Genomic DNA, 53,208 nt, shown 5'->3' with positions numbered 1-53,208 from the left:
GGCTGGCACCGCCACGTCACCCTTGCCACCGCCGCTCAGCTGTTCCTCACCCAGCTACGGCTGACCGACCCAAAAGCAGCAGGGCAGCCCTGAGCCTCTACGCCGTCCTACGGCACCTGCAATACCAACTCAGCACCTGGCTCGGTTTCTGCCCACACTGCCACCAACCCGTGCCGACCTAACAAAGTACTACTAGTGGTGCCCCGGCGTGCTGGTTGGCGGCGCGGGGCAGGGTGATGAACGCCCGGTCATAGTATCGGCGGCCTTTCGCCCCCCTTCGCCGGCTCACACCCCGCTGCCAGCCGTGGCGGGGCGGGCTGGCGGCGACGGTCCGCATTTGCGCGGCATTCCCCGCTCACCGAGGGCCTTGGAGCGTCTCTCCGACTACATGAATTGGTTCTGGATTCTCATGATCGAATGCTTACACTTCGGCGCGGAAGTGCTGGAGAATATATTCATGGGGCAGGCTTCACTGTTCAGCAGGGCCGAGATTTCCGGAATGCGCGATCGAACCGCTGCACGGAATTACTCTGCCACTCGAGAAGAATTTCGCCGGCAGCATGAGAGGCAACGCGCTTGGGGTTTGCAGCGTCGCCATGCGGAGAAGCTCCGCCGTATCCGGCAAGGTGCGGCCGTGCCGGTGACGGATGCCGGGCGCCGTTCCGCGGTAGATGCTCCACCCGCGGACACCCCCACAGGCAGTGGTCGGGCCGCGGCTTGTGCACCGCTGAGGGACGCGGGCACGCCTCAGACTCTTCCGGAGGTGTCGGTATCAGTGTCATCGCCGGTAATCACGGGAAAGGCCGATGAGGCACGCCCTTCGGACCTGAGCCGGCGTGCGCCGGCAACGCAGCGAGCTGCCCTTGAACTTGGGCGCATCGGCTTCGCCCCGCAACATGCCGCCCTCCGAACCGAGCACACCCGCCACGCCCCGCACCATGCCGCCCTCCGAACCCGGCACACCGCGCAGCATGCCGACCTTCGAACCCGCCACACCGCGCAGCATGCCGACCTTCGAACCCGGCACCCCGGCCACGCCCCGCAGCGTGTTGGCCTTCGGTTCCGGCACAGACTGTGGCCTGTCGATCTTCTGTTCGGACTTCAGGCGGGACGCCCGGATCCGTCACCGCATCGGCCGGCTCACTCTGGGGACTTTCTGGATCGGGGTGGTCGTCGCAGGATGGCGGTCACGGTCGCACTCGGCCTTCATTGGTCTGCCCGGGGATGCGGTGGTCGACGAGCGATTACCAGCGTGAGAACACGGATCTATCAGGCCGTCTCCGCTGCAGTTGCGCACAACAGGCTGTGGCCGATAAATGGGTCGATGCGAAGACTCAGCAGGCTGTTTGGTACGGCGCGAAGCCGCCGGACATCGTGGCCTTTTACACATTGCGATGAAACGCAGAAAGCCGAACTCATCGGTTCGGCGAACTGCCATTCGGAGTGGTCTGCGGCGGTGGCGGCGTGGTGTGGCGGGGGATATGCGGGGGGCGATCCGGAGCCCGAGGCGATTCCGCACCACAATGAGCCAACAACACGGGACCAGCCGATCCGCGGTCCGACAACGCCCCTGGCAGCCCTTACCGCGGGTTCGTTCAGAAACCCGGCCAGTCCGGCACCACCCGTCCGCACGGCGGCGGGCGGCGGGCGGCGGGCGGCGGGCGGCGGGCGGCGGGCGGCGGGCGGCGGGCGGCAGAGGGTCAACGCCGCGAACCAGTCCGAAAAGCCCTACCGAATCGGTACCACTAACCCGATGCGACAAGCCACAGGATGTCCATGTCCCAGACCGGCCGGACAAGCTCAGCGAATTGGCACCATGAACTCGACGCTACGGGTTGAGCCGGTGTCACTGGCGGCGGCTCGAAACGGTGTCGGCCGGCGTTGGCGGAGCATGTCCAGGACGCGACATGCTCCGCCGGGGCTCCGGTGGCAAGCGCCCTTCGCCATCGGCGTGCCGTTCGGGGGCCAGCCGTCAGCACGGCCGCCGGTCAGCACGGCTGCCGGTCAGGAGGCAGGCCTGGCGAACTATCGGCGCAGCGGAACTAACAGGCCGAGCAGACCGGGCCCGCAGGCCGAGCCGGACAGCCGAGCCGGTCTCGCAGACCAAACCGGGCAGACCAAGCCCGACAGACCAAGCCAGACAGACCGGGCAGGTCAGGCAGGTCAGGCCGGGCAGGTCAGGCCGGGGCATACCAAGCCCGGCAGGTCAGGCCGGTGGTCGGTCAGGTGGCCGGGGCGTCCCAGAAGACGTAGATCGAGCCGTACGGCACCGACGCCGTCTGGCCGGGTGTGCAGGTTCCGGTGGGGGCCACGCCGCCGGACGTACGCAAGCGGTTGATGAAGTCCGAGCGGCTCAGGACGCCCTTGCCGGTACGGGTCTCGACCTTCAGCAGCAGCTCCGGGATGGCTCCGGTGACCGGGGAGGACGCCGCGCGGGAGGCGGTCACCAGGGAGCCGTCGCGGACCGACTGCCAGCTCGGGCCTCCGAAGTGGTGGATACGGCCGCCGGTGCCGACGAGCTGGGCCTCGGGTACCGAGCCGCCGGTGAACGCGCCGGTCGTGGCGCCGTCGGGAACCACGCAGGTGTACGTCTGCGTGCCGCTCGTGACGATGTAGGCGCCGACCAGTTTGGAACCGGCCGGCGGCCTGATGTCCTTCGGGATCAGCGGGACGGCGACCGGCCGTACGCCGGGACGGTTGTCGTCGTGCACGCCCGCGGACGCCGGGGCGGCGCCGGTGACGGTGACGACCGCGGTGGCAGCCGTGGCGATTCCGGCGGCCGCGAGCGTACGGATCCGAGAACGGGTTGTGAGCATGAGCTTTCCCCTGCCTGCTCGGGTGGGCGGAGCTGCCCACCTTCCGCGACATGACACGGGAACCGGGCCGTGACGGATCAAACCGGCCCGGTGACTGTCCGTTCGTCTATCCGGTGGGAGCCGAACGGATCCGGCCACGTACCTCACCGAGGCCGACGACTGTCCCATTCGGACCTGGCGCGGTCGCGGTGATCACCACTTCGTCGCCGTCGGCGAGGAAGGTCCGGTCTGTACCGTCCGGAAGGGTCAGTGGCTGTTGCCCGTTCCAGGTGAGTTCGATGAGGCAGCCGGGTGAGCCACCGCTGACCGTGCCGGAGGCGAACAGGTCACCGGTCCGCAGCGACGCGCCGTTGACGGTCATGTGGGCGAGCATCTGCGCGCCGGTCCAGTACATGCCACTGAACGACGGGGCCGACACGACGTGCCCGTTGAGCCGGATCTCGAAGCGGATGTCGAGGCCCCACGGCTGTGCCTTCTCGTCGTCGAGGTACGGCAGCAGCGGCACGGTCCGTTCCGGCGCGGGTGTCCGGGCGTGGTCGAGAGCCGCCAGCGGGACGATCCAGGGGGATATCGACGTGGCGAAGCTCTTGCCCAGGAACGGGCCGAGCGGAACGTACTCCCAGGCCTGGATGTCCCGGGCGGACCAGTCGTTGACCAGGCACACCCCGAACACGTGCTCCTCGAACGCGTCGAGGGCGACCGGTTCGCCCTGCCGGGACGGCGTGCCGACGACGTAGCCGAGCTCGGCCTCGATGTCGAGCCGCTGGGACGCCCCGAAGGTGATCTCGCCGTCGGGGCCGCGCCGCTGCCCGGACGGCCGCACCACGTCGGTGCCGGAGACCACGACGGTGCCGGCGCGGCCGTGGTAGCCGATCGGCAGGTGCTTCCAGTTCGGGGTGAGCGGGTCCTGTCCGGGCCGGAACATCTTTCCCAGGTTGGTGGCGTGCTGCTCGGAGGCGTAGAAGTCGACGTAGTCGGCGACCGTGAACGGCAGGTGCATGATCGCGTCGGCGGCCGGAACCAGGTGGCCGGAGAGCAGGTCGCGGTACACCTCGTCGGTGAGCCAGGTGGTCAGCTGTGCCCGCAGCGCCTGCCATGTGCGCGGGCCGGCGGCCAGCAGCGCGTCCAGGTTCGGTCCGGCGACGGCGGCGGCGAGTTCCGGGGCGAGCCTGCGGGCCGCGGCCGGAAGGTCGATGATGTGCTCACCGATCGCGACACCTGCCCGCGGGTGCGCGTCGGCGGGGGTGCTGAACACCCCGTAGGGCAGGGTCGTGAGGCCGAACGGGTGGCCGGCCGGGATGTCGAGCCAGGTCAACGCGGGTCCTCCAGGAGTCGATACTTTCGCAGGCCGGCGACCGGCTCGTCGATGCTGCACGTGCCGAAACTGATGAAGTGGTGCCGGACCGCCTTGACCAGGACCTCGTCGATTCCGGCGACGGCCGCCGCGACGCGCCGGCCGTCCTGGTCGGCCAGGGCCCGTTCGATCTCGTAACCCTGCAGGGCGCGGGCGGTCGCGAGCAGCACGTTCAGGAAACCGTGGTGTTCGAAACCGGTCACGGGGTCACGGTGGCGGATCGGGTCGTGCAGGCCGGCGGTCAGTTTGAACGCGAGGCCCCCGCGCACCGCGGCCCACAGGGCACCGGCCAGTTCGGCCTCGCTGGGGAACGCGTCCGCGCGTACGCCACCGGTCCGGATCTTCAATCGGAGGCCGGCGTCGCGCAGGGCCGCCACGCGCGTCGCGGTCACCTCCCGGCAGGGGATCTCGGTGTACGTCGGAAGCGTCCCGTCGGCGGTGAGCGAAGGACCCTCCACGCCGGCGATCTCGAGCCCGGCGGCCGCGGGAAGAGCGTCGGGAGGACCGGCGACCGGCCCCGGAAGCACCAGCGACACTCTCAGGGGCGGACCGCCGGCCGCCGCCTCGGCGAGTTCGCCGAAGCGGGCCAGCGAGCACACGAACGGCCCGGCGAGCGGAGCGAGTGCCGACGACTGCCGTTCACGATGGGCGGAGACGGCCGCGGGCATCGGCACGTTACCGGGCGGGAAGATCGCCGCGTCGTCGAACAGTCCGGCGAACAGCGGGTTCACGAGTTCCGCGCCCAGGTCCAGGCGTAGACGCCGTCGTCGCAGATCCGGCCGGCCTCACCCAGGCCGAGCGGCCGGAACGTGTCGACCATGACCGCCAGTTCGTCGAACCGTTCCGCGCCGAGGCTGCCCTCGACGGCGCCGGGCTGCGGCCCGTGCGAGTGCCCGCCGGGGTGCAGCGACACCGAGCCGACGTTGATGCCGGAACCCTTGCGGGCCTCGTAGTCGCCGCCCACGTAGAACATGACCTCGTCGCTGTCGACGTTCGAGTGGTAGTACGGCACCGGCACGGCGAGCGGATGATAGTCGACCTTGCGGGGCACGAAGTTGCAGATCACGAAGTTGTTGCCCTCGAAGACCTGGTGCACCGGCGGCGGCTGGTGGACCCGCCCGGTGATCGGCTCGAAGTCGGCGATGTTGAACACGTACGGGTACAGGCACCCGTCCCATCCGACCACGTCGAACGGGTGGTGCGGCGTGATGTGCACGGTCCCGGCCAGCCCGCCCGGCCCGTCGCCCCGATGCTTGATGTAGACCTCGACGTTCTCCCCTTCGACGACATGAGGGCCGTCGGGCGTACGCAGATCGCGTTCGCAGTAGGGCGAGTGCTCGAGGAACTGCCCGTACCGTGACAGGTAGCGTTTCGGCGGGGCGATGTGGCTGTTCGCCTCGATCGTGTAGAGCCGCAGCGGCTCGTCCCCGGACGGCACCCATCGGTGCGTGGTCGCCCGCGGAACGATGACGTAATCGCCGGCACCGACGAGCAGGTCCCCGAAGACGGTCTCCACGGTGCCGGCGCCGGCCTCGACGTACACGCACTCGTCACCGGTCGCGTTGCGGTACAGCGGCGAGGCGGTGCCCGCCACCACGTACCCGATCCGCACGTCGGCGTTGCCGAGGATCAGCCGCCGGTCCCGGACCGCGTCGCACGACTTCCACTCCTCGCCGTCGAAGAGCTCGTGCAGGCGCAGGTGCCGGGGCAGCAGCGGCAGGTTGGCCTCGGTGGTCTGGTCGGGCAGCTGCCAGATCCGGGCGCCGGCGACCGCCGACGGCACGTGCCGGTGGTACAGCAGCGACGAGTCGGAGGAGAAGCCCTCCTCGCCCATCAGCTCCTCGTAGTACAGCCGGCCGTCGGGGTCGCGGTGCTGGGTGTGCCGTTTGGGCGGGACGTGGCCCGCCTTCTGGTAATGAGCCATCGTCGCCCTCCCGGATCAGAAATTGCCGCGCTTGGCCTGCTCGCGCTCGATCGCCTCGAACAGCGCCTTGAAGTTGCCCTTGCCGAATCCGAGCGACCCGTGCCGTTCGATCAGCTCGAAGAACACGGTAGGCCGGTCGCCGATCGGCTTGGTGAAGATCTGCAACAGGTAGCCGTCCTCGTCCCGGTCGACCAGGATGCCGCGCTTCTGCAGCTCCTCGATCGGCACGCGCACCTCGCCGATCCGGGCCCGCAGCTCCGGGTCGGAGTAGTAGGAGTCCGGCGTCGCGAGGAACTCGACGCCCTCCTCGACCAGGGCGTCCACGGCACGCAGGATGTCGTTGGTGGCCAGCGCCAGATGCTGCGCGCCCGGCCCGCGGTAGAACTCCAGGTACTCGTCGATCTGCGACTTCTTCTTGGCGACGGCCGGCTCGTTGAGCGGGAACTTGACCCGGTGGTTGCCGGACGCCACGACCTTCGACATGAGCGCCGAGTAGTCGGTGGCGATGTCGTCGCCGATGAACTCGGCCATGTTCGTGAAGCCCATGACCCGGTTGTAGAAGTCCACCCACTCGTCCATGGCGCCGAGCTCGACGTTGCCGACGATGTGGTCGAGGGCCTGGAAGATCCGCTTCGGGGCGCCGGGACGCTTGCGGTGCGTCGAGGTCCGGGCCACATAACCGGGCAGGTACGGACCGGTGTAGTGCTCCCGGTTGACCAGGGTGTGCCGGGTGTCGCCGTACGCCGCGATGGCGGCCTTGCGGACCGTGCCGTACTCGTCGGAGACGTCGTGCGGCTCCTCGAGGATCGTGGCGCCCTGGGCGCGGGCGTGCTCGATGCACTTGTCCACGTCCGGGACGGTCAGCGCGATGTCGGTGACGCCGTCGCCGTGTGCCGCCTGGTGGGCGATGACCGGGCTGTCCGGGTCCACGCCCCCGTTGATCACGAACCGGATGGCGCCGCTCTTCAGCACGTACGACATGTGGTCGCGGTTGCCGTTCTCCGGGCCGGAGTAGGCGATCAGTTCCATCCCGAACGCGGACTGGAAGAAGTGCGCGGTCTGGGTGGCGTTGCCGACCGCCCACACGATCGCGTCCCACCCGGTCACCGGGAACGGGTCTCCGGCGGAGTCGTACTCGACCAGTCCCACGAGCTGCTTGAGAGTGTCGAGATCAAGCTCCGCGAGTCGTTCCTCGCTGGTCAGCGTCTCGTTGACGGACATCGGTGCTCCCTTCGGGCCCTGCTGATGCCCACAGCTTTACGAGACGCCGGTCACTGCACAACAAGCAGTGAAAAGGCCCGGCAGATTGCCCAGATCTACGGGTCGGTAGCCTCTTTCGCTGGTCAGTTTGCCCAGACGCGACCGCGTCCCTCGTGCTTGGCGTTGTAGAGGCTGCGGTCGGCGTCGGACAGCAGCGACGGCAGCTCCCGCCGGCTGCCGTGGTGCACGCCGATGCTCACCGACACCCTCAGCCCCGGTGCCACCTCGCCCCAGGGATGCGACCGGACCGCGTCAAGGATCTGCTGCGCCCGTGCCGCCGGGACACCGGTGTGCACGTCGGCCAGGATCACCACGAACTCGTCGCCACCGAGCCGGGCCGCCAGGTCGATCTGCCGTACGTGGACCGCCAGGATCTGCCCCAGCCGGGCCAGCACCAGGTCACCCACATCGTGGCCGAACCCGTCGTTGACGGCCTTGAAATGGTCGACGTCGATCATCATCACGGCGTACGCCGAGTCGTCGGCCCGGTTGTCGCCCAGGGTCGCCAGGTACGCCTGGTAGCCGCGCCGGTTCGCCAGCCCGGTCAGCTCGTCGACCACCAGATCCCGGCGCAGCTGCTCGTGGTCGCGCCGGCGGCGTTCCACGGCGATGGCGTCGCGGATGCCCGCCATCCGGTCCAGCCGGTCGTTCCAGCGCAGCACGGCCAGTTCGTCGCCGTACCGGATGGCGGGCCGGCTGGTGCCCGGTTCCTTCGCCGCGATGCACAGGCGCAGCAGCCTCGTACCGCTCGGCAGCGGAATGCCGACGTCGTCGCCGGCCTCCTCGGCGAGTACCGCGGCAAGGGCCGCGTCCCCGGCGCGGGCCGCGGCGATCGCCCCGCCCAGCGCGGCGATCCGGCCCTCGGCCGGGGTGCGGGCCTCCCCGGCGATCGCGGCCAGCAGGTGCCGCATGCCACGGACCTCCCCCACCCACCCCGGCTGCCAGTCCGCGTCGGTCGGGTCGCCGAGGGCCAGCGCCGTTCGTGCCCGGGCAGCGGCCGTGTCCCACTCGCCGATCGCGACCAGACAGCTCGCCCAGTCGAGGGCCAGGTCGAACGAGTTGATCGACACCACCCGCCCATGCCGGCGCATCGTCTCGGCCCAGCGCTCCCCCGGCTCGGCCAGGGCCCGCTCGGTCAGTTCGTAGTACTCCAGCGCCAGTTCCCAGAAACCGAGTTCGTGGGCGACGCACGCGACCTCGATCAGCGCCGCGGCCCGGTGCACCACCGGACTCGTCCGGTCCGCCTCGTCGAGCAGCACCACCGCCCGCACCAGCAGCGCGGCCGCGGACTCCCCGGTCGTGGCGGTACGACGGCGACCGGCACAGCGCAGGGCCTTCTGTCCCACCGCCAGCGCGAGCAGCGCCGGATCGCCCAGCAGCACCGCCCCGTCGACCATCGCGTCGACGTGCTCGGTGTCGTCGACGCCGTCCTCTGCACAGGCCAGCGAGCGGACCATGTGAAGCAGGAGAAGAACGTCCGTCCAGTCGTTGGCGACCGCCTCCCGCTCGGCACGGTCGACCGCCGTCGGGTCGTTGTGCCCCTGCGCCGCTTCGATCAACCGGTAGGCGTGCTCGATCGCGGCCTCGTGCACATCACTCGGCACCACGCGGTCCCGCACCCCGGTCCTCACACTCCGCCGCCTCACTCTTCCGCCGCCGCCAGGCTACTTCGGGCGTACGAATCCGGCAGGCATTGACTACATTCCGATGTCATGGAGTCGACCGGGCCGGTACCGAGTGAGCCGGTACCGAGTCGGCCGGTACTGAGTGAGCCGGTGCTCGCCGCGCTGTCGTACTGGCCGGTCAACCGGGAGGACCCGCCGCCCGCCGACCTCACGGTGCTGCCGCCGTTCCTCGACGAGCTGTTCGCGCGGTGGCCGTGGTGGGACCGGGCATGGCGGGTGACCGGGGTGGAACCACCCCGCGTGGCCGTGGAGGAGAACGGCCGCGCCCGCAGTTCCCACGCGTTCACCCAGGTCTACGTGGCCGGCACGGTCGGCCGCGGCGACGAGACGCTGCCGCTGTCGGCGAGGATCTGGTTCGCGGGCGGCCGGCTGCTGCGCTTCGAGGCGAAGGTCGGTGACGCGGTCATCGGGCCGGCGGCATTCCCGGCCGGCGAGCCGGAACGGTATCCGTTCGGTGCTCTGCTCCACTCCCTGATGACCGCACGCGACGTCTCCGCCGGCGAGCTGGCCCGCCGGACCGGGCGCGCCAGGTCGACGATCGCCGCCGTGCTCGGCGGCTACCGGCCCCCACCACGTAGTCTCGTCGAGGAGATCGCGGCGGCGCTCGGCATCCCGGAGGCGGACCTGCTGGCCGCCAGCGGCCCGGACCGCCTCGCCCCTCCCCCGCACCACCGCTTGTCGTCGAGAGGATCCCCGTGAGTGAGCCGCCCGTGATCGCCCGGGTGACGAACGGCCTCGGCCGGCTGACCCTCAACCGGCCGGCCGCCATCAACGCCCTGACCGCCGAGATGGTCGGCCTCCTTCGCCGTACTCTTGCGGAATGGGCTGAATCGGACACCGTGCGCACCGTCCTGATCGACGGCGCCGGACCGCGCGGGCTCTGCGCCGGCGGCGACCTGCGGGCCATGCACGCCGACGCCGTCTCCGGCGGCACCGGTTCGCTCGACTTCTGGGCCGAGGAGTACCGGCTCAACGCCGACATCGCCGCCTACCCCAAACCGGTCGTCAGCTGGATGGACGGCTTAGTGATGGGTGGCGGCATCGGCGTCTCCGCGCACGCCGCACTGCGGATCGTGACCGAACGCTCCCGGCTCGCGATGCCCGAGGTCGGCATCGGCTTCCACCCGGATGTGGGCGGATCATGGCTGCTGGCACACGCGCCGGGTGAGATCGGGACCCACCTGGCTCTGACCGGCGGCACGATCGGTGCGGCCGACGCGCTCACCGCCGGGCTCGCCGACCACTTCCTGCCCGCCGGCCGTCTTCCGGACCTGATCGCGGCTCTGACCGCAGACGGTGCCGTCGCATCCGCCGGTGGCCGGTCGCCGGTCACCTCGCCCGCCGGGAGCGTCACCGCGCCGATGGCCGAAGCGGTAGGCGGGCAGGACGCCGCGCACGTGGTGGCGTCGCTCGCCGCCGACCCGCCGCCGGGCGTGCTCGGCACGGCCCGTGGCTGGATCGATGAATGCTATGCCGGGGACGACGTCGCCATGATCATTGAACGGCTCGCCGGGCATCCGTCGCCGGACGCCCAGGCCGCGGCCAAGGAGATCGTCACCAAGTCACCGATGTCGCTCGTCGTCGCACTGCGGTCGGTGCGGTCCGCTGCCCGCCTGCCGGGGCTACGGGCGGCGCTCGACCAGGAGTACCGCCTGTCGGCGGCGCTGTTGCGGCTGCCCGATCTGGCCGAGGGCATCCGTGCGCAGATCATCGACAAGGACCGGCGGCCCCGCTGGCAGCCGGCTTCCCTCGCCGAGGTCGACCCGGCCGTGGTCGAGGCCTGCTTCGCCGGTTGACCTCCGGAGTCGCACGTCACCGTGCCGAGGCTCAGGTGACCGCGCTGCGCGCCGATGAACGGGCGTGCCGAAACGACGTACGCCCCCAGCGTGGCAGCTGTGCCTCGCCCTGGGTGCGGTCCTTGCGGCCGGTTACGCGATGCTGCCGGACGGTGGCTGGTGGCATCCCGTCGCCTACGGGCTCGACGGCCTGATCTGTATCGCCGTCGTGCTGGCCGCGGTCCGCCGTTACCGGCCCGACCAGCCGTCGACGTGGTACGTCTTCGTGGCCGGGATCGGGGTGTGGCTGGCCGGCACGGTCATCGAGCGGGCCACCACCGCCGCGCCGTGGTCGCATGTCAGCTCGCTGCTGTTCCTCGCCGGATACCCGCTGCTCTGCCACGCGCTGATCGGCCTGATCCGGGGGCGGGTGCGGTACCACGACCGTACGGCCGGGATCGACGCCGGGATCGTGGCGACCAGTCTGGCCTTGTTGTTCTGGACACTGATCGCGGGGCAGGTCACGCTGCCGTGGCTCCAGCTGCTGTTCGCCGCCGGGGACATCGCCCTGTTCGTGCTGATCTCCCTGCTGGTCACCACGCCGGGAGCCCGGACCGCGAGTTATCTCATGATGCTCGCCGCGCTTGCGCTGACCGTCTTCTCCGATGTAATGATCATGACGATGCCGTTCCGCCCGGGTGCACCGGCCGACGTGGCGCAGCTGCTCAGCTACGCCTTCGTCGGTGCGGCGGTCCTGCATCCGTCGATGCGTCAGCTCACGGTTCCGCTGACCCAGCCACCCGCCTTCGTACGCCCCCGTCTGGCGCTGCTGACCGTCGCGATCCTGCTCGCCCCGGCGGTCAGCCTCTATCAGGGCGCGACCGGCCGGATCGCCCAGAACTGGCTGCCCGTGGGCGTCAGCTCGATCATCCTGTTCCTGCTGGTGACCGCCCGCATGGCCGGTCTGGTGATGCGGGTCGAGCACCAGGCGCGGCGACTGTCGGTGCTGGTCAACCAGGATCCGCTGACCGGCGTCGCGAACCGCCGTCGCTGGGACGACCGGCTGGCCGAGGCCATGTCACGCGCGGCCCGTACCGGCGAACCGCTGGTGGTGGCGTTGCTGGACCTCGACCATTTCAAGCGGTTCAACGACACGCACGGCCACCAGGCCGGTGACGAACTGCTCAGCGGCGCGGCCGCCGCCTGGTCCGCGGGGCTACGCGACGACGACCTGCTGGCCCGGTACGGCGGTGAGGAGTTCTGTGTCCTGCTCACCGGACGGACCACCGCCGAGGCGGCCCGTGCGGTGGAACATCTGCAGGCGCTCACTCCGCGGGGACAGACGTTCTCCGCCGGACTGACCCGCTGGGACGGCCACCGGACCGCCCGGGAACTGCTCGAAGAAGCCGACCGCCTCCTCTACGAGGGCAAACGGTCGGGTCGCGCCCGCGTGATCACCGACGAGACCGCTGACGCCGCCCCGCGGGCAACGGCCGCGTAAGGCCCCGGTACGACGACAACGCGGATTCGCGGGTCAGCCCACGGATCCGGCCGTACCGTCCGAAGGGTGCCGTCTCTCCGCCGCCTCGTCGCGGTCCTCATGATCACCGCAGTGGCCGTGCTGTCGTCCGGTCCGGCCAGCGCCACGGGACGGCAGAGGACCGGCGAGCGCCTGACCCTCGGCGGCCCGCCGATCAGTACCAGCATCGCCACGTTCACCGCCGCGAAGGGCGACCGGCTGACCGTGGTGCTGCGCCGGGGCACACTGCCCGTCGAGGACGCGTTCGACCTGGTCATCCGGGGTCCCGGCGGCGCCGAGGCGACCCGGGGAACGCTGTACTGGTCGCGGTCACTGGCCGCGATCGCCGTGGACGCCCGGGTCACCGGTGACTACACCGCCGAGGTGCTCCCGTCGGCCGGCAGGCAGATGACCGGCACCGGCAGCCTGCAGCTGGCCGGATCGACCCGGCAGACCACCACGCTGAACGGCAAGGCGCTGCGCCTGCACATCCGGCAGCCGGGTGAACGGGCGTTCGCGACGTTTCCGGCGACCGCCGGCCAGCTGTTCTCGGTGGCCGGCCAGGTCGACGACGACGAGGGCGCCTCCGCCTTCGAGCTGACCGTCAGGGACGTCCGCGGGGAGCTGATCAGCAATTTCTTCGAACCGGTCTACGAGACCGGCGGATCGTCGAAGGACCTGACGGCCCCGCAGACCGGCACCTACACCTTGGAGCTGACCGCCCCCGAGGGGGCGACCGGCATGATGACCGTCTTCGTGACGGCTCCCGGGACACCGATGCCGGCGACCGTGAACGGTCCCGAGTTCCGCACCTCCGTCACCGTGCCGGGCGGGCGCTCGCTCGTCACGTTCCCGGCGACGGCCGGTGACCGCCTGCTGGTGGTGGCGCGGGGCACCGGCCTCGAGAACGGTTCATGGCTGGACCTCGAGGCCCGCGGCCCGGACGGGAAACGAGCGGCGCTGCTGGACTCCGGCTCCGCCGCCATGTCCGTCCTCGACCTGGAGGTACGCCGGACGGGCCGGCACGTCCTCGAAATCAACCCGGTCGACTGGGCCACGGGCCGGTTCGCCGTCGCGATCCTGACTCCGGCCACCGCCGAGGCGCGGATCGGCGGCCCGGCGGTCAGCCTGGATCTGGACCGGCCGGGCAAGTCCGGGATCGCCGCGTTCCAGGCTGGCGCGGGGCAACGGCTGGCGGTGATCACCCGCAGCACCAGCACGACATCGGAGGACGCCAAGACCGAGATCAAGATCCGCTCGCCGTACGGCACCGAGATCGGCACCGGCTCACTCGGCTACGGCGCCGAATCGCACCTGGCAGACATCCCGTTCACCGCCCCGGTGGCCGGCCGCTACACCGTGGAGGTCGTCGCCGACGGCCCCGCCACCGGCCGTTACACGGTGCAGATCGGCGGGTCGTCGACGGTGACCGCGAAGGTGGGCGGCCCGGCGGTACAGGCCCGGGCAACGGGGCCGGGCGGGCGGGCGTTCGTCGGCTTCGACGTGACCGCGGGCCGGCGGCTGGACGTGGTGCTGCGGGCGGGTGACCTGCCGGCCGGTGGCGCCGTCGTGACGGTCCGCGCCCCGGACGGCGGCGAACTCGGCGGGTGTTCGATGTCCGCCACCGACGACGAGCCCGAGACCCTCACCTTCGTCGCGCGGGCGGCCGGCCGCTACCTGCTGGAGGTCGACCCGCACCTGGATCAGCCGGGATCGGTGACGGTCGAGGTTCAGCCCGCCGACTAGGGTACGGGTGCATGACGATCCAGTTGTGTGTCCTGCTGTGGGCGCATCCGGGCCGGGGCGAGGCGCTGACCGCGTACGAGGACAAGGTTCTGACCCTGCTCGGCGAGCATGAGGGCCGTCTGCTGCAACGCGCCCGCACCCGGCCGGACGGCCCGGCCGGTGCCCCCGACGAGACGCAGCTGATCGAATTCGCCTCCCGGACCGGCTACGACGGTTTCCTCGCCGACCCGCGCCGCACCGCCCTGACCGCCGAACGTGACGCGGCGATCGCCCGCACCGACCTGTACCCGGTGGACGTGATCTGATTCGCCCCGCCTCGCCGAAAAGCGGTGCACCGGCCTGTCGTACCCGGCCCGCAGCATGTGCCGGGTGCGGCTCGAGGTTCTGGGGTGGGATACGGCCGGCGGGTCAGCGGCGGGGAAACGGCCGCCGGGACGGACGCTCGGCAGGTGGGTAACCGCGCGACGGGCTTCCCGCCTGCGGGTAGCTGCGATATCGCTGAGCAGCCGGGGTGAAGAACGTCGGCTGGGCCGCGGGTACCGGCTCGCGCGGCTGGTCCCCGTCGATGATCTCGGTCATCCGGCGGATCGTCGGGTCGCCCTCGTCGGCGACGTAGTCCTGGGAACGGGTCTCGTCGCGCCCGTCCGGCACGTCCAGGGCGCGGAACAGCGGCGTCGCCGCGAACGTGACGATCAGGTTGACGGCCAGCGCCACGATTCCCACGTAGATGCTGGCGTCGCTGTCGATGCCGATGGTGTCGAGCGGCCACGCCGAACCGCCGAAGTGCTCGCGCACCACGGTCGTACCGTCGGGTCCGCCGAGTTTCGGCACCTGCCAGAGCATGACGATGCCGACGAGCAGCCCGGCTCCGATGCCGCTCATCAGCGCCCACCGATGGAACCAGTTGGTGTAGAGGCCGAGCGCCACGGCAGGCAGCGTCTGCATGATCACGACACCGCCGATCAGCTGCAGGTCGATGGCGAACTGGGTGTTGAGCAGCAGGATGACCAGCAGGGCTCCGAATTTGACGGTGAGCGAGACGATCTTGCTGACGTACGTCTGCTCCTTGTCGGAGGCGTCGGGCCGCAGGTAGACGCGGTAGATGTCGCGGGTGAAGAGGTTGGCCGCGGCGATCGACATGATCGCGGCGGGGACCATGGCGCCGACGCCGATGGCGGCGAAGACCATCCCGGCGGTCCAGGCGGGTGAGTTCTCACTGAACCATTGCGGTACGACGGTGTTGGCGTTCCCGCCCACGGCGCTGGTCCCGCTGTAGATGGCAGCGAATCCGACAAGCATGAGAATGCCCAGCGTGAGCGTGTAGAGCGGCAGCACGGCCAGGTTGCGCCGCAGCGTGCCACGGTTGCGGGAGGCGAGCACGCCGGTGAGGGTGTGCGGGTAGAGGAAGAGGGCGAGCGCCGATCCGAGGGCCAGGGTCACGTAGTTGAGCTGGCTCTGCGGCGCCAGCAGGAGCCCGTCGTCGACGCGGGGCGTGGCCGCGTACTTGGCCTCGGCGAGCCGGAAGACCGGGTCCCAGCCGCCCGGCATCATCGACACGATCATCACGACGGACAGCACCGACCACAGGACCAGGGTGTCCTTGACGATGGAGACGAGCGCCGGCCCGCGCAGTCCGGAGTTGAACGTGTAGAGGGCGAGCACCAGGAACGCGACGGTGAGCGGCCAGCCCTTGGGCAGTCCCATCACTTCGAAGACCGCTTCGATGCCGATCAACTGCAGGGCGATGTACGGCATGGTCGCCACGATCCCGAGCACGGCGATTCCGGTACCGAGTGGGCGTGACCCGAACCGGGCGCGGACGAATTCGGCGGGCGTGACGAAACCGTGCACGTGGCAGACCGACCAGAACCGGGCCAGCACCACGAACAGCATCGGGTAGACGATCACCAGGAACGGCACCGGGAAGAAGCCGGCCGCGCCGATCCCGTAGACCAGGGTGGGCACCGCCACGAACGTGTACGCCGTGTAGACGTCCCCGCTGAGCAGGAAGAACGTCACCCAGTTACCGAACGCCCGGCCGCCGAGTCCCCATTCCTCGAGGCTGTGGATGGAGTCGGGCCGGCGCCATCGGGACGCCGCGAACCCCATGATCGCGACGAGACCGAAGATCAGTGTGAAGACGATCAGCTGAACTTTCTGATCGTCCATGGTCACCTCGTCCGCAGATGCACGTACGCGATGACCGAGCTGGCCAGGAAGGCGAAGCCGAGCTGGCACCAGTAGAAGAACGGCAGCCCGAGGAATGCCGGTTCGACGCGGTTGTAGAGGGCTGGGAGGAGCGGCAGGACGATCGGGATCAGCAGCAGCCAGTTACGCCGGTCGGCGTCGGGCCGGCGGAAGAAGCCGCGCAGCCCGGGTCGTTCGGCGACGGCGTGCCTCGGCCGCGGGGTGGGAAGGGTCCTGTCCGCCATTGACAGCCTCCGGAGGGTGATCAAGTGTCCACCGGCCGCAATATTGGCAGGTGACGGACATCACGTTCACCAACCGTTCAGGTGAGGCCATATCGGCTGTTCGGGCACTCGCCGGGCGAAAGTAGTCACTGACCCCTTTGGGCCGAACACCGGCTCACGCCCGCCGGAACTTCCGTGAGCTGGGCCTTTAGGGCAGCCTAACCAAGGCAAATGACGTCACGTCCGCCCGCATCTTCGAGGACATCCTGTCCGACGAGGAACACCACGTCGACTACCTGGAGACCCAGCTCAGCCTCATCGAGAAGCTGGGCGAGCCGTTGTACCTGCAGAACGTCACGGAGCACCCGGAAGCCGGGTGACTCAACCAGCGGTCAGCAGCTCCGAGAGTGTGACCGGTTCCAGGCCGCGGCGCCGGAGCCCGGCGAGGATTGCCGGTAGCGCGTCGTCGGTGTAGAGGGCGTTCGCCTCGGTCACATGCAGGATGACCACCGAACCCGGCTTCACCTGCGACAGCACCGCCTTCACCACCGGCTCCGGCCCGCGGGCGAACGGGTCCCCGCTCACCACGTCACCGTCCACGACGGTGACCCCGAGAGGCGCCAGCGCCCGCAGCGCCGCCCGGTCGTGACACAGCCCCGGGAACCGGAAGTAGCGGGTCTGCCGCCCGCCGAACGGCTCCAGCACCCGGAAGGTCTTCGCCACGTCCTCGGTCATGCCGGCCGGTTTCACCCGCGGCAGGTTGTAGCAGTCGCCGGTGAACGCGGCATGCTCGTAACTGTGGTTCGCCACCTCGAACAACGGGTTCCCGGCGATCCGGCGGGTGACTTCGGGATACTCCTCGGCCCACTGGCCGGTGACGAAGAACGTGGCCGGGATGCGCCGCTGCTCCAGCAGGCCGAGCAGGCGCAGATTCGCGTACGACTTCACCTCGCCCCGCCGCAGCCGCGCCGACATCGCGTCGGTCATGTCCGCGTCGAAGGTCAGCGCCACCCGTTTGCGCTCGCGCGACCCGTGCTGCACCACCGGCGGTGACTCACCGAGAGCCACCGCGCCCGGCGTCCCGGCCGGCGCGCCCGGTGCCGATGCCGCCGGCGCGGCCGATTCCAGGATCGGCGAGCGGGCGGGGGACGCGGCCGGCGGCGACGGCTCCGCCCGGGGCGCGGGCGTTCCACACCCCGCCAGCACCAGAACCGTGCAGAGGGCGAGCAACCGCCGATCGAGAGGCATGCCCGCGAGAATGGCAAAGCCGCGTCCGCCGCGCCACCCGGAAAGCTACTCCTTGACAGCCACGCCGCAGTACTGGTTGACATCCATGCCGGGATCGCCGTCCGGCCGCCATCGGTTGCACGGGACGACCCCGGGTTCCAGCAGGCGCAGGCCGTCGAAGAACGTGGTGATCTGCGCCGCGCTCCGGTATTTGATCTTCGGGGTGCCCCGCTCGTTCCAGAAGTCGACGATGCGGTGCGCCTCAGCGGTGTTGATGTCGTGACATCCGTGCGCGATCGCCAGATAGCTGCCGGGCGGCAGCTCCTCGACGAGCCGGCGGATCACCGCGAGGGCCGCCTCGTCGTCCCGGATGAAGTGCACGATTCCGAGCAGAGTCAGCGCGATCGGCTGCGAGAAGTCGAGGGTCTCCCGCGCCGCGCGCAGGATCGACTCGGGATCGTTGAGGTCGGCCTCGACATAGGTGGTGACGCCCTCGGGGCTGCCCGCCAGCAGAGCCCGGGCGTGCACCAGGACCAGCGGATCGTTGTCGACGTAGACGACCTTGGTCTCCGACGCGACGGCCTGTGCCACCTGGTGGGTGTTGTCGGCGGTCGGCAGGCCGGTGCCGATGTCCAGGATCTGGCGGATCCCGCCGTCACGGACCAGGTGCTCGACCGAGCGCCGCAGGAACTTCCGGTCCTCCCGTGCGAGGGCGACGATCGACGGCAGCATCACGGCGATGGCGTCCCCGGCCTCGCGGTCGGCCCGGAAGTTGTCCTTGCCGCCGAGCCAGTAGTTCCACAACCGCGCCGAATGCGGCGTATCGGTGTCCAGATGCTTCGCCGCCGGTTCGGTCACGGAGATCCTCCAGGTCCACGGTGACATCGACGGCGCTCATCATGCCAGTTCGGTTCGCGGACGTGTGCCCGCCGGGCCGGACCCGGCGGGCACACTCCGGCGTCAGACCCCGAGGTAGGCGTGGCCGACCAGGATGCGATGGTCGGAACAGGCACCGGCCTTGTAGTCGGCGGTGGCCGGAACGCCCGTGCAGGTCAGCGCGAGGCCGAGCACGTCAGCGGTGTAGGCGCCCGTGATGCGGTTCTTACGGGCGAAGATGTGGTCGACCTTGGTCAGGCTGGCACCGCACGGGGTGGGGTTGGCGATGTTGGGCTGGGTGGCGGTCCACTCTCCGTACCCGCGGCAGTTGGCATCATCGGCGTTGTCCATCTCGTGATAGCCGCCGAAGAAGTCCAGCCGCTCGTATTGCGGCTGGGCGTTGAGGTCACCGGCGAGCACCGCGGTGTGGCCGGCGGTGTTGAACGCCTCGAGGCGGTCGTACACGTCCTCGAGCTGGTGCCTGCTGTAGAAGACGTTGTTGGCGTCCCGGGTGCCCTTCGACGTGATGTGCGTGCCGCAGAAGCGCAGCTGGGGCTTGCCCTCCGGATTGACGCAGGTCAGCGTGTGGATCTCGCCGGTGGTGTCCCCGGTGAGCGTCCAGCGTTGCGCGTCGTCGAGCCGGTACCGGCTGAAGATCGCGTTGCCGAACGCGCCCTTCGCCTCCCCGGCGGCGCACGGGCCCTTGGGCGTGGCCGGGGTGAAGCGGGCGAAGTTGCTGGGATCCTCCGGGAAGCCGAGCTCGCGCAGTTCGGCGATCAGCGCGTTGTACTGCGACTGGCAGATCTCGTTGACCACCGCGAAGTCCGCCCGGTAGGCGATCGAGTTCGCGGCCGCGGTGATCATGCCGTTGGTGGTGCTGCCGTAGGCCAGACCCTCCTTCGCGCCGGCGACGTTCCAGGTCCAGAACCGGTAGAGGGTGCCGGCCGCCGAGGCGGGTCCGGCCGGAGCGAACACGGCCCCGGCCGCCAGGAGCAGGATGGCGGCAGCGCGCGCCAGCCAGCGATTCGTACGCAAAATATCTCCCCGTTTTGTTCTGCGAATCGTCACCAGAAATTCAAGATCATATAAGCATGGGTACGCCTCCGCGCGCCGCCCCCGTCCACTCAGGAGGTTCTGCCAGACTGCGGTCAGGGCGGTGGGAGGAGTGGCGATGATCCAGCGCGATTACCTGGACCTGGCAACGGTGGCCACGGCGTTGCTCGGCGATCCGGCCGTGGGGCATTCGTGGGCGGCGGGCAGTGCGTTACCGGAGTTCCGGGTGTCCGGGCTGGCCGGGCATCTCGCGAGCCAGATCACCGTGGTCGCCGCTGTTCTCGACGCCGATCCGCCGGGCACCCCGCCGATCTCACTGCTCGAGCACTACGCCCGGTCGACGTGGACCGACGGTGACATCGGCAGCGCATTGAACACCGGAATCCGGCTGGCCGGCGAGCAGACCGCGGCGGCCGGCCTCCCGGCACTGCGGGAACAGGCCGCGGCCGGGCTCGCGGACCTGCGGCGGCGGCTTCCGGGCGTTCCGGCGGACACGGCCGTTCAGCTGCCGTTCGGCCCGTGGGCGCTGAGTCTCGGCGACTTCCTGGCGACCCGGATGCTGGAGATCGCGGTGCACTGCGACGACCTGGCCGTCAGCGTGGGCGTGCCGACTCCGGCGCTGCCCACCCGCGCGGAGGAGACGGTGCTGGGCCTGCTGTGCCGCTGGGCGGCAGCCCGGCACGGCGGAACCGCTGTCCTCCGGGCGCTCAGCCGCTCCGAACGCGCCACCGGGATAGCCGCGCTCTGATCAACCGCCGGCCGTACCGGGCGGCGGCCCCTGCAGGGCCGATGAGGCGTCTGCGGTACGGCTCCCCGCCTCAGGCGGCGTGGCCGGACTGGGCGGCGTGGGCGATGGCCCGGCGTAGGACGGCCACCGACACGGTCAGGTCACCGGCCATCTCGGTCAGGCCGAGTTCTATCCACTCGCGTACCAGCTGGGAGTAGGGCACCCCGGCCTGGTCGGCCGCCACCCGGATGCGCTGGGCCAGCGCAGGTGGCACGCGGATGCCGAGTGGCACCATCGGTTCGTTCTCGGGGACCGGGGGCAGGCTCACCCTCGTACCCTCGTGGTAGGTCACCTCCCCGGCAGCGAATGCCGCCGCCGCCGCGGAGAGTTGCTCGTCGCTGTACTGCTGGCTGCTCATGACGCGTCCGCCTCCCATGCCTTGAACCGCACCAGTTCCTCCGGGGTCATCTCACGGGCACCGATGATCTGCTGCCGGTGCCCGCCGAGCAGCCGCACGGCGACGACGAGCGGCCGGCCGGCCCGGGTGCGGCCGCTGATCGTCAGGAAGTGCACCCCGGCGCTCTCCGCGGCCAGCGGCAGACGCCGCTCCGCGGAGAGGACCTGGGTGACCTCCTGCGACTCGACGTCACGCAGCCGCGCCAGAGCTTCGGTCAACCACTCGTACCCCACTACCCCAGCGTATGACGTTCGTCTGACGGCGTCGAGCGGCGGAACTGTCGGCCTGCCGAGATGAGACCGTTAATATTTGCTGGTAGACAAACATCCGTGGCGGACGACTATTTCACCATCGCTCTGGAGCCGGTCGACGGCGACGCGACCGCGCGGGTCCGGCTGGCCGGCTCGTTCGACATCGTCGCGCGTGAGGACCTGTGCGACGCGCTGCTCGGACTGGCCGGCCCGGACGCGGGCGCGCGGAGGATAGCCGTCGACCTGCACGACGTCACCTTCATCGACTCCGAGGCGATCAACGCGCTGATCCAGGGCTACCTGGCCGCCGACCGGGCCGGCATCGACTTCCGCCTGGCGAACGCCCGCGGCATCGTCGACCGCGTCCTGCGGATCGTCGGGCTCGATCATCTGCTGCAGCCACCTGGGAGAATCGCCGGGTGAACCCGGAATGGCTCAGCCCGGAGCAGCTGTCGGCCTGGGTGCGCTTCATCGGTGTGGTGGAGCCGTCTACCACCGTTACGACCGGTGACCGCACGCCGTGGGAACCGCACCAACGTCAGAACTGCACGACACGACCCGCGCGAGGCGGGACCCGGCCATCGAGCACGTCGGTCCAGGCCTGCCGTAATGCCTCCGGCCCCTCGCCGGCCAGGACGTCGAGGGACTTGCCGGCGAGTGCCGTGAAGCGGTGCCACGCCTCGGCGAACCGCTGGTCCAAGCCCTCGCGACCCCAGTCGAGCCGGCGTTTGCGCATCTGGACCGGGGCGAAGAACACCTCGCCCGCGGCGTCGGCGTTCGGCTGCTTGCCGGTCAGGCCGACGGCGATGTCCCGGATCAGCCGGTCACCGAACCGCCGGTGCAGCGCGGCCCGGGTCGCCGGCGACCCGGACAGGTCGAGGTAGACGGCCGGCACCTGGTCGAGACCGTCGACCTCGTCGTAGGTCAGCACCTCGTCGTAACAGCCGAGCGATCGGGTGAACTCGACGTTGCCCGGCGAGGTGAGCCCGATCAGGCGCGGGCCCCGGCCGTGCAGTTCGAACGCGGCGGCGTACGCCGTCTTGCTCGAGGCCGAGGAGACGATCAGCTGCCGCGCTCCGTAGAAGTCGTTGTCGGCTACCTGGTCGGCGAGCATGAACGAGGTGAAGAACAGCGGCCGGAACAGGATCAGCAGATCCTCCTGGCCGGGGTGGTAGGCGGCGTCGCCGGTGGTCGAGCGATAGGCGTTGTACGGCGACGGCAGCCCGGCCCGGTGAGCGGAGCCGTCGCGGAACCCGGTGCCGTCGATCCGTTCCGGACGGACCACGAGGTGGCCGGCCGGAGGCAGGTAGCCGTACACCCGCAGGCCGTTCTCCAGACCGGGAACCCTGGACTCGGTCACTTCGGCGAATCCCCAGAGCGGCGGCAGTCCCCACTCGGGGCCGAGGCCGCGCGGCCCGCCGGGGAAGAACTCCCAGTAGCGCATCGACTCGCCGAGCACCGCGTAGGTGATGTTGTTGGCGGTCAGCCCGACCCGGTCGACCCGCAGCAGCGCCTCGCCCTCGGCGGGGCGGGGCGTGGTGCCCTCGGTCAGCAAGGTGCGGGACAGGTCGTCCCGGGCAACGGCGAACGTCCATGAATCCGGCATGCCGTGACGCTAAACAGCCTGCTCGTACGGGACAAGTGCACTGAGAGTGCAAAATCCCACAGGCGCCCGCCGGATCAGCGGCCGCAGCCGTACCCGCAGGCGCGGAACTGGGCGAAACGGGACCGGTCCTTCGACCCGACGGCGGTGAAGTCGCCGCCGACCGTGACCGAGCGCAGCGCCGGGTTCGCCCACATGGTGAGCACACCCCACTTGCCGTTGCCGCGCGGATTCCAGTCCAGCAGACTGCCGTCGGCCGGGTTCCAAGCCGCCAGCTTCGGCTGTGCCCGCATCTTGGCCGGGCACCAGGAGGTGGCGGTACGCGACGCCTTCGGGCACGCCACGGTGAAGTGGCCGCCCGCGTACACGGCCCCGTCCAGCTGCGTGATCGCCTGCACGTCACCGTCGGTCACGCTGCTCCACAGCACGGCACCGTCGCGCCGGTAACCGGTCACCCGGCCGCCCTGCCCGGCGAGCCCGGCGAACACCCGGTCCTTCGCGACCGTGAGGGCGAAGACCGGGTACGGCGTCCCCGGGCGGAAACCGGTGTCGACACCGGCGTCGGACAGGCGCAGCGCCGCGAGGCGGGACGCCTTCCGGTCGCCGTCGATGCCGGTGAAGCCGCCACCCACGTACAGCCGGGCGTGGGATTCGACCACGGCCAGCGCATTGACCTTGCCGTCGGCGCGGGCGTCGAACGCCGGATCCACTCCCCCGGCGGGTACGTGGAACGCCGCCAGGTTCTTCGCCGGGCGGCCGTCCACCGCGGTGAACTCCCCGCCCAGATAGAGCCGCCCACCCCGGGTGGCCAGCGCCCGGCCGGTGCCCTTGACGGTGTGCCGCAACGGGCCGACCGCGCCGGTTTTCAGGTCGAGCCCGGCGATCCCGGCCCGCGGCTGCCCGCCGATCGAGGAGAACTCGCCGGTCACGTAGAGCGACGAGCCGGAGCTGGCCACGGCGAGCACGGTGTCGTCGGCGGGTGGCGCCCACGGCAGCAGTCCGCCGGTTCTGGCGTGCACCGCGGCGAGCCGTTTGCGGGACACCCTCTTGCCGTCGACGATCGCATGGGTGAAGTTGCCGCCGAGGTAGACCGTGTCGCCGACGTGGATGCTGGCGTGCACGGTCCCGTCGAACCCGACCGTGCTGTCCGGCCTGGTGGAGATCAACGGGATGTTCTCCGCCCGCGCGACGGTCGCCCCGGACACGACGAACACGGTGGTGAGCACGGCGCTGAGGCACGCCCGCCGGCGCGTGGGAACAGCCAAGATCATGTAGGTGACGATAGGTGCGGTGCCGCGCGGGCGGACCCGGCTTCATCAGTGGCACCCGCACGGGTGATGCGAGCACGGCGTAACCTCGGCACGCGTCGCACGACGGTACGGGAAGGGAACAGCGCACTTGGGCAACGGGGACGACCTGCTACTGCTGCGCGCCTACGAGCCGGTGGCCAGGTTCACCGAGGGTGAGTATTTCTTCCCCGTCTCGGTCGAGCGATACGTGAGCCGGGCCAGCCTGTGGCGCCACGAACCCGGCGCCGGTCCGGTCCAGGTGGCCGAGCCGGGCGGGCTGAGCCTCGACGTGCTGGCCGCGGCCGGCGGCGCCGCTCAGGGCCTCGGCTACTCGCTGTCCGGCATCGGCACCGGCGAGAATCTCGCCCACATCCCGCTGCGTGACCGGCCACCGCACCTCTCCCGGTCCAGCCGGCTCGCGTCGGTCGGGCTCACCGCCCGGCTCGTCGACACCCTCAACCGGTTCTCGCTGCTGTTCCGCGGCAGTGTGCCGGGCGGCAGCGCGGCCCGCTCGTTCCTGCTGCAACGCGACCACCTGCGCCCGGACCGGCCGACCTACTACGGGCGGGTGGAGCGCGACGGTTCGTGGATCGTCTGCCAGTACTGGTTCTTCTACAGCTTCAACAACTGGCGGTCGGCGTTCGGCGGCGTCAACGAGCACGAGGCCGACTGGGAGCAGGTCACCGTCTACATCGACGCCGCCGCCCGCGCCGCGGACCCGGACGGGCTGCCGGCGCCGTCGTGGGTGGTGTTCTCGGCCCACGAGGAGGTCGGCGACGACCTGCGGCGGAGGTGGGACGACCCGGACCTGACCACGACCGGCGGGCGGCACCCGGTGGTGTTCGTGGGCGCCGGCTCGCACTCCGGTGCCTACCTGCCCGGCGACTACCTCATCACGGTACGGCCACCACGGCTGCGCGGCCTGGTCGGCGCGTTGCGCTGGTCCGCGCGGCTGCTGGCGCCCTGGTCACCGGAGGACCGGGGCAACCTGGGCATCCCGTACGTCGACTACGCCCGCGGCGACGGCCGCTCGGTCGGGCCCGGCCAGGACGAGTCGTGGCACCAGGTGCTGATCGGCGACGATACACCGTGGGTGCGCGACTTCCGCGGGCTGTGGGGCCGTGACACCCGCGACCGGCTCGGCGGCGAGCGCGGCCCGGCCGGTCCCCGCTACGGTCGCGACGGCGTGGTCCGGCCGGCGTGGGCGGACCCGGTCGGCTGGGCGGGGCTGGCCAAGGTGGTGCCCGATCCGGCCGAGGAGCAGCGGCTCGTCGCCATCCGTACCCAACAGGATCTTGATCGTCTGGCCGAGCTGGACCGGGAGATGACTGCCCTGCGGCAGGACCTGACGGTCGCCGCGGCGGGCCTGCCCGCCGCGGCACCGGAGGTCCGGGCCCTCGCACCGCAGGAGCAGAGACTGCTCGCCATGCGGATGGAACACACCCGTCTCGCCGACGAGGTGCGCCGCAACACCACCGCCGAACCGGTTCCCGAACACCCGCACGCCCACCTGCTGCACCGCCGGCTGCCGATGGAACCGGCCACCGGATTCCTGGGCCGCGCCCGGTCCTGGTGGGCGGTGCTGAGCACGCCGCTCATCCTGTGGGCGATCGGCGCCGTGGTGTCACCACTGCCGGTCTCCGGTCAGGAGACCGCCCTGGTCCTGCTGCTGGTCCTGCTCGGCGTCGAGGGACTGGTCCGCGGCAAGTTCCTGGCCGTCGTGCTGCGCGTCCTGCTGGCCTGCGCGATCGGGCTGGCGTTGATAGTGCTCTGGTTCGACGGGCGCTACGTGGTCACCTTCACGTTCTTCGCGGCGGCGTTGCTGGTGCTGCTGGTCAACGTCCGCGAGGCGACCCGCCGCTGACCGCTCACGGGGTGGGGAACTCCTCCTCCGGCTTGTCCTTCATGTAGTCGGCGAGCGTCTCGTAGACGGCCGGGTTGACGATGCCGTGCGACATCCGGTCGGTGTGGGCCGCCCAGTCCGGGTTGGCCAGGTAACCGGCGACGACCATCGAGCGGGTGCCGACGACCAGGGCCGCCGTCTTGTCCTGGTCGGTGGTGCCGGTCTTGCCGAACACCGGGTGGCCGACCACGTCGCGGACCTGCGGGGCGGTCGAGCCGCCGCAGTTGCCGAGCTGGGCGCGGTCACCGACCGGGCAGCGGGCCGCGTCGAGCGCCTTGCGGGCCACCTCCTTGCTGGTGGCCCGGGTGCAGTTGGACTTGCCGGTGCCGAGTTTCGCGCCGTCGGCCGTGGTGATCGACGCGATCGGGGTGGGCTCGCAATACATGCCGTCGGCGGCCAGGGTGGCGTAGGCGTTGGCGATGTCCAGCGGCGTGGACGCCGAGACGCCCAGGCTGAAGGCACCCCACTCGTGCGCGTGATCCGGGTTGTTCGCCATCCGGGCGTCCTCGGCGGAGCGGAACTGCACCCCGAACCGCTTGGCGACGGCGACCACGTTCTCCGCGCCGGCACGCTCCTGCAACGGGATGAAGTACGTGTTCACCGAACGGCCGAACCCGGTCCACATGTTGAAGTTGCCGGCCTCGCTCGCCGACGCGTTGCTCGGGCAGTAGTAGCCGCCGCAGCCGGCCGGGGCGGCCGAGTCGAGGTAGCGGGACTTGTAGCGCTGCGGCGAGTAGATCGTGGTGTCCAGCTCCATGCCCTTCTCCAGGGCGGCGACCATGGTGAACATCTTGAACACCGAACCCGCCTGGTAGCCGGGGACCCCGGTGCTGCCCGTGATGATCGGGTTGACGGTGTTCGGGTACGTGCCGCGGATGCCCTTGTCGGCCAGATCCGGGTTCGAGGAGAGCTCGTTCTGCGGGTTCGCCTCGTCGTCGATCTTGAACTTGCGGTTCGTGGCCAGTGCGCGGACCGCCCCGGTGCCCGGCTCCACGGCGGCCAGCATCAGTGCGTTCGGGTTGCTGTCCGAGGTGCGCTCGGTGATCCGCTTACGGGCCGCCGACTGGGCGTCCAGGTCGAGGGTGGTGACGATCCGGTAGCCGCCGCTCTTCAGCACCCTCTCGCGGTCGTACGTCGTCTCGCCGAACGCCTTCTGGTCGAGCCACCAGCGGTAGAAGTAGTCGCAGAAGAAGCCCCAGTGGTTCTTCGCCACCGACACGCAGCCGCGGCTCGGCCGTTTCGCCGTGGTCGGCACCGTGGCCTTCTTCGCGGCGGCGGCCTCGGCGGCGGTGATCTGCCCCAGCTCGGCCATGTTGTCGATGATGTAGTCGCGGCGGGCCAGCGCCTGCGGGTGACCGGTCTCGGTGGTCGGGTCGAACGAGGTCGGCGCCTTCACCATGCCGGCCAGCAGGGCGGCCTCGTCCACCGTGAGGTCGGCCGGTTTCTTGCCGAAGTAGACCTGGCTCGCGGCACTGACGCCGTAGGCGCCGTTGCCGAACGGGGCCATGTTCAGATAGCGCTCCAGGATCTGCTGTTTGGTCAACTGTTTCTCGACCTGGATCGCGTACTTCATCTCGTTCAGTTTCCGCTGCGCGGTGTCCTTGGTGGCGTCCACCACCTCCTGCGGATCGGTCGCCGAATAGGCAAGCGCCATCCGCACATATTGCATGGTCAGGGTGGACGCGCCCTGCTGCGTTCCGCCCTGGTTGTTGTTCACGAAAGCACGCGCCACACCTTTCAGGTCGACGCCGTTGTGCTCGAAGAACTTGTGGTCCTCGGCCGCGACGATCGCGTCCTGCATGTTCTGCGACATCTGCGTGAGCGGGACGTCACTGCGGAACTCGTCGTACATCAGCGCGATCAGGGTCTTGCCGTCGGACGCGTAGACCCGCGACACCTGCGGCGACGACTGCTCGACGAGTTCGCCCGGAAGGTCGCCGAGCTCCTCCGAACCGGCCTTGACCGCCAGACCGGACATGGCGACGGCCGGGAAGGAGGCCGCGGCGACCACAAGACCGGCGATCAGGCCGCAGACGGCCAGGACGGCCGCACTGCGAAGGTGACGACGTTGCTCGACGGGCATCCGGGCATTCACTCCACTCAGGCTAACGAGCGCCGGCGGCGCCGTTCAGGGTTAGCGAAATCCGTCACACGCGGTAACCCGGAACAGCGCCGCCGAAACTGAAACCGGCCTGTGAGATTGCTTTGTTCAGCCGCCCGTGATCGACCAGTGCCACGCCTCGGACGGCAGATTCACGAAGCCGTATTCGGCGGCGTTCGCCTTCATCCAGGCGAAAGCCTTGCTCTTGCGGGTGAGGGTGGACCCGCCGGACGTCACGTCGACAGCCAGGCCGAGCTCGTGCAACGAGCGGCCCGGGATCGCGGTCGGCACCCGGCACGACGACGCCGGAGCGGTCCAGACGTCCGGACATCCGTTGATCTTGCGCAGTTCGATCTGCCGTTCCTTGGTCCGGAATCCGCCACCGGAGATGACGATGCCGTCGGCGCGGGCGTCGTCGACCATCCGCTTGAAGGCGAAGGCGACGTTCTTGTGCACGGTCGTGCCGTACACGCTGGTGGTGTCGGCGGCCGTGAAGACCCGGCGCGTCTCGTCCACCACGGTCCGGCTCAGTGCCGCCGCCTGCGTGGCGTACCCGGCCGCGGTGCCCGCCGTGTCGATCCGCCTCTGCGTCTGCGCGACCGCGCCGGCCGACCGCGTGGCGGCGGAGGTCGCGGTGCTCAGCGCCGACCTGGCGGCAGCGGCGTCCTTCTTCGCGGTACGCAGCACGGCCGCCGCCTGGTGCAGCCGGGTCCGGCGGGTGTCGCGGGTGGTCGTCGCCGCGGTCACCGCGCGCTTGGCCCGGGCGATCGCGGCGGTGCTGCGGGGCCGCTGCTTCGACTGGCGGGCCAGCGCGTTCTTCGCGTCGGACAGCGCCCGTTCGGCGGACTTGAGCCGCTCGTGCACCGACTTGTGCCCGGCCGTGACCGTGGTCAGCCTGGTCTGCGCGGCGACGTTCGCCTTCTGTGCCTTGACGGCCTCGGAATCTCGCTTCCGCTGGTCGCTCTTCTGCGCGGTGAGCGTGCTCCGCAGCTTCGCCATGGTCGCGTCGGCGGTCAGGCTGCGGTACATCAGGGTCGAGTAGGTCTTCGCCACGCCCGGCACCGCGGCCTGCGCCGGACCGGGAGTGGCCGCCACCGGCGCGAGGCAGGCGAGGGTCATCGCCACGGCGGCGACGAGACGGGTGGCACGCTGACGATTCTTCACCGGTGGGTACGCTCCTCGGCTCCAGTCGAATGTGTGTTCGACTGTGCGGAGCGCGAGGTGCGATCAAGGCCCGGTGCGAGTGCGGATGGGTTGCACCGCCCTATCCGGCGGCGAGACGGCCCGCCATCGAGTGGGCGGCCGCGGTCACCATCGATCGGTCGTACGTGACCACGAACTCGAACTGCCGGTCCCGGTCCGGACCGGTGTCGCCGAGGTCACGGGCGATCAGCGCCGCCGAGGTGTGCGCCCCGAGCACCACGACCGTCCACTCCCCGGCCAGCGGGTCCGCGGCGTTCAGGTCCGCGCCCCGGACGCCCGGCGCCGGGGCCGGCGGCATGTCCACGCCGAGCGCCGCCACGAACGGCAGCCGGGCGGCGAGGCCGGTGTACCGGGCGGCGGTCGACGGCTGGAAGAACCTGGCGTGCTCGAACGCCGCCAGCACCACCGGCGGCACCGCCTCCTGCAGAGCCATCAGCTCGAGCGTCTTGGACACCGGCAGCAGCAGGTGCTTGGGCGCGTGCCGAACCCGCAGACCGGCGCCGACGAGATCGAACGGGGTGGCCTCCAGGGCCGACCCGATCGGGCGTGCCGCGAACCGGTCCGGATCGGCGGCCGGCGGGGTGAACTCGCGCTCGCCGCGGCCCCACAGCCAGCCCTGGCCCAGCGTCGCGCCGAGCACCAGGGCCCGGGTCAGGTCACCGGGTGTCTCGACACCCTCGGCGACCACTTCCGCGCCGGCCTGCTCGGCGTAGGCGCGTACCGCCCCGGCCACCGCCACGGTCGCCGGGTCCTTGACCGTACGCAGCAGCTTGAGGTCGAGTTTGACGACCTCCGGGCGCACCAGCGGGATGAAGGCGAGGGACTCGGGGTGTACGCCCACGTCGTCCAGGGCGATCGCACAGCCGGCGGCCCGCAGCCGCTCGGCGCCGGCCAGTACTCCGGCGAGATCGTCGGCAAGCGCCCGCTCGGTGATCTCCACGACCACCCGCACCTGGCCGGCACGGCCGGCGAGCTCGTCGAGGACCATGTCGAGCCGCCGGGTGAGGGTGTCGGGCTCCAGGTTGACGAACAGCGTCACCGGACGGCCCCGGGACAGGCGGGCCGCGTCCGCCAGCGAGGCCCGCAACGACGCCCGCTCCAGGTCCGCCAGCCGCCCGGCCTCCCGGGCGGCGTCCAGCAGTTGCACCGGTGACTGCCAGCCGGACCCGGCGGGCGGGCGCAGCAGGGCCTCGAACGCGACCACCGCTCCGGAATCGACGTCGACGAACGGCTGGTAGACGCAGTACAGGCCGCCGTCACGCAGCAGAGCGTCAAGGCTTGTGCAGGAGGCCGCTCTCACGCACCACCTATCGGCAACCGTGCCGCACCGCTGAGTCACCCGGCGGGCTACGGGTTGCGCGGCCGCGGTGCCCTCAGCCCGGGGCGGCTGCGCATGCGGACACGCCGTTCCAGTTCTCGACGGTGGCGTACGCCCACGCGGTCCCGTCCGCGGGCAGGGTGAGCGCCCGGTCCGGGGTCGCGGTGCAGTCCCGGGCCTTCTCGACGTGGGTCCAGTCGCCGAGGGTCAGCTTGTAGGCGACGGTGATCCCGGGCGTGGTTCCGGCGAGCTGGACCCGCCACGCCGGGGTGGCGGTGCCGTCCCAGGACGTGCGGACGTAACGCATCGCCGGTGTCGCGGCCGGGTCCCAGTCGGGCCGGCCGGTGCCGAGTCCGGAGACCGTGCCGGCCAGGTGCACGGTGCCGGGGGTGTCCGGCGGGACGGTGATGTCGACGATCGCGGCCGTGCCGGCGCAGACCGTGCACTCCCCGCCGGGCGAACCGGTGACGTCGTGGACGGTGCGGGCCACGTCGACGAGGCCGCCGCCGATCGGGTGCGGGCTGTTGTACCAGCCACCGCCGAGCGGGAGAGCCCTCGCGTTGCGCCGCAGATGGTCGCCGACCTCGGCCGGGGGCAGGCCGGGCCGGCGCGACAGCATGAGCGCGACGGCTCCGGAGACGTGGGCGGCCGCCTGGCTGGTGCCGCGCATGACGGCGTACGAGTCGCCGGCCGGGCCGCGGGCGCCGGCATCGACGGTGGAGAGGATCCGGTGGGCCGGGTCGTAGTCGCGCCAGTAGCCCCAGCCGCCCGGCGCGGCGACCTCGACGGTGTCGCCGTGGTTGGAGTACGACGCGAGGTAACCGTCGTCGCCGGTCGCGCCGACGGTGACGACGCCGGCACAGTTGGCCGGGTGGTATCCGGCGGCGTCCTCGGCGGCGTTGCCGGCCGAGACGACCACGGTGGCGCCGCGGGCGGTCGCCTTGTCGACGGCGGCCTGCACGGTCGGGCCGCACGGGCCCCGTCCGCCCAGGCTCATGTTGATCACACCGGCCGGGGTGGGGTTGGCCGGCACGCCGGGAACGGGGCCGCCGGACGCCCACACGATCGCGTCGGCGATGTCGGAGTCCCGGCCGCCGCACGTGCCGAGAACCCGGACCGGCTGCACCTTCGCGTGCGGGGCGATCCCGGCGATGCCAAGCCCGTTGTCGCGGGCGGCGCCGATGATGCCGGCGATGTGGGTGCCGTGCCAGCTGCTCGGCGAGAACGCGGTGGCTCCGCAGTCGCCCTCGTCGTTCCAGTCACCCGGGTCGAGCGCGTCGGCGTCGCGGCCGTCACCGTCGGCGGTGTTCGCCGGGTCGGCGATGAAGTCGTAGCCGGGGACCAGGGCGGGCGCCAGGTCGGCGTGCGGGCGGATGCCGGTGTCGAGCACGGCCACGGTCACGCCGGCACCGTCGGCGCCGGCGTCCCAGGCCTCGTCGGCGCGGAAGGCCGTGTCGGTCTGCGGGTACACCTGCCACAGCGGCCACTGCTCGCCGTAGCGGGGGTCGCGGGGTGTGGACGTGCGGGTGACCGTGAGATCGGGTTCGACCGAGGCGACCCCGGGGGTGGCGGCGATCCCTTCCATCAGCGCGCGGGCCGCGGCGGCCGGCAGGGGCTCCTTGACCCGTACGAGCTCCCCGCCGGTGGCGAGGGTGCGCACGGCGTCCACGCCTCGGCCGGCCTTCAGCGCCCGTCCGATCACGGTCGTGCGGGCGGTGCCGGCCGCGGCGGCGGGCTCCGGGGTGATGATGAACGCGCTGTACTCCTGGCCGGGGCGCAGACCGTCGCCGGTCACCGGGGCGGCCGCCGCCGGGTCCGCCGTCACGACCGGCACGAATGCGAGCGCCGCCGCCACGATCAGCGCGACGGTGCGTCGTCGCCGTTCCATCTTGGGCCTCCGAGATGAGCAAGATCTTGCTTTGACTGCAAGTGCAGTCAGCCGATGTCGGCAGAAGACTGGCGCTGCATCACTCTCAGGTCAATGACGGGCACCACCATCGATGCGTTTGACACCGGTTCCTGGCGTACCAAAGTGGCGTTTGAAGTGGCCTTATGAAATCTGCGAGAACTTTCCCGGTCGTTTCAGAAACTGCGAAACAACCCCGCAACATCTTTCATCAGCTGTACGAGACTCGCGTGGCCAAAACCCGTTGGTGTACGGCCGGACAGCCACTGTGCCGCGCGTGGGGACCTGCCTAGGTTCGGGGCATGTCTGTGGTTGTCCCCCTGCTGATCGGGGTCGTGTTCGTTGTTCTCAGCTCGCTGTTGCCGGACCGGCACCGTCGGCCGTTCAACGCGATCCTGGTAGCCGGTGCGGGTGCCGCCTATCTGAGCGGCGGCGGTCTCGGTGCCGGTGAACTGCTGTTCACCACGGTGATGGCGCTGGTCGCCCATCGCGGACTGACGTCCTGGCGGTTCATCGGGCTCGGCTGGCTGCTGCACACCGGCTGGGACGTGCTGCACCATCTGCGCGGCGAACCGATCCTGCCGCTCGACCACGACTCGTCGCTGGGCTGCGCCGTCTGCGACCCGGTGATCGCGATCTGGTGCCTGGCCGGCGGCCCGTCCCTGACCACGATGATCGGCCGCGTTCAGTCGACGTCGATCGGCAGCCGCATCCTGACCCGGAACCCGCCCTCACCGGTCGGGCCCGACTCGAGCGTGCCGCCCAGCAGATCAGCGCGTTCCTGAAGTCCGATCAGACCCTGGTGGGCACCGGGCAGCGGCAGGGACGGCCGGGTGGGCGGGCCGTTGGTGACGGTCACGCCGACGTGTTTGCCGTCGTGCCGGAGCTCGACCGTCGCGGTGGCGCCGGGGGCGTGCTTGCGGACGTTGGTGAGGGCTTCCTGGACCGTACGGTAGATCGCCCTCTGCCGCGGCGTGCCGACCACGGAGCCGAGATCCCCGGTGAGGTGGACGTCGATGCCGCTGTTCGCGATGAGTGTGCACAGGTCGGCGAGGGTGGGCTGCGGGGTGAGCTGCGTGATGTCGTCGCCGGAGGCGCGCAGCAGGGTGACCATGGTGCGCAGTTCGTCGAGGGTGCCGACGCTCAGCGACCGGATGGTGCGGGCCGCCTCGCGGGTGTCCGGGTCGCCGGCCGACACCTGCATGGCGCCGGCCTGCACCGCGATCAGGCTGACCTGGTGCGACACCACGTCGTGCATCTCCCGGGCGAGTTGGGCACGCTCCTGGGCCAGGATGGCCTGGGCGTGCAGGACCCGCTCGTGCTCCTTGACCTCCTCGATCTCGTCGAGGCGCCCGGACAGTTCGCGACGGGTCTGGACGAGCTGGCCGAGCAGGACCGGCAGCACCACGGTGGCCAGTGCGTAGACGAAGAAGATGACGCTGTCGCCGAGCGCGGCGTCCTCGTCCTCCAGCGGGGACGGCGCCGCCGACGCGATCGCGGCGAGCATCACGCAGATCGCGAGCAGCCGCCGATCGCGGGAACGTTCGGCAAGCGTGTAGAGCGCGATGCACGGCGCGACCAGCGCCGCCTCGAGCAACGCCGCCGGCACCGTGAGCAGGACGACCAGCAGCGGAAAACGCCGCCGCAGGGCGAGAGCCGCGCACGCCACCACCCCGGACGCGACGGCGGCCGGGTGGTCGCTCCACAGGTCGACCCAGATGTCCAGGGCCGAAACGGCGATCAGCGCGGCCTCGACCAGCCAGACCGGCAGGCGCGACAGCCAGGCTCTCATCGACCGGCGTCCAGCAGACCGGCCCGCTGGGCGAGCAGCGCGGCCTGCACCCGGCCGGACACCCGCAGTTTGGTGAGCAGTGCGCTGACGTGGTCCTTCACGGTGCCGGTGCCCAGGTGCAGGCGTACCCCGATCTCGGCGTTGGAGAGCCCTTCGGCCAGCAGCACGAGCACGTCGCGCTCCCGGTCGGTGAGCCGTTCGACGCGGGTCCCGGCCGGGTCGCCGGTGATCTCGTCGGTGCGCGGCAGGCTGCGCAGCAGGGTCCGCGAGGCCTTCGGCGACATCACCACGCCGCCCACCGCCAGGGTGCGCACCAGCTGGGCCAGGTGCTCCGGTTCGGTGTCCTTGAGCAGGAACCCGGCCGCACCCAGATGCAGCGCCTTCAGCACGTACTCGTCCGCGTCGAAGGTGGTCAGCATCGCCACGACCGGCGGTTCGGGCATGTCGCGCAGCCGCCCCAGGACGGTGAGCCCGTCGACGTCCGGCATCCGGATGTCGACCAGCACCACGTCCGGCCGGTGTTCGGCGACCGCGTCGAACGCTCCCCCACCGCTGGTCGCCGCCACCACCTCGATGTCCGGCGCCGCGTTCAGGATCAGCCGGAAACCCGACCGCACCAGTGCCTCGTCGTCGACGACCACCACCCGGATCACATACACCCGCTCTGCCGTAATCGATCAATTGCCGGTACGCACCCTAAGGCGTGCCCGCCGGCCGGCCTCTCCGCCGACCGGCGGGAACACCCCCACCACCGGGCTGGATCAGCCGGTGATGCCGTACACCTTCGGCACCGACAGGGTGCGCTTCGCGGGCGTACCACCGAGCACGATCTTGCGCAGTGCGGTGTTGTTGGCGGTGCTCAACTCGGACAGGCGCTTGGCCGGGTTCGCGACCACCTGGATGTAGTAGGTGCCGTTCGGCAGGCCGGTGATGTCGAACGACTGGCCCGGACGGTCCTGGCTGTAGGTGTCACCGTTGCCGATGTCGAGCACCTCACGCACCGCCACGACCGTGTTCGCGCCGCACGACGTGGACAGGTCGGTGTTGTCCGGCCGCCACTTCGCGTCCTTGACCGTGTAGTCGACGGCGTCCGTGTTGGCCAGGCAGAACGCCTCCTTGCCGGAGCGCACCGCGAACTTCTGGTCGGCTTTGAGCAGGTTGTACTGCGCGAAGTCGGTGAAGTGCCAGTGCTTGTGACCGTCGCGGTCGTCCCACTCCATCGTGCCGGCCGGGCGGGAGCCCACCTGCTTGCCCTTGGCGTCGAAGAAGTACTGGTAGGCGTCCATCAGATCGGTGCCGGTACGCCGGAAGCCGTCCACCACCAGCGGCGACGAGCCCGCGTTCCAGACGGTGGCACCGAAGTTGACGTACGTCTTCGTGCCCTCCTGGGACAGCGAGATACCCCACGCGGGCAGCGACTTCAGGTCCGGCTTGGGGCCGGCCTTCGGTGCGGCCTTGAGCGTGGCCGGGCGGCTGGCCGCGGCCCGGAACTCGGGCCGGAACGACGACACCTGCCGGCCGGCGTCACCCTCCTCGGCGTGCCGGTCGTGGCCCGCGGCGGCCACCTGCTGGGCCATCGCCGGCTCCTCCCGGGCGTCCCGGGTGCGGGCCGCGGCCAGACCCTCCTCGTCGATCTTGGCGTCGACGACGTTGACGGTCACCTTGGCGGTGGCGTTGCGGTCCGGGATGCCGAACATCTTGCGGTACTTCGGCGCGACCGTTGCCTCGGCGGTGTACTTGCCCGCGGTCAGCTTGTCCAGCGCGCCGGGTTTCGACGGCTGGTCGGCCACGGCCGCGTTCCAGCCCGCCTGCACACCCCAGACGGCGCCGAGGGTGAACGGGTTCTCACCGCCGCAGCGGGTCGGGTACGGGTTGGTGGCCGGGGCGTCGCGCCGGGTCCGGGCCGAGCTGTACGAGTTGCCGCAGAACGACGTCCGGTACGAGGCGACGACCTTGCCGGCCTGGTTCTTGATGGTGATCGTGGTGAAGTCGGTCAGGCCGGTGAAGTCCTTCACGGTGCCCGCCGGGAGCGCCACCTGGGTCTTCTTGCCCTTCTTGGTGACCGTCCGGTGCGCCGTGATCGGCTTGTCGTACCCGGTGCGCCGGGCCCGGACCTCGAACGCCTCCTTGCCGGCGATCACGTGCAGGCCCAGGTCGAACGAGAGATACACCTCGTCCTCGCCGACGTACCGTTCCGCGGTCACGGTCTTGGTGGCCGCCACGAAGGTCAGCGCGGGCGCGGCCGTCGCCGCCTCGGCCGCGCCGATCCCGGCGCCGGCGAGCACGAGCGCGCCCGCCGAGACGCCGACGATCGGCCAGCGTGATCGGCGCCGGCGGCTCTGCACGTCCGTCATACGTTCTCCCTTGAGTTCGTCGGCCGGAGCGGCTCCGGCCGGGCAAGGGAATCCCACGGCAGACCCTGTAAAGCTCCTGTGAAAAATCGGACCCGGGGCACGAATCCGGGAGAGATTACCGTCGATCGGCGGGGGTCCCCCCGCCGATCGGCCGGTGAATTGCCGGAACGCACCGGCCGATCCGCGCATTGACATGCACCTCTGTCACCGGAAGGCTGATCTGGGCTCTGAGGAGGCATGGATGGGCGGATTCATCCTCGGTGCGGCCATCGCGCTCTTCGTGGGGATGCGTCTGGCCCGCCACATCGACGGCAGCAAGGGCGCACGCGCCGGCTACCGGAAGGCGAACACCGAGCTGCCCGGTGCCCGGAAGAAGATGTACAGCACCACGTTCGGCCTGATCCGATTCGTCGTGGTGCTCGTCCTGATCCTGGGGGCGGTGGCCTACGGATTGATGCGGGCCAACTCGGGCGGGGCAGTTTGAGAGAATTTCTCCTGGTGTAACACCTTCCGCCGGATAATCACCTGAACGGGGGCGTCGTCGATGGACGACGACCGGGTGGCTGCGAGGGGACTGTGATGGCGGGTCGTGTACTGAGAAGGATCGTGTCGACGGCCGCGGCGGCGGTGATGCCGGCAGCGGTGATCGCCGGGCCCGCTTCGGCTCAGTACGCGGACGTCCAGGTCGTGCAGCTCGCCGCCGGCTACGGCCACACCTGCGGGGTGGGCAGCGACTCCCGAACCTTCTGCTGGGGCCGGGGTGCCGAGGGTCAGCTGGGCAACGATCGCACGACGTACCGCTCGGCCCCGGTGGCCGTGACCGCCCCGGCCGGGGTGAGCTTCACCCAGCTCACCGCCGGGCAGAGTTACACATGCGGGGTGGGCAGCGACACCAGGACGTACTGCTGGGGCTCGAACGACTCCGGCCAGCTGGGTGACGGCGGAACCGCGAACCGGTCGGTCCCGGCTGCGGTCGATACCCCGGCGGGAGTCGGCCTCACCCAGCTCACCTCGGGCGACCGCCACACGTGCGGGCTGGGCAGTGACTCCAGGACCTACTGCTGGGGTCTCGGCACCGACGGTCAGCTGGGCGACGGCGGAACCGCGAACCGGTCGGCCCCGGTGGCGGTGAGCACCCCCGCCGGGGTGAGACTCACCCAGCTCGACGCCCGTAACAGCCACACGTGCGGGATGGGCAGTGACTCCACGGTCTACTGCTGGGGCTACAACGGCAACGGTCAGCTCGGCGACGGGAGCTTCACGAATCGGTCGACCCCGGTGCCGGTGAACACCCCACCCGGGGTGAGTTTCACCCAGTTCGCCGTCGGCGGCTACCACACATGTGGTCTGGGCAGCGACACCAAGGCCTATTGCTGGGGTCTCGGTGAGACCGGTCAGGCGGGCAACGGCGGCACCGCCAACCGGTCGAGCATGGCGGCCGTCACCACCCCGTCCGGGGTGAGCTTCACCCAGCTGACCGCCGGAAGCAACCACACATGCGCGCTGGGCAGCGACACCCGGATCTACTGCTGGGGCTACAACCGCTACGGTCAGGTGGGCGACGGCAGCGCCACCGACCGGTTGATCCCGGTGCCGGTCGACACCCCGCCCGGGGTGAGTCTCACCCGGCTCGCCCACGGCTGGCACCACACGTGCGGGCTCGGCAGCGACACCCGGACCTACTGCTGGGGTCTCAATGAGACCAGCCAGCTGGGCGACGGCGGCACCACGGACCGGTCGACCCCGATGGCGGTGTCGCCGTTCCCGTCGCCGACCGGTCTGCAACCCCCGAGCGGTGTCACCGCCATGGCCGGCGACCAGCAGATGACGGTGTACTGGACCGCCCCCTCGGATCTGGGCGACGGCACGCTCACCGGTTACACCGCCACCACGTCGCCCGGCGGGCAGTCCTGCACCACCACCGCCACGATGTGCACGATCACCGGCCTGACGAACGGCACCTCCTACACGGTCGCGGTGGTGGCCGGCACCACCACCGGACCGTCGGCCGCCAGTAACCCGTCCGCCCCGCAGACGCCGGCCCCGCCTCCGGTCGGCCCGCAGTCTCCGACCGGTGTCACCGTCACCGACGGCCAGCAGATCACCGTGTCCTGGACCGCCCCCTCGGATCTGGGCGACGGCACGCTCACCGGTTACACCGCCACCACGTGGCCCGGCGGGCAGTCCTGCACCACCACCGCCACGACATGCACGATCGGCGGCCTGACGAACGGCGCCGCGTACCGGATCACCGTGACCGCTGCCACCACCAGCGGAACGTCAACCATCGTCAATCACTACGCCGGACCGCCCTCCCGGATCTGAGCAGGCGCGCACGATCTCCCGGCCGGGGCCGGGCGTGCCGTTTCAGGCTGAGACCTCACGCGCCAGCACGGCCTCGGCGACTACGAGATCCTGCCAGGCCATCCCCGAGCTCTTGAACAGCACCGGACCGTCCGGGACCCGCACGCCGTCCCCCGCGTCGGCGATGCCGACCAGCCGTTCCGGGTCGAGCACGCCGTCGGCAACGGCCCGGACCACGTCGCCGCACTCGCGCAGCGCGGTGGCCCGGTCCTCGACGATCACCGTGGCGCGACCGCAGAACAGCGAGTCGACCTCGCGGGCGTCCGGCTCGTGCGAACCGACCGCCACCACCACGGCACGGTCACCCAGCAGCCGCGAGTCGAACAGCGGCTCCCGGGCGGTGGTCGCGCAGATCACCAGGTCGGCGTCACGCAGGACGGCCTCCACCGGCACCGGGCGGGTACGGGTGACGACCGTGACCGACGCCGCCGGGTCCAGGGCCCGCAGCGTGGCGGCGTGCCCCTCGCCCTGCGGTCCCGCGCCGAAGACGACCGTCCGTGGCGCGGGCGGCAGGAACCGCCGGACGGCGGCGAAGGACACGGCGGGCGTACGCAGGGTCGTCAGTGCCGTGCCGTCGAGGACCGCGACCGGCCGGAGCGTCACGGCGTCGAAGACGACGTAGACGCCACTGATCGTGGGCAGGCCGCGCTCCGCGTTGCCCGGCGCCACCGTGACCAGCTTGACGCCCGCGTGCGCGGCGGACTCGGCCGGCATCATCAGCAGCGAGCCGTGCCGCATCGGTACCGCGCTGCGCGGCACGCCGGCGGCCGGGTCGAGACCGGCACGCAGGGCGTCCTCGATCGCGGTGACCGCGTCCGCGGGCGGGAGCAGCGCGAAGATCCGCTCAGCAGACAGGTAGGGGATCATCGCAGCACGAACCCGGGGGTCATCGGGTCGTCCGGGTCGACGACGAAGGTGTGCTCGCCGGTCGGGTACGCCATCCCGGTGATCACCGGGACCACCTCGGGCCCCGGCGCATACCGGGCGACGAACCGGGACCCGACGATCGAGTCGTGCACCAGCTCCTGGTCCGGGGCGAGCGCGCCCATGGCGGCCAGTGTCGCCACCCGGGCCGCCGTACCCGACCCGCACGGTGAACGGTCCACCTCACCGTCGGCGAAGATCGTCACGTTGCGCTGGTGCGCCGGACCGCCCAGCTGGTCGAAGAAAATCGTGCCGTAGATCCCGGACAGCCGCTCGTCGCTCGGGTGCCGCGCCGCCGGATGACCGGTGAGCGCCGCCTTCACCTGGCGGCCCAGGGCGATCAGCTCGGGCAGATGCTCCGGGATCACCGACAGCCCGGCCGCCGATGCCTCCACCTGCGCGTACAGGGCCCCGCCGTAACTCACCACGACCGGAACCGGGCCGCGGGCGGTGCGGACCGTGATCGCCTCGGCGACCAGGTAGGACGGCACGCTCACGAAGTCGGCGGCGGTCACCCGGCCGCCGGTGGTGTGCACCCGCGCGGTGACCCGCCCGGACGGCACGTCGATCGGCACCTCCACCACACCGGCGGCCGGCGCGTCCACCAGACCGGAACGCACCGCCCACACGCCGAGCGCGATCGTCCCGTGCCCGCACGCGGTGGAGAACCCGTCCTTGTGGAAGAACAGCACACCGAACCGGGCGCCGTCGTCGTCCGGAGGGACCAGCAGGCCGCCGTACATGTCGGCGTGCCCGCGCGGCTCGTGGCAAAGGATCCGGCGCAGCCGGTCCACAGCCGGGTCGGCCTGTGCGGACGCCCGGCGCTCGGCGACCGTCCGGCCGCCGATCACGACCGGCGGTTCCGGCACGATCCGGAACGGCTCCCCGCCGGTGTGGTAGTCGATCGTGGCGATCCGTTCCGGCGTCACCCGCTGCTCCCCCTCACCGGAACCGCAGGCGATCGGTCTTGTACGCCCACATCGCGATCTCCACCCGGCTCCGTGCCCCGATCTTCGCCATCAGGCTCGTCACGTGCGTCTTCACCGTACTCAGGCTGATGTGGAACTCAACGGCGATCTCGGTGTTGGTGCGGCCGCGCGCCACCGCACCGAGCACCTCCTCCTCGCGCTCGGGCAGCGCATCGACAGGCTGCCGGGCCGGACCGGCTCCGGCGAACGCCCTCAGCAGCCGCGTCGTGACGCTCAGGGCGATCAGAGCGTGAGCCCGGCGACGCCGGAGAGCACCAGCAGCAGGATCTGCTGATGTCGCTGATCCTCGGTTTCGCCGCCGTCCGCGCCGTGACTTCACCGCTCATCGGGCGTGGATGATCCGCGGGTACGCGATCGGGATGGGCGCCGGCACGCAGTTCTTCACGCAGGCGCCGTGGCTGGCTGCCGTCGGCGAGTTCACCCCGGTCAGCCGGACCGTCACGATGACCCTGGCCTGGCCGATCAACGCACTCGCCGCCGAATGGATCATCCGCCGGGCCCGCACCCGCCGGCGGCCGGCCGTGGCCGGGACCGAGAGCCGCCCCGCCGAGAGGCCCCTGACGTACGGCGCGGCCCGCCGGCCGGAGTCCTGAGTACGGCGCGCGGACCCCTCTTGAGCGATCGCTCAAAAGTGGCTACATTGAGCACACGCTCAAATCACTGGAGGGGGCGGCATGGCCAGGATCTACGTCGAGACGACGATCGCCGCGCCGCTGGAGGACATCTGGGCTGCCACCCAGGACCACCGGCAGCACCCACGCTGGGACGCGCGGTTCGGCCGCATCGACCCGGTCCCGGGTACCGCGCCCGCCGAGTTCACCTACGCGACGGCTGTTCTCCCCGGCGTGGAGATCGCCGGTTTCGGCGTGCACACCGGGGAGCGGCGGGCCGGCGGCGGGGCCGTCTCGGCACTGCGGTTCGGCTCCGCCGATCCCCGTTCACCGATCCGTGAGGGGTCCGGCTACTGGCGATACGTCCCGATCCCCGGCGGGATCAAATTCCTCACCGGGTACGCCTACCGCACCCGCTGGGGCCACGCCGGCCGCCTCGTCGACCTGGTCTTCGGGCCGGTGTTCGGCTGGGCGACCGCCTGGTCGTTCGATCGGCTCCGCCTGTGGCTCGAGCACCGGATCACACCGGAACGGGCCCGCCTGCACGCCGTCGCCGAGGTGCTCGCCCGCGCCGCGCTCGTGGCCGGCGTGGCCGCGACCGGTGCGCCGTGGCAGTTGCTCATGCTGGCGGCGGGGCTGGCTCTCGGCGTACCACCGCATCCGCTCACCCCGGCGGCACGCCGATGCCGCCGCCGTCCCGGAGAGAACGACCTGCGATGACCTCGATCTTTCAACTGACCCTCGGTGACGGCTTCGATCGGCTGCACCCCCGCATGCAACGACGGTTCGGCGTCGACGGCGATCGTGACCAGGGATGCGTGGGCACCGGCACGATGCAGCGGGTGTGGCGCGGCGCCGCGTTCACCTGGCCGTTCCTGCAGCTCGGCACGCTGCGGCACATCCTGTTCCCGGAGACCGGCACCGACGTGCCGTTCACCATCGAGAACTACGCCTACCGGGACGGCTTCGGCCGGCCGACGCTGACGTTCGTGCGCACCTTCCAGGTCCGGCCGCACCGGCGCCGCCGGTTCGACGCGACGATGGTCCACGACCCGGAACGCAATGTGATCATCGACTACCTCGGCACCACCCAGCATCTCGCCGTCGATCTGGACGTGTCGGTGGACGCGCGCGGCGGCCTGCTCGTCCGCAGCGGCCCGCAGACCTTCCGCGGCGGTGTCGGCTGCCCGCCGGCTCTCACCGGCGACGCCGAGGTGCACGAGTTCTGGGACGAGAGGGCGGAGTGCTTCCGGATCCGCGTGAACGTCACCAACCGGCGGTTCGGGCCGCTCTTCGGCTACTACGGCACCTTCACGGCCCGCTATCTCGCGGCCGGGGCCCCGGTCCCGGCGGCGGTCCGCCCGCTGCGCGAGAACCCCTCCACCGGGCGAGGACTCCTGGCCGGCGCGGCGGCGCTCGGGTGAACCGGGCGGGGCGGCATCCCGGGAGCGGCCGCATTGCATAGAGTGCCGTGGATGACGGGGTTCGTGTCTCAGTTCGTCAGCTACTCGCAGTACGAGATCGGGTCGGCCGGTGACAGCGGGGATCTGCTGGACATCTACACGGCCGGTGACGATCTGCTGCACGTCGGCGGGCCGGGCGGCTGCACCGGGTTCACCGGGCTGCACACCGGCGAGGTCGAGTTCCGAGTCCTGTGCCACGCGACCGAGCCACCGCTCGAGAACGAGTCCTGGGACGCCGCCTCCGAGACGACCCTCTGGTGCCCGGACGGGCGGCTGACGGTCATCGGGCTGATGAGTGAGGGCCGCGATCCGCTCACCGACATCCCCGTGCCGGGCGACACCCTTCTGCGGGTACGGGTGTACGCCCGCAACCGCATCCACGAGTCCGGGCGCACCGACACCGACCCGCCGGAGCAGCACGAGGTGCACGTGTGGCCGGTCGACGAGGAGACCGGACAGCTCAGCCTCTTCGACGACGGTGCGCGTGCGGCCTTTCGGCAGCGGCCGGACCGGGCCGCCGAGTGGGCCATGCTGCGCCTGCTGGCCGAGCCGACCGGCAACGTCCCCCGGGCACCCGGTGAAGGCGCCCCGGCCTCCGGGCCGCCCGGCGACGGCCGGCGGGTGGCCGTGGTCCGCACCGCGGTCTCGCCGGTACGGCTGCCGGCGACGATCCCGGCCGGTGACCTGAAGATTCACCTGCTCCCGGCCGGCGACGGCGCCCTCGGCTGGCAGTGGGTGGCACCGGACGGGCGGACCGTGCCCGACGAGCGGCCGAGCACGGTCCGGCAGCTGCCCGGCCCCGACGGCACGGTCACCGTCCGTCACGAGGGCGTGCCGGCCGGCCAGGCGGTGCTGCTCGGGCTGATCTGGGACCACCTGCTCGGCTGGACGGACGGTGCCCCGTTCGCGTGGGAGGCCACCCTGCGGGCCCGGGCCGCCGAGGCGGAACGGATCGCCGAGCGGGCCCGGCAGCGCCGCGACGCGGAGGCGGCCGCGGCGTGGGGCGGAAGCGTCCCCACCGAACGGCTGCGGCGCGCCGGGTACCTGGCCCAGTCGCTCGCCCGGATGGACCGGCCGCTGCTCGACCGGCTCGCCGCGCTGACCCCCGACGAGCAGCACCACCTGGCCTGCCGGATCGCCCGCGCCGCCCTGCGACGGGCCGGTCTGGACCGGATCGACTGGATCGCCGAGGGCATGGCCGCCGCCGAGGCCGGTGGGCCGATGCCCGCGTTCTTCTCGGAACAGCACGGGCGCGCGGCGTACGAGAGGATGCTCGCCGACCCGAGGACACCGCGAGCCGTGATCGAGATACCCGGCAAGCGCCGTCCGGTGCTGCTGGCCGCGGCCGCGTTCGGCGTGCTGACGGCACTGACCTACGAGGATCCGCTGGCCGCCGTGGCCGGAGTGGTCCACCTGGCGGCGACCGCCCACGGCCCGGACGCGGCCCGCTTCCTGGCCTCCGTCCCGACCGGCTGACCAGCCCGGCGCAGCGGACCGCAGGCACCGGTTCTCCGGGAATCCTCAGCAGGGTAGGTGTGGTGCCGATGCCTACGGCCATGCCGAAGTTCAAACCCGTCGCCTTTCCGGAGGCGAATCCCACGGACCGTGTGGCCGCCGTGATCATGCCGCCGCAGCACGTCTGGGTCCACGACCTCGACGAGGGTGCCGACGAGGCCGGCGGCCCGCCGGAGCCGAAACTCCCGGAACTGCCCGCGGCGGGTTAGGCGCTGGCATGCTCGGCCGGATGCGTACCTGCCTGCTCCTCGCCGCGGTGACCACCGTGGCCGGGTGCGGAACGGCGCCTGATCGGGCGCAACCGTATCCCGCCCCGGTCTCGTCCCCGGCGGTTCGGTTCTCCTCCCCCGCGCCGCCGCAGCCGCCGTCGATCGTCCCGTCGCCGACCGTCCCGTCGCCGACCGTCCCGTCGCCGACCGCCCGCGGCATCACCAAGCCCGGGACCACGCCGGCCCGGCCGACGAGCCCCGGTTGGGAAATCACGGTGTACTACACCGCCGTCGAGCGGTTCCACGACGGCGATCCGACGCCGGTCACCGGATGCCCGCGGCTGGAATGCACGGGCGGCGACGACGATCTCGGTACCTATCCGGCCGGGTTCGTCGACGCGGTCCGGGACGAGGGCACCGGTCTGACGTCGTCGGGGCGATATCTCAACTGGTCGTACGACGTCGGGTTCTGGCTGGACTCGGCGCCGCGGAGCAGTGACGGCGGCGCACTCGTGCCGTTCGTGTCCGCGGCGGCCGACCCTTCGGTGCTGCCGCGCGGCAGCCGGTTCACGATCGCCGCGTGCGGCAGCCAGGAGGACGGCTCCGCTCCCCCGAAGGCGGTGTGCGCGGCCCTGCGTCAGGCGAAGTGGGAGATCACCGACGAGTTCACTCCCGGCCTGGGCGGCCCCCGGCACCTCGACGCCTACATCGGCCAGGAGACCGGGCCCGGCTTCACCGATTCCCCGTGGTACCTGACGCTCACGGGCGCACGGCTCAGCCTCGGTTGATCTAGTCTCGCCCGATGCACCCGGTGGAGTTCCTTCCCGGCGAGACCGTGCACCTGCGGCACTTCCAGCGCGACCGGCTCGCGCTGGTCTTCCCGTACCGGGTGATCGAGGCGAATGACGACGCGGTGATCCTGTGGGCGCCGGCCGGCACTCAGGGGTGGCTGTTCACGATGCCGGACGGGCGCGGGATCGCGCAGACCCCGCTGCCGGAGTGGTCGGCGGCGGCACGGGTACCGGTACGCCACACCGTCGGTCACGGCATGCTGATCTGGATCCCGTACGGCCGCGACTACTCGGTGCGATGGTTCTTCCACCCGGACGGATCGTTCGTCCGCTGGTACGGCAACCTCGAGGCCCCGTCGGTGCCGTGGCGGTCCGGGGACGCCGCCGGACTGGACACCTCCGACTGGGACCTCGACGTGGTCGTGGAGCCCGACCTCAGCTGGCGCTGGAAGGACGAGGAGCAGTTCACGGCACGCCTGGCGATGCCGGAGTCGTACTGGGTGGACGACGCGGACCGGGTGCGCCGGGCCGGCGCGGAGGTGATCGCGCTGGCCGAGGCGGGCGCGTTCCCGTTCGACGGCTCCTGGTGCGATTTCTCCCCCGACCCGTCGTGGCCGCCGCTGCCGCGTGATCTTCCCGAGGGTCCTCCCCGGATGTGATGTAAGCAACTTCGCCTGTCTGCAGTCCCTCGTGTCGCCCGCGCTGTCCACGATCGGTCCCGAGCTGAACGTGTCGACAAGCGACGTGAGCTGGATCGTCACCGCGTACCTGCTGTCCGCGTCGGTCCTCACGCCGATCCTGACGAGCTGCCCCGCGAGCGGGTCGCCACCACGGTCGGCATGATCTCGGCGATCTTCGGTGTCGGCGCCGGCATCGGCACGGCCGCGGTGGCAGCGGTGATCACGTCGAACAGCACCCTGCAGGGTCTGCCCGCCGACGCCGCGTTCACCGACGGATTCTGGGTCTGCGCCGGTGTCGCCGTGCTCGCGGTGGTCGCCGCCCTGCTGCTGCCGTCCGCGCATCAGCGGCACGCGCAGGCGATGGCGGCCGGTGTCACCGACGTGCCGCCGGAGCCGGAGGAGATCCACCTGCACCGCGCACGCGTCTGACGCTCGGGACTTTCGGCCCTGCTCCCGAGGCCACCTCCGGACGATGCTGGTGCGTCGACGGAGGTGGTCTCGTTGGTTGTCCTGCTCATCGTGCTCGGCATGGTTCTGCTGGTCGCATGCGCCGCACTGTGGCCCGACCGCGAGGAGCCCGCCCGGGCGGAGCCGCCCGCTCCTCTCGACGTCGCCACCAGTCTGGAGGGCGCGCTGGCGAGCCAGCTGCTCGCGGGCGAGATCAACCCGGGGCAGTACCAGCGGGCGCTCGCCCGGCTGGCCGCCCGCGACAGCGAACGCCACCCGCTGTCCCTGCCGCCTCGCGACTAGCAACGTTCCCGCCAACCGCGTGGTGACCAGCGGCTCGCCCGTGGGCAGCCCGGTAAGTCTTCTGTCATGCCCCCGACGCCAGGAACCGTCCGAGCGTCACGTCCATCTCGCATTGCCGCCGCCGCTGTTGAGCGGAGCTGGCCACCCGCCTGTGCCGGGAGGCCGGCTTCGAACCGCCGTCGGTCTGCCGGTGACGGCCGTCCTCACCGCGGTGCGCGCCCGCGGAGCCTGAAGCGCCGCCGTTGCGGGATCACCGGTCGCGGCAGCGGCGCCAGCGGACCCCAGGCCACCTCGCCGCCGCTGTGCGTCGCGCCGTCGAGAGTCACCGCGCCGGGATCGGCGACGAGCCCTTCGAACGTCACCGTGCCGCCAGCGAACTCGGCGCCCTCGAACGCCACCCGGCTGCCCCGGAACTGGGCGCCCTGGAACGTCACGTCCGCGCTCTCGAACCGTGCCCGGTCGAACCACACGGGCGCCCCGTCGACGCGCGCGCCGGCGAAGGTGAACCATCCGATGAACCGCACGCCGTAGAAGCTCATGTTGCCCGGGGCGCTCAGCTCCACCTGGGACAGGTCGGCGCCGTCGATCACCGCGCCCTCGAAACTGAACCGGCAGTCCGACCACTTCACCCGGCCCCATTTGGGGTCGGAGCGCAGGTGGTTGCGGATGATCCGGAACAGGGTCCACCGCACCTGACGCTCGCCCTGGTCCTCGTGCTCGTAGGGCAGCCGGATGTACGCGCACAGCACGTCCACGCACATCTGGCGGCCATGTGCCCAGTCGTCGGCCAGTTCGGCCATCGCGTAGGCGCCCGCGACCCGGACCCGCGGGCTGTCGTGGCCGAGTTGCTCGGAGGCTTTGACGAACCGCTCGGTGAACAGTTTCGTCTCCTCGCGCCGCTCGGCCGCCTCCCCCTGCCGCTGCTTGCGGTAGGCGACGGTCAGCGCCACGATGCCGCCGATCCCGGCGACGACCGCGAGCGCCAGTTTCAGGCTGTCCAGCCGTTCGGCGGCGGTCAGTGGCCGGTTCCCGGGGGCCGGCGCGGTCGCCGTCAGGTCGGGCTGGGCCAGCATCAGCCACAGCACGACACCGACGACCGCGGTCAGCACGACGGAGAGCAGGACCAGCAGCGCGACATGCCGGAACATCGACCGGGGCCAGACGTCCTTCTTCACGGCATCAGCCTATTCAACTGCGTCACTGGCATGCCGGAGATGATCGGAAGGCGGCCGCGCCGCACGTCCCGCCCCCGCGGCGTACTAGATTCCTCAGATCAAATTGCGGTGTGCCGATTGACGGCTTGCTCGGACATCGAACACGACAGGGAGGCGGACGTGGCTCGTACAGCGCCCCTGCCTCGTTGGCATGCCTGGTACGTACCGTTCGCCGTGTCGATGGCCCTCGCCGATGTCGTCCTGATCGTGCTCGGCACCCGGATCGAGTTCCACCGGCTGCTGGTGTGGGTGCCCGCGGTCTGCGGGGTGGCGACCGCGGTCGCCGCCTTCGCGGCCACCTCCGGCGGCACGAACGGCCCGTTGCGGCGGTTCTGGCGGCGGGTCGCGGTCGCCATGGGCGCCGTACTGGCCGGAGCGGTGAGCCAGACCGTCGAGGTCGCGCTCGTCCCCTTCGACGGCATGCCACCGCTCGGTGAGCGCACCCTCGTCCTGTACGTGATCGGCACCATCCTGGCGATCACCGCGCTGCTACGGCTGCCGAGCGGCGGTCGCAGCTGGCGCCGCCTCACCACGGCGGTGCTCGACCTGGCCGTGGTGGCGGTGACCGTGTGCGTCGCGGCCTCGGAGTACATGCAGTGGGCGGTCGACCGGTTCGGCGGCCGCGCCTCGGCGTGGTGGCTGAACCTGGCCATGGTGGGCATCGGCGTGGCCGGCGCGGTCGTCGTTGTAAAGATCATGACGGCCCGGCGCAGCCCGGCACCTCGCACCGCTCTCTGGTGGCTGTCGCCGATCGGGCTCGCCGGTCCGCTGTCGGTGCTCCTGATGTTCGTCCTGCTGCCCTGGCCGCACCTCAACGGCAGTGCCGTGGTGCTGCCGTTCGTCGGCATGTTCGGCACGCTTGCCGCGCACGCGCAGCAGCGGGTGCTGGCCGGGCACGACAGGCCGGCGCCGCGGGTCGGGCATCCCGCCGTCTACCGGCGCGGCGCGGTGATCCCGCTGGTGGCCAGCGGGCTGACCAGCCTGCTCGTCGGAACCTTGTACCTGCGTACCGGGGACCTCACCACGGTTCAGTTCGCCGGGACGCTCCTGCTCCTGCTGCTCGTGGTGGCCCGGCAGGCGATCGCGCTGGCCGAGAACGCCACCCTGCTCGACCGGGTGGCCCATCAGGCAATGCACGACGACCTGACCGGCCTGTACACCCGGCGGCCGTTCGCCACCGCGGTGGCCGGGGCCGAGGGCCCGCACACCGTCGTCCTGATCGACCTCAAGGACTTCCGGTCGATCAACGACAGCCTGGGCCCGCTCGCCGGGGACACACTGCTGATCGGCTACGCCGACCGGCTCACCCGGATCGCCGGGGAGCGGGCCGTGGTCGCCCGCCTGGGCGGCGACGAGTTCGGGCTGCTGCTGCCGGGCGTCCCGGCCGACACCTCGGCGATCGTCGAGCGCCTGGTCGCCGAGGGTGAGGAGCCGCTGAACGCGGCCGGCCACGAGGTGGTGGTCGAGGTGTCGATCGGCATCGCCGACGACACCGACCTGTACCGGCGGGCCGAGATCGCGCTGCGGGAGGCGGCCGGCCACGCGGACGGCCGGGTGATCCGCTACGACGGGTCACTGGAGCGGCATCTCACCCGGCGCGCGACGATCGCCGCGGACCTGCGGCGAGGGCTGGCCGCCGGCGAGTTCCACATGCTCTACCAGCCGATCGTGGCGCTGCCGCACGGGCTGATCACCGGAGTCGAGTCGCTGGTCAGGTGGACGCGCGCCGACGGCCGGACCATCTCGCCCGCCGATTTCGTGCCGGTGGCCGAGGAGACCGGGCTGATCATCGAGCTCGGCGAGTGGATCATCGACACGGTCTGCGCGCAGGCGGCGGCCTGGCGACGGGCCCACGGGCCGGACATGCTCGACTCGGTGGCGGTCAACGTGTCCGCGCGGCAGCTGCTCGACCCGGGGCTGCCGGACGTGGTGGCCGCCGCGCTGAAGCGCCACGACCTGCCGCCGGAGCAGCTCACCGTCGAGATCACCGAAACCGCGGTGTTCGGCGGCGGCCGGGCGCTGGCGTCCGTGCAGGCGCTGTCCGACCTGGGCGTGCACATCGCCCTGGACGACTTCGGCACCGGGCACTCGTCGCTCGGCCTGCTGCGTACCTGCCCGGTGGACGTGATCAAGGTCGACAAGTCGTTCGTCGACGGGCTGAACGGGACGCCGCAGCAGGAGGCGATCGCCGGCGCCATCGCCGACATCGCCGAGAAAATGGGCCTGGGCACGGTGGCCGAGGGTGTCGAGACCACGGACCAGGCGCGGCGGCTGTTCGAGCTGGGTTACCGCCGGGCGCAGGGCTTCCTGTTCGCCCGGCCGCTGCCTGCCCCGGCCATCGACGAGATGCTCGGCGGGACCTCCGGCATGGCGGCCTGACCTCCCTATACCTGATGTGGCGGGCCGGGTGTGGCTATTACGCCGATCTGGAGCGGATTGCTGCGGTAGAAGCCTATAACGGGTATTGGCCACCGTTGTCGCATCCGCTGGTGAGGAGCTCGCTTTGACTACCGTCGCGCCCAGGCCGGTGCCCGTACGGCCACATCCGGTTCGCCGGCAGGTGAAGGGATCGGCGCTGGCCCGGATCCTCCGTACCACGGACGCGAAGCAGATCGGGATCATGTACATGATCACGTCGATCGTGTTCTACATGGTCGGCGGCCTGATGGCCCTGCTGATGCGGGCGGAGCTGGCCAAGCCGGGGATGCAGATCCTGTCGCCGGAGCAGTACAACCAGCTGTTCACCATGCACGGCACCGCCATGCTGCTGTTCTTCGCCACCCCGATCGTGTTCGCGTTCGGCAACTACGTGGTGCCGATCCAGATCGGGGCACCGGACGTGGCATTCCCCCGGCTCAACGCTTTCGCGTACTGGCTGTATCTGTTCGGGACCTTGATTGCGATGAGCGGGTTCCTCACGCCGGGCGGTGCGGCGGACTTCGGCTGGTTCGCCTACACCCCGCTCAGCGACAGCCTGCACTCGCCGGGCGTCGGCGGTAATTGCTGGGTGGTCGGCCTGGCCATCTCCGGACTGGGATCGATCCTCGGCGCGGTCAACCTGATCACCACGGTCCTGACCCTGCGCGCACCCGGCATGACCATGTTCCGGATGCCGATCCTGACCTGGAACTTGCTGGTCACGAGTCTCCTGGTGATCCTGATCTTCCCGTTCCTGGCGGCCGCGCTGTTCGCTCTGGCCGCCGATCGGATACTCGGCGCGCAGGTCTTCAACGTGGAGACCGGCGGGCCGATGCTGTGGCAGCACCTGTTCTGGTTCTTCGGCCATCCCGAGGTGTACGTCATCGCGCTGCCGTTCTTCGGCATCATCACCGAGATCATCCCGGTCTTCAGCCGCAAGCCGGTGTTCGGCTACAAGGGCCTGGTCGCCGCGACCCTGCTGATCGCCGCGCTGTCGATGAGCGTGTGGGCACACCACATGTTCGCCACCGGCCAGGTGCTCCTGCCGTTCTTCAGCTTCATGAGCTTCCTCATCGCCGTACCGACCGGGATGAAGTTCTTCGTCTGGATCGGCACCATGTGGCGCGGCCAGATCAGCTTCGAGTCGCCGATGCTGTGGGCGGTCGGTTTCCTGGTGACGTTCCTGTTCGGCGGCCTGTCCGGGGTGCTGCTGGCCGCGCCGCCGATCGACTTCCACGTCTCCGACTCGTACTTCGTGATCGCCCACTTCCACTACGTGCTGTTCGGCACGATCGTGTTCGCGGTGTTCGCCGGCATCTACTTCTGGTTCCCGAAGATGTTCGGCCGGATGCTCGACGAACGCCTCGCGAAAATCCACTTCTGGCTCACGATGATCGGCTTCCACGGCACGTTCCTGGTGCAGCACTGGCTCGGCACCAAGGGCATGCCCCGGCGGTACATCGACTACCTGGAGATGGACGACTTCACCTTCCTCAACACGTTCTCCACGATCGCCTCGTTCATCCTGGGCATCGCGACGCTGCCGTTCGTCTACAACGTGTGGAAGTCGTACAAGGTCGGCCGCGCCGTCACCGTGGACGATCCGTGGGGTCACGGCAACTCGCTGGAATGGGCCACCAGCAGCCCGCCGCCGCTGCGCAACTTCGACCGGATGCCGCGGATCCGCTCCGAGCGTCCCGCGTTCGACCGGAAGTTCCCGCACCTGGCCGCCGGCGAGCAGTCGCTGGCCGGGCCGCCCGAGGGCGGTGCCCGCCCGCTCAGCAGGGAGTCCGACGGCGGCGCCACCTACTCCGAGGACATCGCCAGCGACCGCGATCGCTGATCCACCCGGCGAGGTATGCCGGCGGTCTGACGCCGGGCACCACATGTCCCTCCGCGGGCCGACGATTCGCACCCCACGCCGTTCCTAGCATCGGTTGACTCCGATGAAAGGAACGTGCACATGGGCAGTCCCGCCTGATCACCGAAGGCAAGCGCCTGGACCCGGCGGTGCCGCGGGAGATCTTCAGTACGGTCGCCACCAACGCCGTGGTGGACGCCGCACCGGCCGGGCACCCGGACAGCCTGCCACTGATCGTGCTGTCGCCCGGCTGGACCCAGCCGATGGCCATCCTGTCCGGGCTGGCCGAGGACCTGGCCAGCCACGGTTACGTGGTGGCCGGTATCCAGCACACCTACGAGACGTACGCGGTGACGTTCCCGGACGGCCGGATCGCCGGATGTGCGGCGTGCGAACTCGACAATGACCGGACCTTCTTCGGGCGGCTCTACCGCAGCCGGGCCGCCGACGTCTCGTTCGTACTCGACGAGCTGACCGGCCGTGATCCGGCATGGCGGGGCAGCCGGCTGATCGACGACTCCCGGATCGGCGTGGCCGGCCACTCGGCCGGCGGGGCGAGCGCTCTCGCCGCGATGGTGGGCGACCGGCGGGTCGACGCCGCGATCGACATCGACGGTACGACCAACACGGGCGGCGAGCCGGTGGTCCCGGCGACCGGGCTGCGGAAGCCGTTCGCGGTGCTCAGCACGACCGATCACGGGCCGGACAGCGATGATCAGTGGCTGGTCGCCGACTACGGGCGGGCGGGCGGCTGGAAGCGCTGGCTCACGGTGGCCGGCACGGACCACGCGTCGTTCACCGATCTCGGGGTCTTCGCCGACCAGCTCGGCATCGACATCGGCCAGACGATCACCGGCGAACGGGCCACC

Annotated in this window: 52 protein-coding genes and 2 pseudogenes (1 of these 54 cut by a window edge); 27 read left to right on the top strand and 27 right to left on the bottom strand. The window is 70.9% G+C overall.

Annotated elements, in window-relative coordinates; translation table 11 throughout:
• Positions 1 to 196: pseudogene (locus tag AB0G04_RS29105) on the top strand (IS701 family transposase); the annotation flags it as partial.
• A 582-nt stretch (positions 197 to 778) separates the two neighbouring features.
• Here AB0G04_RS29105 and AB0G04_RS29100 read toward each other — a convergent pair.
• The 7 genes from AB0G04_RS29100 to AB0G04_RS29070 all read right to left on the bottom strand — a co-directional run bounded on the left by AB0G04_RS29100 (position 779) and on the right by AB0G04_RS29070 (position 8,961).
• Entirely contained in the window at positions 779 to 1,036 is a 258-nt protein-coding gene (locus AB0G04_RS29100) for a hypothetical protein (protein WP_360988807.1), read from the bottom strand.
• A 1,186-nt stretch (positions 1,037 to 2,222) separates the two neighbouring features.
• Entirely contained in the window at positions 2,223 to 2,816 is a 594-nt protein-coding gene (locus AB0G04_RS29095; protein WP_360988804.1) for a DUF3455 domain-containing protein, read from the bottom strand.
• 106 nt (positions 2,817 to 2,922) lie between these two features.
• The gene (gene fahA, locus AB0G04_RS29090) at positions 2,923 to 4,131 is read right to left on the bottom strand and encodes a fumarylacetoacetase (protein WP_360988801.1); all 1,209 of its coding nucleotides are present in this window, start codon (positions 4,129 to 4,131) and stop codon (positions 2,923 to 2,925) included.
• Positions 4,128 to 4,901, bottom strand: coding sequence for a hypothetical protein (locus AB0G04_RS29085; protein ID WP_360988798.1), 774 nt, complete (start codon positions 4,899 to 4,901; stop codon positions 4,128 to 4,130). Before AB0G04_RS29085 ends, fahA begins: the two co-directional genes overlap by 4 nt.
• Positions 4,898 to 6,094 (bottom strand): cupin domain-containing protein, encoded by a 1,197-nt coding sequence (locus AB0G04_RS29080; protein ID WP_360988795.1) that lies wholly within the window; start codon positions 6,092 to 6,094, stop codon positions 4,898 to 4,900. The genes AB0G04_RS29085 and AB0G04_RS29080 overlap by 4 nt, the downstream gene beginning before the upstream one ends.
• 15 nt (positions 6,095 to 6,109) lie before the next feature.
• The gene (gene hppD / locus AB0G04_RS29075) at positions 6,110 to 7,315 is read right to left on the bottom strand and encodes a 4-hydroxyphenylpyruvate dioxygenase (protein ID WP_360988792.1); all 1,206 of its coding nucleotides are present in this window, start codon (positions 7,313 to 7,315) and stop codon (positions 6,110 to 6,112) included.
• A 122-nt stretch (positions 7,316 to 7,437) separates the two neighbouring features.
• On the bottom strand, positions 7,438 to 8,961 hold the full coding sequence (locus AB0G04_RS29070) for a GGDEF domain-containing protein (protein ID WP_360988790.1): 1,524 nt from the start codon (positions 8,959 to 8,961) through the stop codon (positions 7,438 to 7,440).
• 105 nt (positions 8,962 to 9,066) lie between these two features.
• Here AB0G04_RS29070 and AB0G04_RS29065 point away from each other — a divergent pair, with 105 nt between their 5' ends.
• From AB0G04_RS29065 to AB0G04_RS29045, 5 genes are all read left to right on the top strand, one after another.
• Positions 9,067 to 9,738 (top strand): helix-turn-helix transcriptional regulator, encoded by a 672-nt coding sequence (locus AB0G04_RS29065; protein ID WP_360988787.1) that lies wholly within the window; start codon positions 9,067 to 9,069, stop codon positions 9,736 to 9,738.
• Complete coding sequence (locus AB0G04_RS29060; RefSeq protein ID WP_360988784.1) at positions 9,735 to 10,835, top strand: enoyl-CoA hydratase/isomerase family protein; 1,101 nt, start codon at positions 9,735 to 9,737, stop codon at positions 10,833 to 10,835. The genes AB0G04_RS29065 and AB0G04_RS29060 overlap by 4 nt, the downstream gene beginning before the upstream one ends.
• 64 nt (positions 10,836 to 10,899) lie before the next feature.
• Positions 10,900 to 12,315 carry a GGDEF domain-containing protein gene (locus AB0G04_RS29055; RefSeq protein ID WP_360988781.1) on the top strand — a complete coding sequence of 472 codons (1,416 nt, stop codon included), beginning with the start codon at positions 10,900 to 10,902 and terminating at the stop codon, positions 12,313 to 12,315.
• Between the two features lie 66 nt (positions 12,316 to 12,381).
• Entirely contained in the window at positions 12,382 to 14,079 is a 1,698-nt protein-coding gene (locus tag AB0G04_RS29050; RefSeq protein ID WP_360988779.1) for a hypothetical protein, read from the top strand.
• Positions 14,080 to 14,090: 11 nt separating this feature from the next.
• Positions 14,091 to 14,384, top strand: coding sequence for a hypothetical protein (locus AB0G04_RS29045; protein WP_360988776.1), 294 nt, complete (start codon positions 14,091 to 14,093; stop codon positions 14,382 to 14,384).
• Between the two features lie 103 nt (positions 14,385 to 14,487).
• On the opposite strand, the gene AB0G04_RS29040 is transcribed toward AB0G04_RS29045, so the two are convergent.
• Positions 14,488 to 16,248: a sodium:solute symporter gene (locus AB0G04_RS29040; protein WP_360988773.1), complete on the bottom strand. Its 1,761-nt coding sequence runs from the start codon at positions 16,246 to 16,248 to the stop codon at positions 14,488 to 14,490.
• Between the two features lie 2 nt (positions 16,249 to 16,250).
• Positions 16,251 to 16,511: a DUF3311 domain-containing protein gene (locus AB0G04_RS29035; protein WP_360988771.1), complete on the bottom strand. Its 261-nt coding sequence runs from the start codon at positions 16,509 to 16,511 to the stop codon at positions 16,251 to 16,253.
• A 221-nt stretch (positions 16,512 to 16,732) separates the two neighbouring features.
• Between AB0G04_RS29035 and AB0G04_RS29030 the strand changes: the two are divergent.
• A pseudogene (locus AB0G04_RS29030) lies at positions 16,733 to 16,870 on the top strand (bacterioferritin); the annotation flags it as partial.
• Between the two features lies 1 nt (position 16,871).
• On the opposite strand, the gene AB0G04_RS29025 reads toward AB0G04_RS29030, so the two are convergent.
• The 3 genes from AB0G04_RS29025 to AB0G04_RS29015 all read right to left on the bottom strand — a co-directional run bounded on the left by AB0G04_RS29025 (position 16,872) and on the right by AB0G04_RS29015 (position 19,628).
• Positions 16,872 to 17,738 (bottom strand): polysaccharide deacetylase family protein, encoded by an 867-nt coding sequence (locus AB0G04_RS29025; protein ID WP_360988768.1) that lies wholly within the window; start codon positions 17,736 to 17,738, stop codon positions 16,872 to 16,874.
• 45 nt (positions 17,739 to 17,783) lie between these two features.
• Positions 17,784 to 18,575 carry an SAM-dependent methyltransferase gene (locus AB0G04_RS29020; RefSeq protein ID WP_360988765.1) on the bottom strand — a complete coding sequence of 264 codons (792 nt, stop codon included), beginning with the start codon at positions 18,573 to 18,575 and terminating at the stop codon, positions 17,784 to 17,786.
• A 102-nt stretch (positions 18,576 to 18,677) separates the two neighbouring features.
• On the bottom strand, positions 18,678 to 19,628 hold the full coding sequence (locus tag AB0G04_RS29015) for an endonuclease/exonuclease/phosphatase family protein (protein WP_360988762.1): 951 nt from the start codon (positions 19,626 to 19,628) through the stop codon (positions 18,678 to 18,680).
• 136 nt (positions 19,629 to 19,764) lie between these two features.
• On the opposite strand from AB0G04_RS29015, the gene AB0G04_RS29010 reads away from it, so the two are divergent.
• The gene (locus tag AB0G04_RS29010; protein WP_360988759.1) at positions 19,765 to 20,394 is read left to right on the top strand and encodes a maleylpyruvate isomerase N-terminal domain-containing protein; all 630 of its coding nucleotides are present in this window, start codon (positions 19,765 to 19,767) and stop codon (positions 20,392 to 20,394) included.
• A gap of 70 nt (positions 20,395 to 20,464) precedes the next feature.
• On the opposite strand, the gene AB0G04_RS29005 is transcribed toward AB0G04_RS29010, so the two are convergent.
• A complete protein-coding gene (locus AB0G04_RS29005) occupies positions 20,465 to 20,791 on the bottom strand; it encodes a hypothetical protein (protein WP_360988756.1) in 327 nt (108 codons plus the stop codon).
• Complete coding sequence (locus AB0G04_RS29000; protein WP_360988753.1) at positions 20,788 to 21,063, bottom strand: hypothetical protein; 276 nt, start codon at positions 21,061 to 21,063, stop codon at positions 20,788 to 20,790. The genes AB0G04_RS29005 and AB0G04_RS29000 overlap by 4 nt, the downstream gene beginning before the upstream one ends.
• A 96-nt stretch (positions 21,064 to 21,159) precedes the next feature.
• Between AB0G04_RS29000 and AB0G04_RS28995 the strand changes: the two genes are divergently transcribed.
• On the top strand, positions 21,160 to 21,504 hold the full coding sequence (locus AB0G04_RS28995; protein ID WP_360988750.1) for an STAS domain-containing protein: 345 nt from the start codon (positions 21,160 to 21,162) through the stop codon (positions 21,502 to 21,504).
• Positions 21,505 to 21,619: 115 nt separating this feature from the next.
• On the opposite strand, the gene AB0G04_RS28990 is transcribed toward AB0G04_RS28995, so the two are convergent.
• Both AB0G04_RS28990 and AB0G04_RS28985 read right to left on the bottom strand, forming a co-directional pair.
• Positions 21,620 to 22,687, bottom strand: coding sequence for a DUF2855 family protein (locus tag AB0G04_RS28990; protein ID WP_360988748.1), 1,068 nt, complete (start codon positions 22,685 to 22,687; stop codon positions 21,620 to 21,622).
• A 74-nt stretch (positions 22,688 to 22,761) separates the two neighbouring features.
• On the bottom strand, positions 22,762 to 23,955 hold the full coding sequence (locus AB0G04_RS28985; RefSeq protein ID WP_360988745.1) for a hypothetical protein: 1,194 nt from the start codon (positions 23,953 to 23,955) through the stop codon (positions 22,762 to 22,764).
• A 127-nt stretch (positions 23,956 to 24,082) separates the two neighbouring features.
• Between AB0G04_RS28985 and AB0G04_RS28980 the strand changes: the two genes are divergently transcribed.
• A complete protein-coding gene (locus tag AB0G04_RS28980; protein ID WP_360988742.1) occupies positions 24,083 to 25,837 on the top strand; it encodes a hypothetical protein in 1,755 nt (584 codons plus the stop codon).
• Positions 25,838 to 25,841: 4 nt separating this feature from the next.
• On the opposite strand, the gene AB0G04_RS28975 is transcribed toward AB0G04_RS28980, so the two are convergent.
• From AB0G04_RS28975 to AB0G04_RS28960, 4 genes are all read right to left on the bottom strand, one after another.
• Positions 25,842 to 27,959 carry a transglycosylase domain-containing protein gene (locus tag AB0G04_RS28975; protein WP_360988813.1) on the bottom strand — a complete coding sequence of 706 codons (2,118 nt, stop codon included), beginning with the start codon at positions 27,957 to 27,959 and terminating at the stop codon, positions 25,842 to 25,844.
• 126 nt (positions 27,960 to 28,085) lie between these two features.
• Positions 28,086 to 29,141 carry a D-alanyl-D-alanine carboxypeptidase family protein gene (locus AB0G04_RS28970; protein WP_360988739.1) on the bottom strand — a complete coding sequence of 352 codons (1,056 nt, stop codon included), beginning with the start codon at positions 29,139 to 29,141 and terminating at the stop codon, positions 28,086 to 28,088.
• A gap of 100 nt (positions 29,142 to 29,241) precedes the next feature.
• Positions 29,242 to 30,480, bottom strand: coding sequence for an EAL domain-containing protein (locus AB0G04_RS28965; protein WP_360988736.1), 1,239 nt, complete (start codon positions 30,478 to 30,480; stop codon positions 29,242 to 29,244).
• Between the two features lie 73 nt (positions 30,481 to 30,553).
• On the bottom strand, positions 30,554 to 32,386 hold the full coding sequence (locus AB0G04_RS28960) for a S8 family serine peptidase (RefSeq protein ID WP_360988733.1): 1,833 nt from the start codon (positions 32,384 to 32,386) through the stop codon (positions 30,554 to 30,556).
• Positions 32,387 to 32,706: 320 nt separating this feature from the next.
• On the opposite strand from AB0G04_RS28960, the gene AB0G04_RS28955 reads away from it, so the two are divergent.
• Entirely contained in the window at positions 32,707 to 33,189 is a 483-nt protein-coding gene (locus AB0G04_RS28955; RefSeq protein ID WP_360988731.1) for a DUF6010 family protein, read from the top strand.
• On the opposite strand, the gene AB0G04_RS28950 is transcribed toward AB0G04_RS28955, so the two are convergent.
• From AB0G04_RS28950 to AB0G04_RS28940, 3 genes are all read right to left on the bottom strand, one after another.
• Positions 33,090 to 34,196 (bottom strand): histidine kinase, encoded by a 1,107-nt coding sequence (locus AB0G04_RS28950; RefSeq protein WP_360988728.1) that lies wholly within the window; start codon positions 34,194 to 34,196, stop codon positions 33,090 to 33,092. The genes AB0G04_RS28955 and AB0G04_RS28950 overlap by 100 nt on opposite strands.
• Positions 34,193 to 34,855: a response regulator transcription factor gene (locus AB0G04_RS28945; protein ID WP_360988725.1), complete on the bottom strand. Its 663-nt coding sequence runs from the start codon at positions 34,853 to 34,855 to the stop codon at positions 34,193 to 34,195. Before AB0G04_RS28945 ends, AB0G04_RS28950 begins: the two co-directional genes overlap by 4 nt.
• 102 nt (positions 34,856 to 34,957) lie before the next feature.
• Positions 34,958 to 36,550: a lysyl oxidase family protein gene (locus AB0G04_RS28940; protein ID WP_360988722.1), complete on the bottom strand. Its 1,593-nt coding sequence runs from the start codon at positions 36,548 to 36,550 to the stop codon at positions 34,958 to 34,960.
• A gap of 241 nt (positions 36,551 to 36,791) precedes the next feature.
• Here AB0G04_RS28940 and AB0G04_RS28935 point away from each other — a divergent pair, with 241 nt between their 5' ends.
• Positions 36,792 to 37,034: a hypothetical protein gene (locus tag AB0G04_RS28935; RefSeq protein WP_360988719.1), complete on the top strand. Its 243-nt coding sequence runs from the start codon at positions 36,792 to 36,794 to the stop codon at positions 37,032 to 37,034.
• Between the two features lie 95 nt (positions 37,035 to 37,129).
• Positions 37,130 to 38,875 (top strand): fibronectin type III domain-containing protein, encoded by a 1,746-nt coding sequence (locus AB0G04_RS28930; protein WP_360988717.1) that lies wholly within the window; start codon positions 37,130 to 37,132, stop codon positions 38,873 to 38,875.
• Between the two features lie 42 nt (positions 38,876 to 38,917).
• Here the strand turns inward: AB0G04_RS28930 and AB0G04_RS28925 are convergent, their stop codons facing one another.
• From AB0G04_RS28925 to AB0G04_RS28915, 3 genes are read right to left on the bottom strand one after another with little or no spacing between them, the layout of a single operon-like run.
• Complete coding sequence (locus tag AB0G04_RS28925; RefSeq protein WP_360988715.1) at positions 38,918 to 39,781, bottom strand: ornithine cyclodeaminase family protein; 864 nt, start codon at positions 39,779 to 39,781, stop codon at positions 38,918 to 38,920.
• A complete protein-coding gene (locus tag AB0G04_RS28920) occupies positions 39,778 to 40,767 on the bottom strand; it encodes a proline racemase family protein (protein ID WP_360988713.1) in 990 nt (329 codons plus the stop codon). The genes AB0G04_RS28925 and AB0G04_RS28920 overlap by 4 nt, the downstream gene beginning before the upstream one ends.
• Positions 40,768 to 40,780: 13 nt before the next feature.
• A complete protein-coding gene (locus tag AB0G04_RS28915; protein ID WP_360988711.1) occupies positions 40,781 to 40,942 on the bottom strand; it encodes a LuxR C-terminal-related transcriptional regulator in 162 nt (53 codons plus the stop codon).
• Between AB0G04_RS28915 and AB0G04_RS28910 the strand changes: the two genes are divergently transcribed.
• The 11 genes from AB0G04_RS28910 (at position 40,898) to AB0G04_RS28860 (ending at position 46,846) form a co-directional block, all read left to right on the top strand.
• Complete coding sequence (locus AB0G04_RS28910; protein ID WP_360988816.1) at positions 40,898 to 41,101, top strand: hypothetical protein; 204 nt, start codon at positions 40,898 to 40,900, stop codon at positions 41,099 to 41,101. The genes AB0G04_RS28915 and AB0G04_RS28910 overlap by 45 nt on opposite strands.
• Before the next feature lie 61 nt (positions 41,102 to 41,162).
• Positions 41,163 to 41,420, top strand: coding sequence for a hypothetical protein (locus AB0G04_RS28905; RefSeq protein WP_360988709.1), 258 nt, complete (start codon positions 41,163 to 41,165; stop codon positions 41,418 to 41,420).
• Positions 41,421 to 41,501: 81 nt separating this feature from the next.
• The gene (locus AB0G04_RS28900) at positions 41,502 to 42,158 is read left to right on the top strand and encodes a hypothetical protein (RefSeq protein WP_360988708.1); all 657 of its coding nucleotides are present in this window, start codon (positions 41,502 to 41,504) and stop codon (positions 42,156 to 42,158) included.
• Positions 42,155 to 42,862 (top strand): DUF4166 domain-containing protein, encoded by a 708-nt coding sequence (locus AB0G04_RS28895; RefSeq protein WP_360988707.1) that lies wholly within the window; start codon positions 42,155 to 42,157, stop codon positions 42,860 to 42,862. The genes AB0G04_RS28900 and AB0G04_RS28895 overlap by 4 nt, the downstream gene beginning before the upstream one ends.
• A 51-nt stretch (positions 42,863 to 42,913) precedes the next feature.
• Entirely contained in the window at positions 42,914 to 44,377 is a 1,464-nt protein-coding gene (locus AB0G04_RS28890; protein WP_360988705.1) for a hypothetical protein, read from the top strand.
• Positions 44,378 to 44,445: 68 nt separating this feature from the next.
• Positions 44,446 to 44,625 (top strand): hypothetical protein, encoded by a 180-nt coding sequence (locus tag AB0G04_RS28885; RefSeq protein ID WP_360988703.1) that lies wholly within the window; start codon positions 44,446 to 44,448, stop codon positions 44,623 to 44,625.
• Between the two features lie 20 nt (positions 44,626 to 44,645).
• On the top strand, positions 44,646 to 45,413 hold the full coding sequence (locus AB0G04_RS28880; RefSeq protein WP_360988701.1) for a hypothetical protein: 768 nt from the start codon (positions 44,646 to 44,648) through the stop codon (positions 45,411 to 45,413).
• 14 nt (positions 45,414 to 45,427) lie between these two features.
• Complete coding sequence (locus AB0G04_RS28875) at positions 45,428 to 46,075, top strand: DUF402 domain-containing protein (protein ID WP_360988699.1); 648 nt, start codon at positions 45,428 to 45,430, stop codon at positions 46,073 to 46,075.
• Positions 46,076 to 46,106: 31 nt separating this feature from the next.
• The gene (locus AB0G04_RS28870) at positions 46,107 to 46,259 is read left to right on the top strand and encodes a hypothetical protein (RefSeq protein ID WP_360988697.1); all 153 of its coding nucleotides are present in this window, start codon (positions 46,107 to 46,109) and stop codon (positions 46,257 to 46,259) included.
• Entirely contained in the window at positions 46,256 to 46,525 is a 270-nt protein-coding gene (locus tag AB0G04_RS28865) for a hypothetical protein (protein WP_360988695.1), read from the top strand. Before AB0G04_RS28870 ends, AB0G04_RS28865 begins: the two co-directional genes overlap by 4 nt.
• A gap of 72 nt (positions 46,526 to 46,597) precedes the next feature.
• Positions 46,598 to 46,846 carry a hypothetical protein gene (locus AB0G04_RS28860; protein ID WP_360988693.1) on the top strand — a complete coding sequence of 83 codons (249 nt, stop codon included), beginning with the start codon at positions 46,598 to 46,600 and terminating at the stop codon, positions 46,844 to 46,846.
• 203 nt (positions 46,847 to 47,049) lie between these two features.
• Here the strand turns inward: AB0G04_RS28860 and AB0G04_RS28855 are convergent, their stop codons facing one another.
• On the bottom strand, positions 47,050 to 48,021 hold the full coding sequence (locus tag AB0G04_RS28855) for a hypothetical protein (protein ID WP_360988691.1): 972 nt from the start codon (positions 48,019 to 48,021) through the stop codon (positions 47,050 to 47,052).
• 159 nt (positions 48,022 to 48,180) lie between these two features.
• Here AB0G04_RS28855 and AB0G04_RS28850 point away from each other — a divergent pair, with 159 nt between their 5' ends.
• The 3 genes from AB0G04_RS28850 to AB0G04_RS28840 form a co-directional block, all read left to right on the top strand.
• Complete coding sequence (locus tag AB0G04_RS28850; RefSeq protein ID WP_360988689.1) at positions 48,181 to 50,439, top strand: bifunctional diguanylate cyclase/phosphodiesterase; 2,259 nt, start codon at positions 48,181 to 48,183, stop codon at positions 50,437 to 50,439.
• A 124-nt stretch (positions 50,440 to 50,563) separates the two neighbouring features.
• A complete protein-coding gene (gene ctaD, locus AB0G04_RS28845) occupies positions 50,564 to 52,321 on the top strand; it encodes a cytochrome c oxidase subunit I (RefSeq protein WP_360988687.1) in 1,758 nt (585 codons plus the stop codon).
• Positions 52,322 to 52,488: 167 nt separating this feature from the next.
• Positions 52,489 to 53,208, top strand: partial view of a hypothetical protein gene (locus AB0G04_RS28840; protein ID WP_360988685.1) — the 5' portion only. The gene runs 117 nt beyond the window's last position; only the first 720 of its 837 coding nucleotides appear in the window; the start codon lies at positions 52,489 to 52,491; its stop codon lies beyond the right edge, outside the window.

It is taken from the genome of Actinoplanes sp. NPDC023801, assembly GCF_040639655.1.
In the GTDB taxonomy this organism is placed as follows: domain Bacteria; phylum Actinomycetota; class Actinomycetes; order Mycobacteriales; family Micromonosporaceae; genus Actinoplanes.
The sequence above is the reverse complement of the archived record's forward strand: the minus strand, read 5'-3'. Positions and strand labels throughout refer to the sequence as shown.

Coding starts and splice junctions, on each gene's coding strand:
- AB0G04_RS29095 (WP_360988804.1), bottom strand. CDS start 2,816: ATGCTCACAACCCGTTCTCGGATCCGTACGCTCGCGGCCGCCGGAATC.
- AB0G04_RS29080 (WP_360988795.1), bottom strand. CDS start 6,094: ATGGCTCATTACCAGAAGGCGGGCCACGTCCCGCCCAAACGGCACACC.
- hppD (WP_360988792.1), bottom strand. CDS start 7,315: ATGTCCGTCAACGAGACGCTGACCAGCGAGGAACGACTCGCGGAGCTT.
- AB0G04_RS29065 (WP_360988787.1), top strand. CDS start 9,067: ATGGAGTCGACCGGGCCGGTACCGAGTGAGCCGGTACCGAGTCGGCCG.
- AB0G04_RS29045 (WP_360988776.1), top strand. CDS start 14,091: ATGACGATCCAGTTGTGTGTCCTGCTGTGGGCGCATCCGGGCCGGGGC.
- AB0G04_RS29040 (WP_360988773.1), bottom strand. CDS start 16,248: ATGGACGATCAGAAAGTTCAGCTGATCGTCTTCACACTGATCTTCGGT.
- AB0G04_RS29035 (WP_360988771.1), bottom strand. CDS start 16,511: ATGGCGGACAGGACCCTTCCCACCCCGCGGCCGAGGCACGCCGTCGCC.
- AB0G04_RS29025 (WP_360988768.1), bottom strand. CDS start 17,738: ATGCCTCTCGATCGGCGGTTGCTCGCCCTCTGCACGGTTCTGGTGCTG.
- AB0G04_RS29010 (WP_360988759.1), top strand. CDS start 19,765: ATGATCCAGCGCGATTACCTGGACCTGGCAACGGTGGCCACGGCGTTG.
- AB0G04_RS29005 (WP_360988756.1), bottom strand. CDS start 20,791: ATGAGCAGCCAGCAGTACAGCGACGAGCAACTCTCCGCGGCGGCGGCG.
- AB0G04_RS28990 (WP_360988748.1), bottom strand. CDS start 22,687: ATGCCGGATTCATGGACGTTCGCCGTTGCCCGGGACGACCTGTCCCGC.
- AB0G04_RS28985 (WP_360988745.1), bottom strand. CDS start 23,955: ATGATCTTGGCTGTTCCCACGCGCCGGCGGGCGTGCCTCAGCGCCGTG.
- AB0G04_RS28975 (WP_360988813.1), bottom strand. CDS start 27,959: ATGCCCGTCGAGCAACGTCGTCACCTTCGCAGTGCGGCCGTCCTGGCC.
- AB0G04_RS28960 (WP_360988733.1), bottom strand. CDS start 32,386: ATGGAACGGCGACGACGCACCGTCGCGCTGATCGTGGCGGCGGCGCTC.
- AB0G04_RS28955 (WP_360988731.1), top strand. CDS start 32,707: ATGTCTGTGGTTGTCCCCCTGCTGATCGGGGTCGTGTTCGTTGTTCTC.
- AB0G04_RS28950 (WP_360988728.1), bottom strand. CDS start 34,196: ATGAGAGCCTGGCTGTCGCGCCTGCCGGTCTGGCTGGTCGAGGCCGCG.
- AB0G04_RS28940 (WP_360988722.1), bottom strand. CDS start 36,550: ATGACGGACGTGCAGAGCCGCCGGCGCCGATCACGCTGGCCGATCGTC.
- AB0G04_RS28935 (WP_360988719.1), top strand. CDS start 36,792: ATGGGCGGATTCATCCTCGGTGCGGCCATCGCGCTCTTCGTGGGGATG.
- AB0G04_RS28930 (WP_360988717.1), top strand. CDS start 37,130: ATGGCGGGTCGTGTACTGAGAAGGATCGTGTCGACGGCCGCGGCGGCG.
- AB0G04_RS28925 (WP_360988715.1), bottom strand. CDS start 39,781: ATGATCCCCTACCTGTCTGCTGAGCGGATCTTCGCGCTGCTCCCGCCC.
- AB0G04_RS28905 (WP_360988709.1), top strand. CDS start 41,163: ATGATCCGCGGGTACGCGATCGGGATGGGCGCCGGCACGCAGTTCTTC.
- AB0G04_RS28900 (WP_360988708.1), top strand. CDS start 41,502: ATGGCCAGGATCTACGTCGAGACGACGATCGCCGCGCCGCTGGAGGAC.
- AB0G04_RS28895 (WP_360988707.1), top strand. CDS start 42,155: ATGACCTCGATCTTTCAACTGACCCTCGGTGACGGCTTCGATCGGCTG.
- AB0G04_RS28890 (WP_360988705.1), top strand. CDS start 42,914: ATGACGGGGTTCGTGTCTCAGTTCGTCAGCTACTCGCAGTACGAGATC.
- AB0G04_RS28885 (WP_360988703.1), top strand. CDS start 44,446: ATGCCTACGGCCATGCCGAAGTTCAAACCCGTCGCCTTTCCGGAGGCG.
- AB0G04_RS28880 (WP_360988701.1), top strand. CDS start 44,646: ATGCGTACCTGCCTGCTCCTCGCCGCGGTGACCACCGTGGCCGGGTGC.
- AB0G04_RS28875 (WP_360988699.1), top strand. CDS start 45,428: ATGCACCCGGTGGAGTTCCTTCCCGGCGAGACCGTGCACCTGCGGCAC.
- AB0G04_RS28865 (WP_360988695.1), top strand. CDS start 46,256: ATGATCTCGGCGATCTTCGGTGTCGGCGCCGGCATCGGCACGGCCGCG.